Annotated in this window: 50 protein-coding genes, 3 tRNA genes and 2 pseudogenes; 29 read left to right on the forward strand and 26 right to left on the reverse strand. The window is 64.2% G+C overall.

The genetic code is table 11. The annotated features are described in order from the left end of the window. Together cpaB and E8A46_RS07325 are read right to left on the reverse strand one after the other, a co-directional pair. On the reverse strand, nucleotides 1–737 hold a 737-nt coding region (cpaB, locus tag E8A46_RS07320; protein ID WP_291559127.1), incomplete at its 3' end, for a Flp pilus assembly protein CpaB. Nucleotides 738–1,109: 372 nt separating this feature from the next. Further along, on the reverse strand, nucleotides 1,110–1,646 hold the full coding sequence (locus tag E8A46_RS07325; RefSeq protein ID WP_291559128.1) for a TetR/AcrR family transcriptional regulator: 537 nt from the start codon (nucleotides 1,644–1,646) through the stop codon (nucleotides 1,110–1,112). Nucleotides 1,647–1,737: 91 nt separating this feature from the next. Here E8A46_RS07325 and E8A46_RS07330 point away from each other — a divergent pair, with 91 nt between their 5' ends. From E8A46_RS07330 to E8A46_RS07340, 3 genes are all read left to right on the forward strand, one after another. Further along, a complete protein-coding gene (locus E8A46_RS07330; protein WP_291559129.1) occupies nucleotides 1,738–2,088 on the forward strand; it encodes a hypothetical protein in 351 nt (116 codons plus the stop codon). A 196-nt stretch (nucleotides 2,089–2,284) separates the two neighbouring features. After that, nucleotides 2,285–2,566 carry a FeoA family protein gene (locus E8A46_RS07335; RefSeq protein WP_291559130.1) on the forward strand — a complete coding sequence of 94 codons (282 nt, stop codon included), beginning with the start codon at nucleotides 2,285–2,287 and terminating at the stop codon, nucleotides 2,564–2,566. A gap of 17 nt (nucleotides 2,567–2,583) precedes the next feature. After that, the gene (locus tag E8A46_RS07340; RefSeq protein ID WP_291559131.1) at nucleotides 2,584–4,455 is read left to right on the forward strand and encodes a ferrous iron transporter B; all 1,872 of its coding nucleotides are present in this window, start codon (nucleotides 2,584–2,586) and stop codon (nucleotides 4,453–4,455) included. 134 nt (nucleotides 4,456–4,589) lie between these two features. Here the strand turns inward: E8A46_RS07340 and E8A46_RS07345 are convergent, their stop codons facing one another. Both E8A46_RS07345 and trxA read right to left on the reverse strand, forming a co-directional pair. Continuing rightward, nucleotides 4,590–5,264, reverse strand: coding sequence for an LON peptidase substrate-binding domain-containing protein (locus tag E8A46_RS07345; RefSeq protein WP_291559132.1), 675 nt, complete (start codon nucleotides 5,262–5,264; stop codon nucleotides 4,590–4,592). 124 nt (nucleotides 5,265–5,388) lie between these two features. Further along, the gene (gene trxA / locus E8A46_RS07350; protein WP_291559133.1) at nucleotides 5,389–6,303 is read right to left on the reverse strand and encodes a thioredoxin; all 915 of its coding nucleotides are present in this window, start codon (nucleotides 6,301–6,303) and stop codon (nucleotides 5,389–5,391) included. Between the two features lie 223 nt (nucleotides 6,304–6,526). On the opposite strand from trxA, the gene E8A46_RS07355 reads away from it, so the two are divergent. The 4 genes from E8A46_RS07355 to E8A46_RS07370 all read left to right on the forward strand — a co-directional run bounded on the left by E8A46_RS07355 (nucleotide 6,527) and on the right by E8A46_RS07370 (nucleotide 9,413). After that, nucleotides 6,527–7,003 (forward strand): SRPBCC family protein, encoded by a 477-nt coding sequence (locus tag E8A46_RS07355; protein ID WP_291559134.1) that lies wholly within the window; start codon nucleotides 6,527–6,529, stop codon nucleotides 7,001–7,003. A 148-nt stretch (nucleotides 7,004–7,151) separates the two neighbouring features. Beyond that, a tRNA-Gly gene (locus E8A46_RS07360) sits at nucleotides 7,152–7,226 on the forward strand. A 262-nt stretch (nucleotides 7,227–7,488) separates the two neighbouring features. Beyond that, nucleotides 7,489–8,745, forward strand: coding sequence for a PQQ-dependent sugar dehydrogenase (locus tag E8A46_RS07365; RefSeq protein WP_291559135.1), 1,257 nt, complete (start codon nucleotides 7,489–7,491; stop codon nucleotides 8,743–8,745). Nucleotides 8,746–8,831: 86 nt separating this feature from the next. After that, complete coding sequence (locus E8A46_RS07370; RefSeq protein WP_291559136.1) at nucleotides 8,832–9,413, forward strand: c-type cytochrome; 582 nt, start codon at nucleotides 8,832–8,834, stop codon at nucleotides 9,411–9,413. A 27-nt stretch (nucleotides 9,414–9,440) separates the two neighbouring features. On the opposite strand, the gene E8A46_RS07375 is transcribed toward E8A46_RS07370, so the two are convergent. From E8A46_RS07375 to E8A46_RS07400, 6 genes are all read right to left on the reverse strand, one after another. After that, nucleotides 9,441–9,968 carry a TetR-like C-terminal domain-containing protein gene (locus tag E8A46_RS07375; protein ID WP_291559137.1) on the reverse strand — a complete coding sequence of 176 codons (528 nt, stop codon included), beginning with the start codon at nucleotides 9,966–9,968 and terminating at the stop codon, nucleotides 9,441–9,443. 185 nt (nucleotides 9,969–10,153) lie between these two features. Next, nucleotides 10,154–11,074 carry a 2-dehydropantoate 2-reductase gene (panE, locus tag E8A46_RS07380; RefSeq protein WP_291559138.1) on the reverse strand — a complete coding sequence of 307 codons (921 nt, stop codon included), beginning with the start codon at nucleotides 11,072–11,074 and terminating at the stop codon, nucleotides 10,154–10,156. 102 nt (nucleotides 11,075–11,176) lie between these two features. Next, nucleotides 11,177–11,914 carry an SDR family oxidoreductase gene (locus E8A46_RS07385; protein WP_291559139.1) on the reverse strand — a complete coding sequence of 246 codons (738 nt, stop codon included), beginning with the start codon at nucleotides 11,912–11,914 and terminating at the stop codon, nucleotides 11,177–11,179. A 134-nt stretch (nucleotides 11,915–12,048) separates the two neighbouring features. Beyond that, nucleotides 12,049–12,657 carry a 2-hydroxychromene-2-carboxylate isomerase gene (locus tag E8A46_RS07390; protein ID WP_291559140.1) on the reverse strand — a complete coding sequence of 203 codons (609 nt, stop codon included), beginning with the start codon at nucleotides 12,655–12,657 and terminating at the stop codon, nucleotides 12,049–12,051. Between the two features lie 105 nt (nucleotides 12,658–12,762). Next, a complete protein-coding gene (locus E8A46_RS07395; RefSeq protein WP_291559141.1) occupies nucleotides 12,763–14,112 on the reverse strand; it encodes an MATE family efflux transporter in 1,350 nt (449 codons plus the stop codon). Nucleotides 14,113–14,199: 87 nt separating this feature from the next. After that, nucleotides 14,200–14,817: a DUF2239 family protein gene (locus tag E8A46_RS07400; protein ID WP_291559142.1), complete on the reverse strand. Its 618-nt coding sequence runs from the start codon at nucleotides 14,815–14,817 to the stop codon at nucleotides 14,200–14,202. Nucleotides 14,818–15,010: 193 nt separating this feature from the next. Between E8A46_RS07400 and E8A46_RS07405 the strand changes: the two genes are divergently transcribed. Continuing rightward, complete coding sequence (locus tag E8A46_RS07405) at nucleotides 15,011–15,676, forward strand: glutathione S-transferase (protein ID WP_291559143.1); 666 nt, start codon at nucleotides 15,011–15,013, stop codon at nucleotides 15,674–15,676. Nucleotides 15,677–15,682: 6 nt separating this feature from the next. On the opposite strand, the gene E8A46_RS07410 is transcribed toward E8A46_RS07405, so the two are convergent. The 3 genes from E8A46_RS07410 to ggt all read right to left on the reverse strand — a co-directional run bounded on the left by E8A46_RS07410 (nucleotide 15,683) and on the right by ggt (nucleotide 19,835). Next, nucleotides 15,683–16,579 (reverse strand): NAD(P)-dependent oxidoreductase, encoded by an 897-nt coding sequence (locus tag E8A46_RS07410; RefSeq protein ID WP_291559144.1) that lies wholly within the window; start codon nucleotides 16,577–16,579, stop codon nucleotides 15,683–15,685. A gap of 69 nt (nucleotides 16,580–16,648) precedes the next feature. Beyond that, nucleotides 16,649–17,950 (reverse strand): MFS transporter, encoded by a 1,302-nt coding sequence (locus E8A46_RS07415; protein ID WP_291559145.1) that lies wholly within the window; start codon nucleotides 17,948–17,950, stop codon nucleotides 16,649–16,651. A 133-nt stretch (nucleotides 17,951–18,083) separates the two neighbouring features. After that, complete coding sequence (gene ggt / locus E8A46_RS07420; RefSeq protein ID WP_291559146.1) at nucleotides 18,084–19,835, reverse strand: gamma-glutamyltransferase; 1,752 nt, start codon at nucleotides 19,833–19,835, stop codon at nucleotides 18,084–18,086. Nucleotides 19,836–19,966: 131 nt separating this feature from the next. Between ggt and E8A46_RS07425 the strand changes: the two genes are divergently transcribed. Next, nucleotides 19,967–21,352: an MFS transporter gene (locus E8A46_RS07425; RefSeq protein ID WP_291559296.1), complete on the forward strand. Its 1,386-nt coding sequence runs from the start codon at nucleotides 19,967–19,969 to the stop codon at nucleotides 21,350–21,352. Nucleotides 21,353–21,525: 173 nt separating this feature from the next. Here E8A46_RS07425 and purH read toward each other — a convergent pair whose 3' ends face one another. The 3 genes from purH to E8A46_RS07440 form a co-directional block, all read right to left on the reverse strand. Beyond that, nucleotides 21,526–23,118 carry a bifunctional phosphoribosylaminoimidazolecarboxamide formyltransferase/IMP cyclohydrolase gene (gene purH / locus E8A46_RS07430; protein ID WP_291559147.1) on the reverse strand — a complete coding sequence of 531 codons (1,593 nt, stop codon included), beginning with the start codon at nucleotides 23,116–23,118 and terminating at the stop codon, nucleotides 21,526–21,528. 84 nt (nucleotides 23,119–23,202) lie between these two features. Next, nucleotides 23,203–24,918: a heparinase II/III family protein gene (locus E8A46_RS07435; RefSeq protein WP_291559148.1), complete on the reverse strand. Its 1,716-nt coding sequence runs from the start codon at nucleotides 24,916–24,918 to the stop codon at nucleotides 23,203–23,205. 318 nt (nucleotides 24,919–25,236) lie between these two features. Next, nucleotides 25,237–26,592 carry a transcription antitermination factor NusB gene (locus E8A46_RS07440; RefSeq protein WP_291559149.1) on the reverse strand — a complete coding sequence of 452 codons (1,356 nt, stop codon included), beginning with the start codon at nucleotides 26,590–26,592 and terminating at the stop codon, nucleotides 25,237–25,239. Nucleotides 26,593–26,775: 183 nt separating this feature from the next. Here E8A46_RS07440 and E8A46_RS07445 point away from each other — a divergent pair, with 183 nt between their 5' ends. Beyond that, nucleotides 26,776–26,994 carry a succinate dehydrogenase assembly factor 4 gene (locus E8A46_RS07445; RefSeq protein ID WP_291559150.1) on the forward strand — a complete coding sequence of 73 codons (219 nt, stop codon included), beginning with the start codon at nucleotides 26,776–26,778 and terminating at the stop codon, nucleotides 26,992–26,994. Between the two features lie 109 nt (nucleotides 26,995–27,103). Here the strand turns inward: E8A46_RS07445 and E8A46_RS07450 are convergent, their stop codons facing one another. Together E8A46_RS07450 and acs are read right to left on the reverse strand one after the other, a co-directional pair. Next, nucleotides 27,104–27,616: a L,D-transpeptidase gene (locus E8A46_RS07450; protein WP_291559151.1), complete on the reverse strand. Its 513-nt coding sequence runs from the start codon at nucleotides 27,614–27,616 to the stop codon at nucleotides 27,104–27,106. Nucleotides 27,617–28,044: 428 nt separating this feature from the next. After that, nucleotides 28,045–29,997 (reverse strand): acetate--CoA ligase, encoded by a 1,953-nt coding sequence (gene acs, locus E8A46_RS07455; protein WP_291559152.1) that lies wholly within the window; start codon nucleotides 29,995–29,997, stop codon nucleotides 28,045–28,047. 396 nt (nucleotides 29,998–30,393) lie between these two features. Between acs and E8A46_RS07460 the strand changes: the two genes are divergently transcribed. Further along, nucleotides 30,394–31,608, forward strand: coding sequence for a DNA topoisomerase IB (locus E8A46_RS07460; protein ID WP_291559153.1), 1,215 nt, complete (start codon nucleotides 30,394–30,396; stop codon nucleotides 31,606–31,608). Between the two features lie 794 nt (nucleotides 31,609–32,402). Here the strand turns inward: E8A46_RS07460 and E8A46_RS07465 are convergent. Then, the gene (locus E8A46_RS07465; protein ID WP_291559154.1) at nucleotides 32,403–32,651 is read right to left on the reverse strand and encodes a hypothetical protein; all 249 of its coding nucleotides are present in this window, start codon (nucleotides 32,649–32,651) and stop codon (nucleotides 32,403–32,405) included. A gap of 323 nt (nucleotides 32,652–32,974) precedes the next feature. Here E8A46_RS07465 and E8A46_RS07470 point away from each other — a divergent pair, with 323 nt between their 5' ends. Next, nucleotides 32,975–33,946 carry a tripartite tricarboxylate transporter substrate-binding protein gene (locus E8A46_RS07470; protein ID WP_291559155.1) on the forward strand — a complete coding sequence of 324 codons (972 nt, stop codon included), beginning with the start codon at nucleotides 32,975–32,977 and terminating at the stop codon, nucleotides 33,944–33,946. 1,124 nt (nucleotides 33,947–35,070) lie between these two features. Here the strand turns inward: E8A46_RS07470 and E8A46_RS07475 are convergent. The 3 genes from E8A46_RS07475 to tsaD all read right to left on the reverse strand — a co-directional run bounded on the left by E8A46_RS07475 (nucleotide 35,071) and on the right by tsaD (nucleotide 37,732). Continuing rightward, nucleotides 35,071–35,484, reverse strand: coding sequence for an EVE domain-containing protein (locus E8A46_RS07475; RefSeq protein WP_291559156.1), 414 nt, complete (start codon nucleotides 35,482–35,484; stop codon nucleotides 35,071–35,073). Nucleotides 35,485–35,486: 2 nt separating this feature from the next. Beyond that, complete coding sequence (locus E8A46_RS07480) at nucleotides 35,487–36,467, reverse strand: NAD(P)H-dependent glycerol-3-phosphate dehydrogenase (RefSeq protein WP_291559157.1); 981 nt, start codon at nucleotides 36,465–36,467, stop codon at nucleotides 35,487–35,489. 191 nt (nucleotides 36,468–36,658) lie between these two features. Then, nucleotides 36,659–37,732, reverse strand: coding sequence for a tRNA (adenosine(37)-N6)-threonylcarbamoyltransferase complex transferase subunit TsaD (gene tsaD, locus E8A46_RS07485; protein WP_291559158.1), 1,074 nt, complete (start codon nucleotides 37,730–37,732; stop codon nucleotides 36,659–36,661). A 134-nt stretch (nucleotides 37,733–37,866) separates the two neighbouring features. Between tsaD and E8A46_RS07490 the strand changes: the two genes are divergently transcribed. The 6 genes and pseudogenes from E8A46_RS07490 (at nucleotide 37,867) to E8A46_RS07520 (ending at nucleotide 43,170) form a co-directional block, all read left to right on the forward strand. Beyond that, the gene (locus E8A46_RS07490; protein ID WP_291559159.1) at nucleotides 37,867–38,604 is read left to right on the forward strand and encodes a uroporphyrinogen-III synthase; all 738 of its coding nucleotides are present in this window, start codon (nucleotides 37,867–37,869) and stop codon (nucleotides 38,602–38,604) included. Nucleotides 38,605–38,672: 68 nt separating this feature from the next. After that, complete coding sequence (locus E8A46_RS07495; RefSeq protein ID WP_291559160.1) at nucleotides 38,673–39,839, forward strand: hypothetical protein; 1,167 nt, start codon at nucleotides 38,673–38,675, stop codon at nucleotides 39,837–39,839. A gap of 7 nt (nucleotides 39,840–39,846) precedes the next feature. Further along, nucleotides 39,847–41,595, forward strand: a complete 1,749-nt coding sequence (locus E8A46_RS07500; RefSeq protein WP_291559161.1) for a heme biosynthesis HemY N-terminal domain-containing protein — start codon at nucleotides 39,847–39,849, stop codon at nucleotides 41,593–41,595. A gap of 254 nt (nucleotides 41,596–41,849) precedes the next feature. Beyond that, nucleotides 41,850–41,925 (forward strand) — tRNA-Thr (locus E8A46_RS07505). A gap of 197 nt (nucleotides 41,926–42,122) precedes the next feature. Beyond that, nucleotides 42,123–42,272: pseudogene (locus tag E8A46_RS07510) on the forward strand (transposase); the annotation flags it as partial. A 655-nt stretch (nucleotides 42,273–42,927) separates the two neighbouring features. Next, on the forward strand, nucleotides 42,928–43,170 hold the full coding sequence (locus tag E8A46_RS07520; RefSeq protein ID WP_291559162.1) for a hypothetical protein: 243 nt from the start codon (nucleotides 42,928–42,930) through the stop codon (nucleotides 43,168–43,170). 63 nt (nucleotides 43,171–43,233) lie between these two features. On the opposite strand, the pseudogene E8A46_RS07525 reads toward E8A46_RS07520, so the two are convergent. Together E8A46_RS07525 and E8A46_RS07530 are read right to left on the reverse strand one after the other, a co-directional pair. After that, nucleotides 43,234–43,435: pseudogene (locus tag E8A46_RS07525) on the reverse strand (polysaccharide deacetylase family protein); the annotation flags it as partial. Between the two features lie 498 nt (nucleotides 43,436–43,933). Continuing rightward, on the reverse strand, nucleotides 43,934–44,950 hold the full coding sequence (locus tag E8A46_RS07530; protein WP_291559163.1) for a polysaccharide deacetylase family protein: 1,017 nt from the start codon (nucleotides 44,948–44,950) through the stop codon (nucleotides 43,934–43,936). A gap of 327 nt (nucleotides 44,951–45,277) precedes the next feature. On the opposite strand from E8A46_RS07530, the gene E8A46_RS07535 reads away from it, so the two are divergent. After that, the gene (locus E8A46_RS07535) at nucleotides 45,278–45,556 is read left to right on the forward strand and encodes a hypothetical protein (RefSeq protein ID WP_291559164.1); all 279 of its coding nucleotides are present in this window, start codon (nucleotides 45,278–45,280) and stop codon (nucleotides 45,554–45,556) included. A 130-nt stretch (nucleotides 45,557–45,686) separates the two neighbouring features. Next, a complete protein-coding gene (locus tag E8A46_RS07540; RefSeq protein ID WP_291559165.1) occupies nucleotides 45,687–45,896 on the forward strand; it encodes a cysteine rich repeat-containing protein in 210 nt (69 codons plus the stop codon). Between the two features lie 144 nt (nucleotides 45,897–46,040). Here the strand turns inward: E8A46_RS07540 and E8A46_RS07545 are convergent, their stop codons facing one another. Further along, nucleotides 46,041–47,729, reverse strand: a complete 1,689-nt coding sequence (locus E8A46_RS07545) for an MFS transporter (protein WP_291559166.1) — start codon at nucleotides 47,727–47,729, stop codon at nucleotides 46,041–46,043. A 335-nt stretch (nucleotides 47,730–48,064) separates the two neighbouring features. On the opposite strand from E8A46_RS07545, the gene E8A46_RS07550 reads away from it, so the two are divergent. From E8A46_RS07550 to E8A46_RS07575, 6 genes are all read left to right on the forward strand, one after another. Beyond that, nucleotides 48,065–49,453: a cytochrome P450 gene (locus E8A46_RS07550; protein ID WP_291559167.1), complete on the forward strand. Its 1,389-nt coding sequence runs from the start codon at nucleotides 48,065–48,067 to the stop codon at nucleotides 49,451–49,453. A 46-nt stretch (nucleotides 49,454–49,499) separates the two neighbouring features. Continuing rightward, a complete protein-coding gene (locus tag E8A46_RS07555; RefSeq protein WP_291559168.1) occupies nucleotides 49,500–50,909 on the forward strand; it encodes an adenylate/guanylate cyclase domain-containing protein in 1,410 nt (469 codons plus the stop codon). Between the two features lie 165 nt (nucleotides 50,910–51,074). After that, nucleotides 51,075–51,554, forward strand: coding sequence for a TerB family tellurite resistance protein (locus tag E8A46_RS07560; RefSeq protein ID WP_291559169.1), 480 nt, complete (start codon nucleotides 51,075–51,077; stop codon nucleotides 51,552–51,554). A 218-nt stretch (nucleotides 51,555–51,772) separates the two neighbouring features. Beyond that, nucleotides 51,773–52,552: an SDR family oxidoreductase gene (locus E8A46_RS07565; RefSeq protein ID WP_291559170.1), complete on the forward strand. Its 780-nt coding sequence runs from the start codon at nucleotides 51,773–51,775 to the stop codon at nucleotides 52,550–52,552. Nucleotides 52,553–52,673: 121 nt separating this feature from the next. Next, nucleotides 52,674–53,489, forward strand: a complete 816-nt coding sequence (locus tag E8A46_RS07570) for a glutamine amidotransferase (protein ID WP_291559171.1) — start codon at nucleotides 52,674–52,676, stop codon at nucleotides 53,487–53,489. Nucleotides 53,490–53,582: 93 nt separating this feature from the next. Next, a complete protein-coding gene (locus E8A46_RS07575; RefSeq protein WP_291559172.1) occupies nucleotides 53,583–54,092 on the forward strand; it encodes a nuclear transport factor 2 family protein in 510 nt (169 codons plus the stop codon). Nucleotides 54,093–54,202: 110 nt separating this feature from the next. Here the strand turns inward: E8A46_RS07575 and E8A46_RS07580 are convergent. Then, nucleotides 54,203–54,278 (reverse strand) — tRNA-Ala (locus E8A46_RS07580). A gap of 194 nt (nucleotides 54,279–54,472) precedes the next feature. Here E8A46_RS07580 and E8A46_RS07585 point away from each other — a divergent pair. From E8A46_RS07585 to folD, 3 genes are read left to right on the forward strand one after another with little or no spacing between them, the layout of a single operon-like run. Beyond that, a complete protein-coding gene (locus tag E8A46_RS07585; protein WP_291559173.1) occupies nucleotides 54,473–54,763 on the forward strand; it encodes a YggT family protein in 291 nt (96 codons plus the stop codon). A gap of 26 nt (nucleotides 54,764–54,789) precedes the next feature. Then, nucleotides 54,790–55,125: a DUF167 domain-containing protein gene (locus tag E8A46_RS07590; RefSeq protein ID WP_291559174.1), complete on the forward strand. Its 336-nt coding sequence runs from the start codon at nucleotides 54,790–54,792 to the stop codon at nucleotides 55,123–55,125. A gap of 20 nt (nucleotides 55,126–55,145) precedes the next feature. Further along, the gene (folD, locus tag E8A46_RS07595) at nucleotides 55,146–56,030 is read left to right on the forward strand and encodes a bifunctional methylenetetrahydrofolate dehydrogenase/methenyltetrahydrofolate cyclohydrolase FolD (RefSeq protein WP_291559175.1); all 885 of its coding nucleotides are present in this window, start codon (nucleotides 55,146–55,148) and stop codon (nucleotides 56,028–56,030) included. Nucleotides 56,031–56,148 lie beyond the last annotated feature (118 nt).

Consider the following 56,148-nt stretch of genomic DNA (forward strand, 5'->3'; position numbering starts at 1 on the left):
CGCTGGCGAGTCCGATCCTCGGACCCGACGTCGACCTGGTTGAGGTCGGCAATGCTGCGCAGCGCCAGCGACAGCGTGCCGGCCTGGCGCGCGGCAGCAAGGGTCGCGGTTTGCTCCGGCTTCAATTCAAGCGTGACGGTCTTGCCGACGACGGAATTCTGACCTTCCTTTTCCTTCGGCGCCTGGTCGATTGCCAGAACGCGAAGATTGGTCAGAATGATTTCCGAGACGACGATATCGGCACCGCCGGCCGGGTTGGGGTTCTTCTCGCGCCTGGTAAGAAGAACGTCGACCCGGTCATTGGGCAGGATGAAGCCGCCGGCGCCGGTCTCCGCCGAGATCTCGGTCGAGACCGCGCGCATGCCGGTCGGCAGGATCGCGGCCATGAAGCCCGAGCCATCGGCCTTGACCAGTTTTGCTTCGCGGATCGGTTCGCCCGCGATAAAGGGCGCGCGCGCGATCGAGCCGGCGATCTGGGTTGTCGCGTCCGGGCGGTCATTGCGGCGAATGAAGGTGTTGCTGGCGGTGGCGGCCGGCCAGGTCTGCCACTGCATGTCGTTGGGCGTGAGGGTCTGGCCAAGCCCGATATCGACTTTGGCCACGAGAACGTCGACGGTCTGCAGTTGCGCGACCGGCGCTGCCGGAGGCGGCTTGTTGTCCGATCCACTCGCAAGATATGCCGCGATGCCGCCGGCACCAAGCGCGATAGTCAGGACGACAATGCGGGCGGTATTCATACGCTCTATCTACTTTTACGCCAGGATACTGAAACTCTGTCTTGGTCGCAGCCTCTCCTCTAAGGATGACTAAGCGGTAAAAGTGTAAGCGATCTTGAGAGCCGAAAAGTTTGCCGAAAGCGATTCAGGGATTTGTCCTCATGGTGAACGTAGGGTTATCGTTCGAAAACGCGCGGCGTGCTCGCCGACCGGCGGCGTCCGGATAAGCGAGCAAAGGCTTGGTTTGGGCAGCCAAGGTCGCAGCGAGAATCGAGGCCCGGCTCGCCGTGCTGGTCGATCAATGGCGCTTCCGCGCGCGGCTGCGCTGAAGGTCCAAAGAATTCACCATGTGAACAAAAGGCGCGATGGCGCCGTTTTGCGCCAACCGCGCTGCTATCGTGAGGCCATCCGGAGCATCTCGTCCAGCACCGCCTGTTGTTGAGCCCGAGGCAGCGGCTTATCCGACCGTGCAAAGCCGAGAAACGCCCAATAGAGAATTTGTGCCCGCGCGGATGCCACGTCGGGCGAGAGCCCGGAGGCCCTGAACAGGCTTTCGATGTAGGCGAGCCGGCGCCGGTCGATGGCCTGCACCGCGGCCCTGGCCGCCGGGTCGACCGTGGCCCAGCTGCGAACCGCGTTCTCCAGCGCCAGCCTTTCGCCGAACACCCGGCGCAACAGCAGCGGCAACGGGTTGTCGTTGTCGGCGGCGGCCTCGACGTCGGCGATGATCTGCTCGGCGGCGACTTCGCGCCAATGCTTGAGAACCGCCGCGTGAAAAGCCTCGACGTCGTTGAAGTGCCAGTAGAAGCTGCCGCGCGACACGCCCATGGCCTTGGCCAGCGGCTCGGCTTTCAGGGCCGTAAAGCCGTGCTGGGCCAGCGCCTTAAGGCCCTGATCGAGCCAGTCCTTTGCGGAGAGTTGGTCGGCCATATTTTTCCCGCGGCAATCCACCATACACAACTGTATTGACAATCGCCAGCCTGCGGCTTATCCACCATACAGTATTGTATGGATCGAACCGATGCGCGATCTCTTGCTGCAATGTGCCGGCGTCGCCGCGATCGCGGCCGCCATCGTCCATGGCGTGCTCGGTGAAACCAGGGTGTTCCCGCGCGTGACCATTGAGCCGATGCGTCTGCGCAGCCTGTTCCGGCTGGTCTGGCAGGCCTCCACCGTAGCGTGGATCGGAGGCGGCGTGCTCCTGATCGCCGCGCCCTTAATGGCGTCCGAACCGGCGCGGCACTGGATCGTCGTGACGCTGGCCTGCGTGTTCGCGTTCGGTGCGCTCGGCAATGCCTGGGCGACCCGCGGGCGGCATTTTGGCTGGATGGTGCTCGGCGCAGTGGTCGCGATGGCAGTCGCCGGCTACTAGCGGCAGAATCCGCCGCCACGACCAACGCGATCGTGATTGATCCATCGCAACGACTCAGAACCTCGCCGGCCTAGAGAGAGGCTGTCTTGCCCGTCCGGCAGCACAGCCGCCTGCGCCGTTTTAAAATCTCTCTAAGGTAAAAGGGTTTCGAGCGCTCCGCGCTTGACCTGCCCGCCCCCGGTTGGAAATACAAACCATGACCAACAGCAAGCCGACCGATGCGAACCAACCGCGACCTCTGGGATTGGCCAGGCGCGGATACTCCGGCGTGATTCATCGTCTCGCTGCCGATGAAGCCAATTCCGCGCTTTCCGCGATTGAGCTGGAAAGCCGCCTGATCGAACTCGGTTTTGTGGAAGGCGCCAGGGTCAAGGTGCTGCACGAGGGCATTGTCGGACGCGATCCGATCGCCGTCCGCATCGAGAACGTCACGATCGCGGTGCGCCGGCGCGAGGCGATGGCCGTCATTGTCGTCTGACGAAACGGTACCGCGCCATGGAAGCCCCGTTACTGCATCTTGCCCTGGTGGGCACGCCCAATAGCGGCAAGACCTCGCTATTTAATGCGTTGACCGGCAGCCGGCAAAAGGTCGCGAACTATCCCGGCGTTACCGTGGAGCGCAAGGAAGGTTTCTTCGTCACCCCGCTCGGGCGTCAGGTGTCGGTGGTCGATCTGCCCGGCACCTACTCGCTGCGGGGCCGCAGCCCCGACGAAGAAATCACCCGCGATATCGTGCTCGGCCGCAGCGCCGGCGAATCGGTACCCGATCTCGTCCTCTGCGTCGCCGACGCCACCAATTTGCGGCTAACGATTCGTCTGGTGCTCGAGCTCAAGCGCACCGGCCGGCCGCTGATGCTGGTGCTCAACATGTTCGACATCGCCACCAGACGCGGCGTCACCGTTGACGTTGCGCGTCTGTCCGGGATGTTAGGGATACCCGTGGTGACATCGATCGCGGTGCGCAAGGGCGGTACCTCCGATCTATTGCGGCAGACCGACGAGATCGCCATGCAGGCGCCGCCCCCCTCGCAGCAAAATCTCTGGCAGCCGCTCTCGGTCGCCGAATTGCGCGCCACCCAGCGCGAGGCCGACCGCATCATCGCGGCGACCATCAGCCTGCCGGCGAGACCTGACACCTGGACGGCGCGGATCGACGCCGTGGTGCTGCACCCGGTGGCCGGACTCGCCATTCTGGCGCTGGTGCTGTTCGTCATGTTCCAGGCGGTGTTCGCCTGGGCGCAGCCGCTGATGGAGCTGCTGTCGTCGGCTTTCGCCGCACTCGGCCAGCTGGTGCACGACACGTTGCCCGCAGGTCTGCTGCAAAGCTTCCTGCAGAACGGCGTGATATCCGGCGTCGGCAGCGTCATCGTGTTCCTGCCGCAGATCGTTATCATCTTCCTGTTTATTCTGCTCCTGGAAGATTTCGGCTACATGGCGCGCGCGGCGTTCCTGATGGATCGCATCATGGGCGGCGCAGGCCTGCACGGCCGGGCTTTCATTCCGCTGCTCTCGAGCTTTGCCTGCGCGATCCCCGGCATCATGGCGACGCGCGTCATCGACAACCGCCGCGACCGGCTGACCACCATCCTGATCGCGCCACTGATGACCTGTTCGGCGCGAATCCCGGTTTACACGCTGATCATTTCCGCCTTCATCCCCGCCGAGCAGGTTTGGGGCTGGGTCGATCTGCGGGGTCTGGTGATGTTCGGCCTTTATGCGGCGGGCATCGCCAGCGCGCTCGGTGTGTCATTCCTGATAAAGTTCTTCATGTGGCGCGACGACGCGCCGGCGCCGTTCATGCTGGAACTGCCTGACTACAAGCTGCCTCGCGCCCGCAGCATCGCCATCGGCGTCTATACGCGGGCAAAAATGTTCCTGCAGCGGGCCGGCACCACGATTTTCTCGATGATGGTTCTGATCTGGTTTCTGGCGTCGTTTCCGGCAGCCCCCGCAGGCGCCGAAGGCTCGGCCATCAATTACAGCCTGGCCGCCATGATCGGCAAGGCGCTGGAGCCGCTGTTTGCTCCCCTTGGCTTCAACTGGCAGATCGTGGTCGCGCTGATTCCCGGCATGGCGGCGCGCGAGGTCGCGGTCGCGGCGCTGGGCACCGTCTATGCGATCGAGGGCGGCAAGGAAGCCGCCGATCAGATCGGACAGGTGCTTGCCACCAAATGGAGCCTGGCAACCGCGCTTTCGCTGCTGGCCTGGTACATCTTCGCCCCGCAATGCGCCTCGACGCTGGCGGTGATCCGTCGCGAGACCGGCAGCTGGAAATGGATGGCGATCACCTTCGGCTATATGTTTGCGCTTGCCTACGCGGCGAGCCTTGCGACCTACAACATCGCCGTCGCGCTCGGCGCGGGTTAGTTTAGTCAGCCTGCGGCGAAGCGCCGATATCCGCGAGGTTCCGCATGATGCCGCGCTGTGCCGGCTCTATTATTTTATTTGCCTTTCACAATTTGGGGCAGGCGAGATTCGCGGCAACGCCGGAGCGGGTTTGATTACTGCAGACCCGTGTCGCCGCTGGTGCGCTTCTTGGCGAGATCCATCTCGGTGACCGCGATCAGAATTTCCGCGCGCGTCTTTAGATCGGGCGCTTCCAGCATCGCCTGCTTTTCCGGAGGGCCATATGGCGACATCATCGCCAGCGCGTTGACCAGCGCCTCGTTGGGTGCGCTCTCGACGCCTTCCCAGTCGACCTTGAGATTGTTGGCTTTCAGAAAATCCGTCAACACCTCGAGCAGGGCCTCGCGATCGACGGCCTCCTCGCCTTTGCGCGCGGTGAAATCGTCGATGTAGGGAAAGTAGTCCACCTTGCATTGCCGATACGGGGTCAGCACCACGATTTCCTCGATCACCTTGAAGCGTGCGATGCCGGTGAGTTCGAGGATGTAGCGGCCGTCACCGGCCTCGGCGAGCTGGGTGATGCGCCCGACGCAGCCGACACGAAACAGCTTTGGACGAGTCTCGTCCGGCGAATGAGAGACATCCGGCTGGATCATGCCGATCAGACGATGACCGTCGCGAAATGCGTCATCCACCATTGCCAGATAGCGCGGCTCGAAGATGTTGAGCGGCATCTGCCCGCGCGGCAGCAATAGCGCGCCGGGCAGCGGAAACACCGGAATCAGCTCCGGAAGGTCGCCGGGTCCGCGATATTCGGCATTGATCGGCATTTGCGGTCCCGCTGCTGGCCTCGAGGGCGTCAGTTTGGCGCGGATGGTACCGAAGATCAGCCCGCGCAATCTGCGTTAAACCGATCGCGCGACAAAGCCGGCCGCCACCCTCGCTGAATCTGCGTTATGCAAACAAGATCGTCGACAGTCGCTTTCGTCCCTCAACCGTGGCCTCATCGGTCGGGCCCCACGCCTCGAAGAACTGCACCAACTGCTTTCGAGCGCCGTCCTCGTTCCATTTGCGGTCACGCTTGACGATTTCGAGCAATTGAAGAGTAGCCTCGGCGCGCTTGTCGCTGGCGTTGAGCGCGGTCGCAAGATCGAATCGCGCCTGATGATCGAGCGGGTTTGCGGCGACTTTCTGTTCAAGCTCGGTCACCGGTCCGAGCGCCTTGGCCTGCTCGGCAAGATCGATCGAGGCCTGGACGGCTTTCACCGCCGCATCGCCGCGCTTCGATTCCGGCACCATGGCCAGCGTCTGCTTGGCCTGTTCGATGGCGCCGGTCGCGACGTAGCATTTCGCCAGCCCTGCCATCGCAGCGATATTGGTGGCATCCGCCGCCAGCACTTCGGCGTAGATCGACGCGGCGGTGGCCGGATCGCCCTCGGCCAGAACGGCTTCGGCCTCTTTCAGGACCTCCGCGATATTGGGCTCGCCCGGCATGCCTGCGGTCAGCTTGTTGATGAAGGCGGTGACCTGGCTCTCCGGTACCGCGCCCATGAAACCATCGGCGGGCTGGCCGTTGACGAAGGCGATCACGGCCGGGATCGACTGGATTCCCATCTGGCCCGGAATCGCCGGGTGTTCGTCGATGTTCATCTTGACCAGCTTGACCTTGCCGTTGGCGGCACGGACCGCCTTTTCGATGATCGGCGTGAGCTGGCGGCAGGGGCCGCACCACGGCGCCCAGAAGTCGATCAGCACCGGCTGGCGCTTCGATTCCTCGATGACGTCCTTCACGAACGTCTGGGTGGTCGTCTCCTTGATCAGATCGGCCGCCTGCGGCGCCGGTCCGCTACCCTGCTCCAGTATCGTCACGGGAATCCTCGCCTGATGATGGGGCCCTTCTAGCACGGCCCGGTGTCGCGGTTCAGTTCTCTTTACCAAATGGCGGTTTGCCGGGAAATTTCAATCGGTTCCACGGGCGGCCGATCCCCCTTCAAAAGCGCGGAGGGATCACGGTATCTGAGATCGGGTGGCAGGCGGTCGACCCCGGGCCCATGGTGGCGTCGCAGTCGGCTCCAGCCAATGGAATTGAGCAATGACGAGAGCCTATTACTCAACCGTGTTCGAACAGCCTGCCCCGCAGGTCTGGAAAATCGTCCGCGATTTCAACAACTATCCGGTATGGGTCGGCGGCGCCGGCGAGAGCCGGATCGAGGACGGCAAGGCCGGGGATAGGGTGGGCGCCGTCAGGAGCGTGCTCTATCAGGAGCGGCGCATCCGGCAACGGTTGCTGGCGCTGTCCGATGTCGAGCTGGCGCAGACTTACGAATTCTGCGGCGTGGCGTCGCTGCCGGTAACCGATTTTCAGGCGACCTTGCGCGTCACGCCCATCGTGGATGGGGATCGGGCCTTCGCCGAATGGTGGGCGACCTTCGATTGTGACGCCGCCCTTCGTGATGAGCTGACCGGGGCGCTGCGCACCTCGTTCGAGAAATGGCTCGAATCGCTGCGCACCACGCTTGCCAATTTGCCCTCAGGGTTCCCCCAGCAGCCCGCCATAATCGAAGATTAGCGGCGTTTTGGGCCGATTTCCCTGGATTGCCACGGATATCCGGTTATCCAGCCGATTCCCGGGGCCGCGCGCGGCTGTTGCATTCGAGGGCCGCATTTGGCATAGCTCTGCCCGTTGCCGGCGAGCGATCGCCGCCAATCTCTCGGATGCGGGTGTAGCTCAGGGGTAGAGCACGACCTTGCCAAGGTCGGGGTCGAGGGTTCGAATCCCTTCGCCCGCTCCAGATTTTCTAGAAGTGGCAGAGTTCGACGAAGGCCCGCTGTCCCAGCGGGCTTTTCGTTTTCTGCTGCGAACCGGGCAACCGGAAGAAATTTCTTCTCAATTTGCCCGGGCTTAAGCGGAGATGCGCGGCACACGCTTCTCACCCGCAGCGGATGTGATAGCATTTGATGGTCTGATCCACCTCATAACAGACCTAAGTTCGCCGCTCAGGCGCACAAAAATAAACAACGTCGCAGCCGCGGGGCTGCATAGGGAGTGACGCGATGAAGTCGGCTTTCAATGGATCTATGCTTGCGCTCGCAGCAATCCTTGTTGTCGCGGCGGCCGGTCAGGCCAGCGCGCAAGGGAAACTCAAGAGTTATCAATCCGGTACCAAGGAATTCTGGACCCATCCGCCGGACGACTGGTTCCTCGGCGACGAGACCGAAGCCCAAAAAGGGCTGGCGCCGCCATCGGGGCCGCCGACCGGCGCATCGGAAGCCGAACTCGCCGCGATGATGAAGAAGATCAAGCTGCCGCCGGGCTTCAAGATCGAAGTCTATGCGCCGGGCGTACTGGCCGCGCGACAGATGGCCTGGGGTGACAAGGGCACGCTCTTTGTCGGCTCGTTCGGCCTCGGCAACGTCTACGCCATCACCGACAAGGGCGGCAAGAAAGAGGTCAAGACCGTCATCAAGGGGCTGAGGATGCCCACTGGCCTGGCGTTCCGCGACGGCGCTCTCTATGTGGTCGATGTCGACAAGCTGATCAAATATGACAGCGCCGAAGCCAACCTCGACAAGCTTGGCGACGGCAAGGTGGTCTATGACGACATGCCACCCTACATGGCCCACGGCTGGAAATATCTGGCTGCGGATAAGGATGGCTGGTTCTACATACCGTTTGGACCTCCCTTTAATATCGGGATGCCGCCGACCAGCGTCTCGCAGATCCGCCGCGTCGATCCCAAGACCGGCACCGCCGAACTGGTGGGGCTCGGCGTCCGCAACAGCGTCGGCGGCGACGTCGATCCGCGCAGCGGCAAATACTGGTTCACCGAGAACGCCCGCGACTGGCTGAGCGACGACACCCCGAGCGACAAGCTCAACATGATCTCGAAGATGGGCGAACACTTCGGTTATCCGTATTGCCACCAGGGCGACATGCCGGATCCGAAATTCGCGATGGGTCACAAATGTTCGGAGTTCACCCCGCCGGTCCTCAATCTCGGCGCGCATGTGGCTCCGCTCGGCATGAAGTTCTACACCGGCGACCAGTTTCCCGCCGAATACAAGAACTCGATCCTGATTGCCGAGCACGGCTCGTGGAACCGGCATAAATACCAGGGCGCCCGCATCGTTCGCGTCACCGTAGGTCCGGACGGCAAGAATCCCAAGCAGGAAGTGTTTGCATCCGGCTGGATCGAAGGCGACCAGGGTTATCTGGGCCGACCGGATGATATCATCATGGACAAGGACGGATCCATCCTCGTCGCCGACGACTGGGCCGGCGCGATCTATCGCATCAGCTACAAGAAATAGGACCTGAAAACCGGAAGCTGCGGTCGCTCGGGAACGAGTGACCGCAGCTTTTTGTTATATCGGCGAACGATGGAAGAGGAATCGCGATGCGGATCGCCCTGGTCGGGATACTGTCGCTCGCCGTGGTCGGCGGCTCGCTCGCCCGCGCCGCCGACCTCGCCGCCGGCAAGGCAAAGGCCGAGCTTTGTACCGGTTGTCACGGCGAATCCGCTATTTCGCAAACCGAGAACATTCCCTCGCTCGCGGGCCAGCCCGATCAGTTCATTCAGTGGCAGCTGGTCTTCTTCCGCAGCGGCAGCCGCAAGAGCGAGCAGATGCAGCCGATCGTCGAACAGATCAACAACGACGATATTCGCAATCTCGGCGCCTATTTCGCCTCGCTTGCCCCGCCGAAGGCTGCTCAACCCGACGACAACCCCGATTTATCGCAGAAGGGTGCGCAGGCCGTCGCGGGCCGGCGCTGCGCCTCATGCCACACCGACACATTCGCCGGCACCAAAGCGGTGGCGCGCATTGCCGGCCAGCGCGAGGAATACCTGCTGAAGGCGCTGCACGAGTACAAATCAGGTGTACGATCCGGCGGTGGAATGGCTGCGATGGCGGATGTCGCCTATCCCCTCAGCGAAGAGGAAATCACCGCGCTCGCGCACTATCTCGCGCATTTCTAGATTTCGTTTCGGACGACGGTCCGTTGGTCAATTGCGAAACACGCCGAGCCCTTCGATAAAAAGCCTGATCCCGAGCTCGTAGCTCTGGTCGTGTTCAAGTGGTTCCAGAAACGACGCGCCCATCTCGTGCAGAACGAAGCCGCGCACGAAACTTCTCAAGATACGAAGCGCGTGTTGGGCCTGCTCGCCCCTGACGCCGAGTTGCGAAAAGATCGCGAACAAGACCTTGGCCAATTCCATTTGCGCGGCCCGCCATTCCGGACTGTCGGTCTCGGGATTTCGGAATGTGGCCGCCGACAGGCCGGGACGATCCAGCGCATAGCGACGCATGCTTATCATCGCCGCGCGCAAGGCGTCGGCACCGCTCTTGCCGGCAACATCGTGCTCGATGAGCTGCCGTAGTTCCCGATAGCCCTTGACGGCCAGGAACCGGCGCATTTCCGGGACGGTGGAAGTTTTTTCCGCGAGATGGTGTTCCATCTCCGCGGTCAGGTCGGCGGCGATTCTCTTGTCCCAACCGGTCGTGGGAAGTTCCAGAATCTCTGCGAGCTTCAAAGGTCAAATCCGCCTGGAGAAAATCGAATCAGCGATTCGCAATCACGTCGGGAACCGCACAAGCCAATTGGGCTCAGGTTGAAGCGTCGTTGCGCGCGGAACCTGTTACGCCGGTCACATGTAATTCTAGTTCACTTGGGTCTAGTCTGTCTTGCCCGATTTTCAATCAAAATCGCAGCTATGATCTAGGTTCGCTGTTTTTCATACGCCTTCAGATGCGTGTAGGCGGTGCGCAGCTTCGGCACCGGCACTTTTGCGGCGTCGCCGCGCGCGATCAGATCGCCGATGACGTGATCGGCCTCGACAGGCGCGCCGGCCCTGATGTCGCGGAACATTGACGCCGTCAGTTGCGAGCCCTCCGCGGTCAGCATGCCGCGCACACGCTCGAAGAACGGACCGCCGGGGGTATGGCCTTCGGCGGCCGCGACCGCGCCGCATTCATCGAGCATGCCGAGGATAAAGTCCTTGCCGCCGGGCGCGGCCAGGATGGCCCCCACCGGCGCGCGCATCAGACAGGTCGAGGCCGCGAGCGAGGCGAGGAACACCCATTTCTCCCACATGTCCTGGATGATCTGTTCGCTGGCCGCTGCGCCGAACTTGCCGCTGGCCATGATATCGGCGATGGCACGGACGCGATCCGACAACTTGCCGTCGCGCTCACCGAAACTGAGCGACCGCATCGGCGCAAGCTGGACGATCTCGCGATGCTCATTGAGTGTGACCGCGATGGCGCAGAGGCCGCCGAGCACGCGCTCATCTCCAAATTTCTTGTCGAGCACATCCAAATGAAGCATGCCGTTGAGCAGCGGGACGATCACGGTCTGCGGCCCGACCGCCGGAGCAAACGACCGGATGGCATCCTCAAGGTCGAATGCCTTGCAGCTCAACAGCACGACATCGAATTTGTCGCCGAGCTTGTCGGCCTGCACGACCGGCGGATCTTTCAGCGTCACATCGCCGTTGGGGCTCTTGATAACCAGGCCCGCGGCGGCCAGTTCGGCCGCGCGCTTGGCGCGGACGAGGAACGTCACGTCACGCCCGGCCTGGAGCATTCTGCCGCCGAAATACCCGCCGATGGCGCCAGCGCCGACCACGAGAATGCGCATTTCTGAGTTCCTTGTGTTTGTTGTTCTTGGAGGGCGAATAGTGAGTAGCGAGTAGGGTACTTACACTCGCCCTTCGCCCTTCGCCATTCGCCTTTTTCCCGCCTACCATTTCTCCCCGAATGGGCGGATTTCGAGCTCGAAAGTCCAGGCGCTGCGGGGCTGCTGATAAAGCTGCCAGTATGAGGCTGCGACCGATGCCGGCGGCATCAGCAAATCCGGATTGTCCAGCGCTTCCTTGCCCCAGAGCTGCTCCCGCCGCTGGCGTACCCAGGCGGTGTCGACGCCGGAATCGATGATCAGATGCGCGACGTGAATGTTTTTTGGACCGAGTTCGCGCGCCATCGATTGGGCCACCGCGCGAAGGCCGAATTTGGCGCTGGCGAAGGCCGCAAAACCGCTGCCGCCGCGCAACGAGGCGGTGGCGCCGGTGAAGAAGATGTTGCCCTTGCCGCGCGGCACCATCAGCCGCGCCGACTCGCGCCCGGCCAGAAAGCCGGCCCAGCACGCCATCTCCCATACCTTTCGGAATACGCGATCGGTGGTCTCCAGGATCGGGAAATTGACGTTGGCGCCGACGTTGAAAATGCACACCTCCAGCGGCGCGTGCTTGTCGGCATCAGCAAGGAATGCCGCGACCTCGTCCTCCTTCCGCGCGTCGAGCGCGCGCGCCACGATCGATCCGCCCGCCGCCCCGATATCCCTGACCAGCGGTTCGAGCTTGGCGCCGTCGCGCCGTCCGGCGAACACGGTGAACCCCTCAGCGGCAAATTTCTTGGCGATCTCGGCGCCGATAAAGTCGCCGGCGCCGATCACCGCGGCGGTTGCATGGCGTTTTTCCATTAGCGTCTTCCTCTTTCGTCATTGCGAGGAGCAAAGCGACGATGCAATCCATCTAAAACAGACATGGATTGCTTCGCGGAGCCTGTCATCGGGCGCGCATTCGCGCGACCCGATGGCTCGCAATGACGGTGTGGCTACTTCCCCAGCACCGCCTCCTCGACGTCACGCAACTGCTCCTTGCCGAAAAACATTTCGTTGCCGACGAAAAAAGTCGGCGAGCCGAAGGCGCCACGCGCGACCGCGGATTGGGTGTTCTCGATCAGCCCTGCCTTGACGTCGGCGTCCTGCGCGCGTGCGAACAGCCTTGCCGCATCGAGACCGGACGCCGCCAGCGCCCTGAGGGCGATGTCGGGATCGTCCATTTTCTTCGGCTCCGTCCACATGTGATAAAACGCGGCGTCGACGTATTTCTCGAACACGCCCTCGAATTGCGCAGCGATGGCGGCGCGCATCAGGTTGAGGGTATTGACGGGAAAAAACGGATTCCAGGCATAGGGCCTGACGTGAAAGCGCTTCACGAAGCGCTCGGTCTCCAGCGCGTGAAATTCGCGCTTGTTCTTGATGCCGGCCAGCGATTCGGCCGGGGATTTGTTGTTGGTGGCCTTGAAGATGCCACCGAGCAGGACCGGCACATACTCGAACCTGACGCCGATCCGCCGTTCGATCGCCGGGATCGCCCCATGACTGAGAAAGGCATTGGGGCTGCCGAAATCGAACATGAATTGCGGGGCGGTGGGGCTCACGGCGATCTCCCGGACTTTTTGCGGCCAAAGCATTGTGGCGCAACGGGCGTGGCGCGTCCACTGGATTTGATGATGGTCATAATACTTTGAAAGCGCCAGCGGAGGTCAGATCAACCGCCGTATGGCGCGCTTGCGCCAGACCAGCATATAGTAGGCCATCTGCAACAGGAACATGGCGCCGAAGGTTACGGGATAGGCTGTCCAGACGCCGTCCAGGCCGATGGCGCGGCTGAGGAAGATCGCGCAGGGAACCTCGATGACGGCAACCACGAGGATCGAAATCGACAGCGGTATCCATACCGTTCCACTCGCACGCATCGCGCCCGAGAACACGGTCGCCATGCCGAACGGCACCGAACCCCACAAGGCGATGTGAAGCGAACGCTGCGCGAGTTCGAGCACCGCCGGGTCGACAATAAAGAGGCGCATGAGGGCGCGTGAGAACAGATAGCCAAGCGCCACCAGTCCGCCGGTGAGGACGACATTCATCAGAAGTCCGGTACGGACAATGGCGCCGATGCGGTCGGCGTTGCCGCGGCCGATCGCCTGCGCACCGAAGATCGAGACCGAAATCGCGATCGACATCGCCGGAAACTGCACATAGCCCATGACCTGGTTGACCGCACCGTAGGCCGCGGTGGCGTCGGAGCCGAAGCCGTTGACGAGGCCGAGCAGCGCCAGCTCCGCCAGCGAAAACACCACCATTCCGATCGCCGAGGGAATGCCGAGGCGCATCACCTTGCGCAGCAGCGCGCCGTCGAGCCGCATGCAGCGCCAAAACGTCGCGTCGAAGGCGAGGGCATGCTTGCGGCGGCGCATATGGACAACGAGCCACGACAGCGTGAGCAGACCGGCGATGGCCGACGCCCAGGCGGCGCTGGCGACGCCAAGCCGGGGCAGGCCGAACCAGCCCCTGATCAGCGCCGGCGTTGCCGCAAGGCCGACCAGAATCGAAATCGAGAGCGCCAGCAGCGGCGTGAGGGTATCGCCGACGCCACGCATCATCGCCGTCAACAGAATAAAGGCGAAGGTCAGCGGCATCGTGACCATCATGATGCGGGCATAGGCGCTGGCCTGGTCGAGGATATCGGCTGGCGTTGCGAGTGCGATCAGCAGCTGCCGGCTGAACAGCCCGCCGAATATGGCGATGATGGCCGAGCCGAACAGCGCGATCGTCAAGGTCGTGCCGGCGACGGCCTTCACCCGCTCCGGTTCACCCGCGCCCCAGGCCTGACCGATCAGCACGGTGGCGCCCGAACTCCGGCCCATCACGAAGGAGATCAAAAAGAACATCACCGGAAAAAACACCGACACGGCGGCCAGCGCATCGACCCCGATCATCTGGCCGAGGTAAACATTGTTGATGGTGCCGAACAACGATTGCAGAATGTTGCTCAGCATCATCGGCGCGAGGAAGACGAGAAACGTCTTCCAGAGGGGTGGGGTTTTCGACACGGGTTTCCCTTGGGATCGGCGCGGCCAATCGACTCGCAACATTGCGGTGCCGAAGCAGCAGGTTTCAGAGAATCGATCGGCGCGCGGTCACGCCGTCGCGGCGTCGACGCGGTCGCTGAAGGCGAGCTTGACGGTGTGGTCACGGATATCGCCGGGCCAGCCGGCAACCAGATCGCCAAAGCGTCGTCGATCGTCCGCGAACAACGCCCGCGAGGCTTCCTCGAAGCCCGGCAGATTGCCGGCCATCGTTGACATGAAGTGATAGGCCGCCTCTCTGGCGGCGCGGCCGCGATCGCGGTCGCCGCTGGAGCGCCGCGCCTCCTCAACGAGCTTTCGCAGCGCTACCGAGGCGCCGCCGGGTTGTGCCCCGAGCCATTCCCAATGCCGCGGCAGCAGCGTCACCTCGCGCGCGACAACGCCGAGTCTGGGCCGGCCGCGACCACGCGGCTCCGGCACAGCCATGTCATCGGCGGGCGTCCTGGCATTCGCAGCCGGAAGCGGCAAACGTGCGACCACGTCTCGTTCGGTGCCGCGAAGGTCGAGATCGATCGGCCGTCCGTTGGCGTCGTCAAAGATGACGATCGGCTCCGCAGCAACCTTTTGGGAGGCTTTCATGACAGCCAGCGCGACCTCAGCCAGCGGGCCGGAAGCCAGCCGCTGATGGCCCATGAAGGCGGTGAATTGCTTGGAGGCGGCCTGAATCATTGCAGGAACTCTGGCTTTGGAATGGTTTATTTATACCCGGATAAATAAGATCCAGTCAATATCTCCCGGGTAAAATCTTCAAGAGCTGGAATTCGCCGCTGCCTTGATACGTTCCGAAGCGCCGGCCAATCGCCAATCCCAGCGTGCGCTGCTACGAGGTCAGCCGATCGCCACCGGGCTCGGGGGACCAAGCATGCTGACCGTCCATCATCTCAACAATTCCCGCTCCCAGCGCGTGCTGTGGCTCCTGGAAGAGCTTGGCGTGCCTTACGAGATCGTCCGCTATCAGCGCCAGCCTGACATGCGCGCGCCTGCCGAGCTGCGCGCGGTTCACCCGCTCGGCAAGTCGCCCGTGATCACCGACAACGGCAATACGATTGCCGAGTCAGGCGCGATCACCGAATACGTCATCGACAGCTATGGCGAAGGCCGCCTGATCCCGCCGCCCAAAACACCGGAGCGGCTGCGCTACACCTATTGGCTGCATTACGCGGAAGGCTCCGCGATGCCGCCACTGCTGCTGAAGCTGTTGTTCACTTTGATGCCGAAACGCGCGCCGGCATTGCTGCGCCCGCTGGTGCGCAAGGTCTGCAACCAGGCGCTGACCACGCTGGTCAATCCGCAGCTCAAGCAACACATGGCGTTCTGGGAGAGCGAACTCGGAAAAAGCCAGTGGTTCGCCGGCAACGAGTTCACCGCGGCCGACATCCAGATGAGCTTTCCGCTGGAGGCGGCGGCGGCGCGCGGCGGACTTGAGCAGGGCCACCCCAGGGCGATGGCGTTTCTGGAGCGCATTCATGCCCGCCCAGCCTACCAGCGCGCACTGGAACGGGGCGGACCGTATTCGGTCGGACGGTGAATCGATCTAGCTCGACTTCTGAACCCCGCCGACAGAGGGCAGCGCCTTCACGGTGACCCCGGGGGGCGGCACGTCGTCGTCGGGCACAAAGAAATCCGACATCAGCGGGACCGTCGGATCGACGCGATAGTGCTCGAAGTCGCGCACGCCGCCTGCGTAAAGCACCTTGTCGTCGATGCAGAATTGCCCGGTGAATTCGCGCGACGGTTTGGTGAAGATGGCGTAGGCCGCATCGCCCATGATCTCGGGCTTGCGGCTGGCGCGCATCATGGCGTCGCCGCCGAGCAAATTGCCGACCGCGGCGGTGGCGATGGTGGTGCGCGGCCACAGCGCGTTGACCGCGACGCCCGAGGTTTTCAGTTCGGCCGAGAGGCCGAGCACGCACAGGCTCATGCCGAATTTCGCAATGGTGTAGGCGGTCGAGTGCTCGAACCATTTTGGCTGCATGTCGAGCGGGGGCGCCAGCATCAGGATATGCGGATTTGGCGCCTTCTTCAGATGCGGGATGCAGTATTTCGACACCATGAAGGTGCCGCGGGTGTTGATGCCCATCATCAGGTCGAACCGCTTCATGTCGGTGGCTTGTGAATTGGTCAGGCTGATGGCGCTGGCATTGTTGACGCAGATGTCGATGCCGCCGAATTCGGCGACCGTCTTGTCGATGGCCGCCATCACCTGCGCCTCGTCTCTGATATCGCAGAGCACGGGAAGCGCCTTGCCGCCGGCGGCGCGGACCTCGTCGGCGGCGCTATAGATCGTGCCCTTGAGCTTCGGATGCGGTTCCGCGGTTTTTGCGGCGATCGCGACATTGGCGCCATCGCGCGCGGCCCGCAACGCGATCGCAAGTCCGATGCCGCGGCTGCCGCCGGATACGAACAGTGTCTTGCCTTTGAGCGATGTCATTGGAGACTCCGATTGTTGGTACACAGCGCTCCCACCCCTACAAGGGGGTAGGGAACGAAGGCGACCGCTTCACGCGTCCGCGTGCAAAACCCGGCCACGCGTTTCGGGCAGCGCAAAGGCGGCGAGGAAAAACACGGCGTAAGCCGCCACCGCGAAAATCGCAATGGCGTTGCCAAGCGAAGTATAGGTCGAGAGCGCGCCGACCAGGAATGGAAACAGCGCGCCGATGCCGCGGCCGAAATTGTAGCAGAAGCCCTGGCCCGATCCGCGCAGCCGGGTCGGATAGAGTTCGGTGAGGAAGGCGCCGACGCCGGAGAAATATCCCGACGCGAAGAAGCCGAGCGGGAAACCGAGCAGCCACAGCACCTCGTTGGTCAGCGGCAATTGGGTGTAGAGCAGGATCACGGCGATCGCCCCGATCGAGAAGATCAGGAACAGGTTGCGCCGCCCGATGCGGTCGGCGAGCCATGCGCCCACCAGATAGCCGATGAACGAGCCGATGATCAGCGCCGCGAGATATCCGGTGGAACTGACGATCGAGAGCTTGCGCTCGGTGGTGAGAAAGCGCGGCACCCAGAAGGTGATGGCGTAATAGCCGCCCTGGCATCCCGTTGCCATCAGCGACGCCAGTATCGTGGTCTTGAGCGTCGAACTCGAGAAAATCTCCCACAGCGAAGGCCGGTCGCCCGACGCCACCTGTTTGGCGCGGGTGGCGGCGGCAATCGCCGGCTCCTCCACATAACGGCGCAGGAAGAACACCAGCAGCGCCGGCAGCGCGCCGATCGCGAACATCCAGCGCCAGGCGATGTCAGGCGGCAGATAGGAGAACAGGATGGCCTGCGACAGCACTGCAAGGCCCCAGCCGACCGCCCAGCCCGATTGCACCGAGCCCACCGCGCGGCCGCGATATTGCGGACGGATCGCTTCGCCCATCAGCACGGCGCCTGCGGCCCATTCGCCGCCGAAACCGAGACCGAGCAAAGCGCGGGCGATCAACAGCTGATCGAAGTTCTGCACAAAGGCGCAGACCAGCGAGAACACCGAGAACCAGAGGATCGTCAGCTGCAGGGTTTTGACCCGGCCGATGCGGTCCGCCAGATAGCCGCCGAGCCAGCCGCCGACGGCCGAGGCCAGCAGCGTCACCGTGCCGGCGAGACCGGCGCTGCCGGGATCCACCTTCCACAGCACGATGATGGTGCCGATCACCAGCGGATAGATCATGAAGTCCATGCCGTCGAGCGCCCATCCCGCCGCGCACGCCCAGAACGTCCGCCGCTCCGGCAGGTTCATGTCGCGATAAAAGGCGAGAAGGCTGGTGTCTTCGATCGGCGCGACTTCAATCGCTCCCGACGGCCCAACTGTACTGCTCACGATGGATGTTCCCCCGGGCGAACTTCTTGACTGGCCTATGCGCTTCCCCGCGGCGGCCGGTTGGCGCGGGGCGGTGCAAATCCTACGCTGATCCCGGGGGCAGGCAAATCCGCAATGCGCGGAACTGACGGGCTTATTGTCCCGCCGCCCCCGCGCCACGGCTTCGCGGATCGGGGGCGCCCAGCAATCCCATATCGGTCACTGCGATCGAATTGGCCGAGGTCCGCCCCAATGGTTCGATCAAGCGATGCCCTTTGGCCCGCAGCGCCGCCAGCGCGTCGTCGCTAAAGCCGTGCTCGACCCGCACCTCGTCCGGCAGCCATTGATGGTGCAGGCGCGGCGCGGCGACCGCGGCCGCGACATCCATGCGGTAATCGAGCACATTGACGATCACCTGTATCACCGCGGAGATGATGCGGCTGCCGCCGGGCGATCCCGTCACCAGCACCGGCTTGCCGTCCTTCAGCACGATGGTCGGCGACATCGAGGACAATGGCCGCTTGCCGGGGCCGGGCAGGTTGGCCTCGAATCCGACCAGGCCAAAGGCATTGGACGCGCCGGGCGCCGCGGTGAAATCGTCGAGTTCGTTATTGAGCAGCACGCCGGTGCCTTCGGCGACCATCCCGAGGCCATAGTTGAAATTCAGCGTGTAGGTGTTGCTGACCGCATTGCCCAGGCTGTCGACGACGGAAAAATGCGTGGTGTTACTGCCTTCGCGAGGCGGCACCGCCGACAGCGCGTCGGTCCATGGCGTGGCGCGGTCGAGATCGATGCTGGCGCGTTGTTTGGCCGCGTAGTCCTTGGAGGTCAGAGTCGCAACCGGCACCTTGACGAAAGCTGGATCGCCGAGATAACGGGCGCGATCGGCATAGGCGCGCTTCATCGCCTCGATCAGGACATGCAGCGAAGGCGCCGAGCCTTGTTTCATCTCACCCATCGGAAATCCTTCCAGGATATTGAGAGTTTCCATGAGCACGACGCCGCCGGACGACGGCAGCGGCATCGAGACGACGTCAAAACCGCGATAGTTGCCGCGCATCGGCGCGCGGATCACGGCTGAATAGGATTTGAGATCGTCCAGCGTCATGATGCCACCGGCGTCGCCGATCGCCTTCACCAGCTTTTCGGCGACCGGGCCGTGGTAAAACCCGCGCGGCCCCTGTTCTGCAATCGCCGACAGCGTCGCCGCCAGGTCGGCCTGAAGCAGCAGGTCGCCATCGCGCAACGGTGCGCCGTCCTTGCCGGAAAATATTCTGGTTGCCGATGGCCAGCGCGCCAGCCGCTGCCGCTCCTCCGGCATCGTGTCGGCCACATCATCGGTGACGACAAACCCGTCGCTTGCAAGGGCGATCGCCGGCTTCAGCAATTCGGCGAGCGTAAATTTGCCCGAGCCATATCTTTCCAGCGCCACGGTCAATCCTGCGACGGTGCCTGGAACGCCGACGCCGAGCGCGGAGTCGCGCGACTTGGCGATATCGGGCTTGCCGTCGGGCCCGAGAAAGATCTCCGGGGTGGTGGCGGCCGGCGCGGTCTCGCGATAATCGATGCTGACGTCCTCGCCGCGCTCCCTGGAGTGGATCACCATGAACCCGCCGCCGCCGATGTTTCCCGCGCGCGGATAGGTCACGGCCATCGCAAACCCGGTGGCCACCGCCGCATCGACCGCATTGCCGCCGCGCCGGAGCACGTCGGCGCCGACGCGTGCCGCGATTTTCTCCTGCGCCACCACCATGCCGTGCTCGGCGACAACGGGATGAACGGTGTCGGCGGCCGGCGGCGTGTAGAAGCCGCGGTGTTGTTCCTGCGCCACCACCGGCAGCGTGCAGGCGGCAGCCAGCACGAGGCTGAGGACGATCTTGCGTAGTTCTATTCTCACTGGGATCATCAAGAAATCCGCCACGGGTTGACCGGTTTAGGCCGGAAAAAACGAGAAGGGGTATTGCGGCCACCGATGCTATATGGGTTTCCATGCCCCGGGCAAAACGCCTCCTCGTGATGGGCAAGGACATTTCGGGTATGGCGGTTGCGGCTTTGAATCCACGCGGTGCGGATATGCAGCAGACCTATCCTCCGCGCTCCGCCGTTATCAGCTGGATTTTCTTCGATTGGGCGGCGCAGCCATATTTCACCCTGATCACCACTTTTATCTATGCACCCTATTTCGCGACCCATGTCGCGTCCGATCCCGCCAGCGGCCAGTCGCTGTGGGGCTTTGCCACCGCCGCGGCAGGATTGGTGATCGCGCTGCTGTCGCCGGTGCTGGGCGCCATCGCCGACGCCAGCGGTCGCCGCAAGCCGTGGATCGCGGCGTTCGGCGCGTTGCTGGTGATCGGATCATGCCTGATGTGGTTCGGCAGGCCCGGCGACCTCAGCGTGATTCCGCCGCTGCTCTTGGCCTACGCAATTGCGACCGTCGGCGTCGAATTCGCCACCGTCTTCAACAATGCGATGATGCCGACGCTGGTGCCGCCGGACAAGATTGGGCGATTATCGGGGACCGGCTGGGCCACCGGCTATGTCGGCGGCATTCTCAGCCTGATTCTGGTGCTCGGCTTTCTCGCCGCCAGCCCCGAGACCGGCCACACGCTGTTCGGATTCGTGCCGTTGTTCGGGCTCGACCCCGTCACCCATCAGGGCGATCGCATCACCGGTCCGTTGACCGGCATCTGGTTCATCGTCTTCGTGCTGCCGATGTTCTTGCTGACGCCGGATTACCCCGCCAGGCGGCGATGGCGCGAAGCCTTGCGCGAGGGATCGACGGATTTGCGGCACACGCTTTCCGAACTGCCAAAGCAGAAATCGATGGCGGCGTTTCTGCTGGCCAATATGATCTACACCGACGGCCTGGTGTCGCTGTTCGCGTTCGGCGGCATCTACGCGGCCGGCACCTTTGGCTGGAACACGATCCAGATCGGCAGCTTCGGCATTATCCTGGCGATCGCCGGTGCCCTTGGCGCGTGGCTTGGCGGCAAGCTCGACGATACTCTGGGGCCGAAACGGGTAATCGCCGGCAGCATGACGCTGCTGCTCTTGGCGATCGTTGCCATTCTGCTGGTCGGCAGGGATTCGATTCTGTTCATCAGGGTCGCGCCGCCTGTGCCTGACGGTGCGCTGTTCGCCGCCGCAGCCGAACGCGCTTATCTCGCGCTCGGCTGCCTGATCGGCGCCGCCGGGGGCCCGCTGCAGGCGGCGTCGCGGACGCTGTTGATCCGGATGGCGCCGAAAGACCGCATCGCGCAGTATTTCGGGCTGTTCGCGCTGACTGGAAAGGTCACGTCCTTCGTCGGACCGCTGCTGATCGGCATCGTCACCGCGGTGACCGAAAGCCAGAAGGCCGGCATGGCGGTGCTGGTGTTGTTTTTTGTCGCGGGATTGGGGCTGCTTGGGAGAGTGCGGGAATGACTTTCTGACCCGGTCTCTCAACGAGTCGTTCCCGCGAACGCGGGAACCCCAGCGTGAGCGCAATTGCGCTCATCGCGACGCCGTGTCCCTTCATTGGGGCACTCGGGTGGGCGGCTGACGTCAAAATGACCGCCTGCGGTTATGGGTCCCTGCTTTCGCAGGGACGACGAGAATCAATGCCGGAAATGCCGCACGCCGGTGAACACCATGGCGATGCCGTGCTCGTCGGCGGCCTTGATGACTTCGTCGTCGCGCACCGAACCGCCGGGCTGAACCACTGCGGTGGCGCCGGCTTCGATGCAGGCCAGCATGCCGTCGGCGAACGGAAAGAACGCGTCGGACGCAACGACCGAACCTTTGGTCAGCGGCTCGGCGAGCTTCAGCTCAGTGGCCGCATCGAGCGCCTTGCGCGCGGCGATGCGCGCGGAATCCACCCGGCTCATTTGCCCGGCGCCGATGCCGACCGTGGCCAGATCTCTGGCATAGACGATGGTGTTGGATTTCACATGCTTGGCGACGCGGAACGCGAATTTGAGATCGCGCAGCTCGGCGTCGGTCGGCGCACGCTTGGTGACAATCTTCAGCGTCATGTCGTCGACCACGGCATTGTCGCGGCTCTGCACCAGCAAGCCTCCGGCCACCGTCTTGGCGGTCAGCCCTGCGGCGCGCGGATCGGGCAGCGCGCCGGCCAGCAATAGCCGCAGATTCCGCTTGGCCGCGACGATGGCGATGGCTTCGTCGGTGGCGTCGGGCGCGATGATCACTTCGGTGAAGATTTCGGTGATAGCGCGCGCGGCATCGGCATCCAGCGTCCGGTTGAGCGCGACAATGCCGCCAAAGGCCGAGGTCGAATCGCACGCCAGCGCCTTGCGGTAAGCGCCGACGAGATCGGACCCTTCGGCAACGCCGCAGGGATTGGCGTGCTTGACGATAACGCAGGCCGCGGTGCGCGCCGCATCGAACTCGGCGATACACTCATAGGCCGCATCGGTGTCGTTGATATTGTTGTACGATAGTTCCTTGCCTTGCAGCTGCCGCGCGGTGGCGACACCCGGGCGCTTGTCGGGCGTCCGGTAGAACGCCGCCGCCTGGTGCGGGTTCTCGCCGTAGCGCAGCGGTTGGATCAGCCGTCCGCCAAAGGCGCGAAAATCCGGCGCTTCGGTCTTGAGCTCGCGCGCGAACCAGTTCGAGATGGCCGCGTCATAGGCGGCGGTGCGGGCGTAGGCCTTGGCGGCCAGCCGCCGCCGCAGCGAGAGCGTGGTGGCGCCCCGATTGGACGCGAGCTCATCGAGCACGGCCTGATAATCCTGCATCTCGACCGCCACCGCGACATCCTCGTGGTTCTTCGCCGCAGCGCGGATCATCGCCGGCCCGCCGATATCGATGTTCTCGATGCACGCCTCGAAATCGGCGCCCTGATCGACGGTCGCCTCGAACGGATAGAGATTGACGACCAGCAAATCGATCGGCGCGATGCCGTGGCTCTTCATGGCCTCGGCATGTTCGGCATTGTCGCGGATCGCCAGCAGCCCGCCATGTACTTTCGGATGCAGGGTTTTTACCCGACCGTCCATCATCTCGGGAAATCCGGTCAGCTCGGATACGTCCCTGACCTTCAATCCGGCCGCGGCGATCGCTTTCGCGGTGCCGCCGGTCGAGACCAGCTCAATACCGTGGGCGGCCAGGGCGCGGGCGAATTCGATCAGCCCGGTTTTGTCGGAAACGGACAGCAAGGCGCGGGTTACGCGGCGTGGATGGTCGGTCATTTCTCTGTCCTAAACGTTAGTCCGCCGCGTAGCACGGTTTTGTCGGCCACGAAACCGGCGAAGGTCGAATGTGGAAATCTTCCTCTACAAAGGCAGTTCCGGCTCGCGGCGCGCGTTGCGTTTCGCCGTCGTGGCCGAGGCCGACGTCGACGACCGCACGAAACTCCAGCGGACGCTAGCGGCGTGGCGCGAATCCTGATGAATCACGATCTGGGCGGTGCGGCGGGGACCGTCGTTTCCGGCCAGGAACACGCTGTCTTCGAGTTCGACCTTGTCGTCGAGCGCCTCGAAGGTCCAGACGTCACGGTTGGGCAGCACCAGCATGACGCCGCGGGCGTCGCTGAGACGGCTTGCCTTCACCGAAGGGTGCAGATGAAACCGCAGCGCGTAGTCGGTGTCGTTGCCCTTGATCCGCCCGCCCGGCGCCGGCGACAGGGTGTCCTCGCCGTCAAGCCTGGTGCCGTCATGGGCGAGCATCAGCACCCGGCGATGCACCACGCCGAATCGCCCGAGATAGCCGTCATGCGACGTCGTCAGCAGCACGCCATTGGCGACGGCCTCGCGGTAGCTTTCGACATTGGCCGGACCGCTGACGATCGGCGAGCCCTGCAGCAGGCGCTTCACCGCCGAGAGCTCAACGAACTGGCAGGAGGAGACATCGTGGTAGGTCAGCGTCGAATGCGCCGGCGTGCTGCGGGCAAAGCTGCGCCAGTTGTCGCGACCGGTCGAGGGCATGCCGCAATTGATGACGATCCGGCTCGGCCCCGACGACAATTCAAACGAGAGACAGCCGGCGTGAGCATCGTGACTGACGCTCGGCGGCGGCGGCGGGCCGGTGTCCATGATGATCGTCGTGGTACCGGCATCGAGCCGCTGAAAACCGGTGTGCGGCATGTTCGCCATCGGCGCGCCATGGGCGTCGTCATAGGCGAGCAGGGTCGCCAGCACATCGGAAGGCGCGCTGCTCATGCCGTTGAACAGCGCGAAGCTGCCATCGCCGTGACGGAAGAAGCGCAGCATCGGCATCATGCGATCGATCGCGTTCAACAGCGCCGGCGGCGGTGCGATGTTGCGGGCCGCGAAGGTCTGCCGCAGCGGCAGGAGGTCGATCAATAGCTCGATCAATGCTCCGGGGTTGCGCGAGATGTGGCCGCCGTCGGGCAGAATCTGCCGTTGCAGTTCGTCGGACAGCTTGCGCGCCGCGGTGCGAATGTGCCGCGCCTGGTTGGCGAGACAGAGCGAGGCGTAGCAAAGCGCGATCAGCACCTGCAGCCGGGGTACGCCGTCGGGAATATCGAGCATGGTGTAGCGGAGATAGCGGATTTCGCGGGTCAGCCCCCGCAAATAGCGCCGATAGAACTTGCCGTCGGTATCGCCGAGCACGAGCGGGGCTTGCGACAACAGCGAGATCACGCGGCGGGCCAATACGTCGGCGCGGCGGCCGACCGGCCGTTTGTGTCCCGGATTTGAAATCCAGTCGTCGACCAGCGCGCGCGCATTGGCGCGGGTCAGCGCGGTATCGGCCGCGCGCAAATGTCGAAGCCAGCCAAAGCCGAGAAGCGCCACCTCCCAATCCTCCGATGGCGGCTCGAGATCGAAGATCGAGCGGCCATGGCAGGTCACGATCTTGCCGGCGAAAACAAAGCGGCCGGCATAGATTTCGGCGGCACGCGTGGCGTCGGCGGTGCGCAGGTCATGCGGGGCAATGATCAGGCGATCGGTGCGTCCCGGCCACAGCCGCGACAACGTCACCGAGCCGCCGCTTGCGCGCGCCATCATGTTCCGTGCGAAACGGCCCATGATCAGCGTCGAGATACGTCTGCGTTGAGCGACCGACACGCCTTGCCTTGATTGGGAGGATTCGCTGTCGAATCCTTTTAGTCCGGAAACGCGGTCAAGACACCACCTTGAAACCGCGCGAATCAGCGCGACAGGGCGAGAATATGGTGCAAAATCAGGATTTAAACTGGTGTCCCGGTTCTGGCATTCGCAGCCCGTCCGCAGCGAGGTTCTTTTGCGAATGCCAGAATCCAAAGGGACATCAGCAAGAATATGATTCTAGTGCGGTTTTGGACTTGGCATTCGCTTCGAGGACTCGCGGCTAGGCAGTAGCGAATGTCAAGTCTGCCGCACTAGCCGTGCGGCGTAAAAGCCGTCGAGCCCTCCCAGCCGGGGGTCAACGTGCGGCAGGTGGCAGGGTAGGGTGCGCAAATCACCTTCCGCGGTCAGCAGTTCGCCGAGGCCTGCGACCTCGGCGGCCTCGATCGGTACCCGTCGCATCGCCGGCTCGGACGCCAGAAGCGCCGCCACCGCCTGCTCGCCCTCTTCCGGTTCCAGCGAGCAGGTGCAATAGACCAACATCCCGCCCGGCCTCAGCAGGGTGACCGCCTTTTGCAGCAGTCGCTTCTGCAGCGCCGCCAGCGGCGCGATATCGGATTCCTGCCGCAGCCAGCCGACATCGGGATGGCGCCGGATCGTGCCGGTCGAGGTGCAGGGCGCGTCGACCAGAATGCCGTCGAAGCCTCGGTCGTGGTTTCGCTCCAGCCAGTCGGCGCCGTCGGCCACCACCACCTCCGCATCCAGCGCCAGCCGCGCCAGATTGTCGCGCAGCCGGGTCATGCGGTGGGGCGAACGGTCGATCGCGGTCACCCGCGCCCCGGCGAGCGCGAGTTGCGCGGTCTTGCCGCCGGGCGCGGCGCAGAGATCGACAATTGCCTTGCCGGCGACGTCGCCGAACAGGCGCGCCGGCAAAGCGGCGGCAGCGTCCTGCACCCACCAATGGCCTTCGGAAAAGCCGGGCAGCATCTTCACCGAGCCCTGCAGCAGCGTGCGCACCGAGCCCGTGGGCAGCGTTTCGCCGTGCAGACGCGTCGCCCACTGCTCAGGGTCGGACTTCACGGTAATATCGAGCGACGGATCCTGGCCGATCGCAGCCGCGATGTCGCGCGCGACGGCCTCGCCGTAATGGGCGATCCAGCGCGCCATCAGCCACGGCGGTACATCGAGCGTCTGCGACTTGACCTCGTCGATCAGCGGTTGTCCCTCGCGCGCGCAGCGGCGCAGCACCGCATTGACGAGCCCGGCATATTTCGCGGCCCGCCGATCCGACTGCACCAGCCGCACCGACAAATCGACCGCGGCATGGTCGGGCACGTCCATCCAGAGGATCTGCGCGGCGCCGATCAAGAGCGCGCTTTGCGCGCGCGGCGCGTCGGTCGGAATGCCGCGATCGAGCAGCCGCGACAGCACATGGCCGAGCGTGCCCAACCGCCGCAAGATCGTCGCGACCAGCCGCCGCATCAGGGCGCGGTCGCGATCGGAAAGATTCTTCAGTCCGGGATGCGCGGCGGCGCCGTCGAGCTGCTCGTCGAGCGTGCGGTGCTTATGCAGAACGCCGTCGAGTATGTCTGCCGCGATCCGCCGCGCCGCGAGACCGGGCACCTCGGAGGGCAGGGCGAATCTTTGTGGGGGCATGGAGCGGGAACATCTTGCGATATTGGACAGCTGTTCGCATTTCAGCTTTTGCCGTCAGGAGGGAAGAATCCTTTTGGCAGTAGAATATGCCAAATATAAGAATCGCATTTGCGACTTCACAGGCCGGGTGGCGCGGCAAAAACGTGAATCGAGCCGGTCAGTCCCGCAGCAGGAGCAATTTCGATGACGGATGATGCCCCGCGGCCCGCAATGGCCGCTTCCGCGCCGGAACGCAAGCCGCTTTCGCCGGCGGCGAGGCGCGCCCTCGCCGAGGCCGAAGCGCGCCGACTGGCCGCGGAGGCCAGCGCGACGCTCGCGCCTAAGGAGCTTCAGGGCCCCAAGGGGCCGGAGCCGACGCGATATGGCGATTGGGAGAGTAAGGGCATCGCCTCGGACTTTTGAGGCCCGTCACCGCGCGTGCTGGCCGGTTCCGGGCCAAAACGAATGATTTTCAAATAAATAGCCGCGCTCGCACGCGGCTTTTGGCAATTTCAAATTCCGGTGGAATTCGTCAGCGCGTCACCACCACCGTGGTGCCGACCGAAACCCGCTGGTAGAGGTCGGTGATGTCGGGGTTCAGCATGCGGATGCAGCCATAGGAGACAAAGCCTCCGACCGATCCCGGCATGTTGGTGCCGTGGATCGCGTACTCGCCGCCCGCCAGCGTCATCGCGGCGACGCCCATCGGATTGCGCGGCGAGCCACCGGGAATGACGTCCGGGATCTGCGGCTTGTCACGCTTCACTTCCGCGGGCGGGGACCAGGCCGGATTGCGGTATTTGCCGTCGATCCGCGTGGTGCCAGCCCATTGCTTGCCGGATTTGCCGACGCCGACGGGATAACGGACGGCATGGCCCGGATCGAGAACGAGATAAAGCCTGCGCTCATTGGTCTTCACCACGATCGTTCCCGGCGAATAGTCGCCCCGGAAGCCGACCACGTCGGGCCGCGCCTGGGCGCCGCTTGTTCCCAACATCCCCGCCCCGATGGTGGCCGCCAGCGCCACCGCAATCCTCAGCGACATCGATCTCTCCAATTGCTTCCGCCGCCCCATCGGGGGTTGCCAATTCCGACCCGAGGCCCGCAAAGCGGCGGGTCTGCCACCAATTCTTAACCGCACGCGTTAACCAGACGCTTTCCACGCCGGTGCCTGGGACGGGTTCTGTGACGGCAACAGAGGAAATGTTGGAAACAAAGTAAATGACCTGAAAACAACACTCTTCAGGAAACGCGCGGCAACGGCCGGCTGGCGCTGACAATGGCGTGAGAGACGGAGCTCGAAGCCGTGTCCCCGGCGCGATGCAGCGCATAGCGCGGGGCTTGGCAGAACCGGGACACACCAATACCGGGAAGAGGCTCATGCGTTCGAAACCGACCCCGGATCAGCGGCGCATCACTTCGTGCTGCGCAGCATCCGGGGAACGTCGCCCATCCGTCCGAGCCGCACAGCCGCTAAGCCGACGCGTCCTTCTTGTTCTGGCGATGTCGCACCAGATCGTCGACCACGGCGGGATCCGCCAGCGTCGAGGTGTCCCCGAGACTTCCCGGCTCGTCCTCGGCGATCTTGCGCAGGATGCGGCGCATGATCTTGCCGGAGCGGGTTTTCGGCAGGCCCGGCGCGAACTGGATCTGGTCCGGCGAAGCGATCGGACCGATGTCCTTGCGTACCCACGCCACCAGCTCCTTGCGCAAATCCTCGCTCGGCTCGATGCCGGTCATCAGCGTGACGTAGGCATAGATGCCCTGGCCCTTGATGTCGTGCGGGTAACCGACGACGGCGGCTTCCGAGACCTTGGCGTGGGCGACCAGCGAACTTTCGACTTCGGCGGTGCCCATGCGGTGACCCGAGACATTGATGACGTCGTCGACGCGGCCGGTGATCCAGTAGTAGCCGTCGGCATCCCTGCGGCAGCCGTCGCCGGTGAAATACTTGCCCTTGTAGGTCGAGAAATAGGTCTGCTCGAAGCGGGCATGATCGCCGTAGACGGTGCGCATCTGCCCCGGCCAGGATTTGGCGATGCAGAGATTGCCTTGGCACTCGCCCGACAGCGCGTTGCCGTCGGCGTCGACGATTTCAGGCACCACGCCGAAGAACGGCGTGGTCGCCGAGCCGGGCTTGAGCCTGGTGGCGCCGGGCAGCGGCGTGATCAGGATTCCGCCGGTCTCGGTCTGCCACCAGGTATCGACGATCGGGCAGCGGTCGTCGCCGACCACGCGGTGATACCATTCCCAGGCTTCCGGATTGATCGGCTCGCCGACGCTGCCGAGCAGGCGAAGCGACTTTCGCGAGGTCTTCTTCACCGGCTCATCGCCGCTTTGCATCAAGGCGCGGATCGCGGTCGGCGCGGTGTAGAAGATGTTGACCTTGTGCTTGTCGATGACGTTCCAGAACCGCGAATTATCGGGATAATTCGGCACCCCTTCGAACATCAGCGTGGTCGCGCCGTTGGCCAGCGGGCCGTACAGGATGTAGCTGTGGCCGGTGACCCAGCCGACGTCCGCCGTGCACCAGTAGATATCGCCGTCGTGATAGTCGAACACGTATTGATGCGTCATCGCCGCGAACACCAGATAGCCGGCGGAGGTGTGCAGCACGCCCTTGGGCTGGCCGGTCGAGCCCGACGTATAGAGGATGAACAGCGGATCCTCGGCGTGCATGTGCTCGACCGGGCATTCCGTCGTCACCATCTCGGCGGCTTCGTGATACCAGAAATCGCGCGACGGGTTCATGTCGACCTTGGCGCCGGTGCGCTTGACGACGACGACCCAATCGACGCCGCCGCTCTTGGCGATCGCGGCATCGACATTGGACTTTAGCGGCACCTTCTTGCCGCCGCGCAGGCCTTCATCGGCGGTGATCACGATCTTGGACTGGCAATCGCCGATGCGCTGGGCGAGGCTGTCGGGTGAGAAGCCGGCGAACACCACCGAATGGATCGCGCCGATCCGCGCGCAGGCGAGCATGGCATAGGCGGCTTCCGGGATCATCGGCAGATAGATCGTGACGCGGTCGCCCTTCTTGACGTTGCGGGTGCGCAGGATGTTGGCCATCTTGCAGACCTCGTCATGCAACTGGCGATAGGTGATGTGTTTCGACTCGGAAGGGTTGTCGCCCTCCCAGATGATGGCGGTCTGGTCGCCGCGGCTGTGGAGATGCCGGTCGATGCAGTTCCATGCGACGTTGAGGACGCCGTCCTCGAACCATTTGATCGAAATATGGCCGGGCGCGAAGGAGGTGTTCTCCACCTTGGTGAAGGGCTTGATCCAGCCGATGCGCTTGGCCTGCTCGGCCCAGAAGCCGTTGGGATCGCTGACCGAGCGCGCATACATCTCGCGGTACTTGGCCTCATCGACCCAGGCGCGCTTGGCCCATTCGGCCGGTACGTCGTAAATTTTCTCGGACATTTGATCCTCCACCGATGCGGCCCGTGAACGCGGACGCACTGCAAGCCGTCTTCATTGTTGCAACAATTATGCGCCGGGCCTGACGGCGCCGACAAGCGGAACAACTACGACCTTCGGCGGGGCTTACGTCTTGCGCAGGATCAAACCGCGCGGCGTGACGCAACCTCGCACCCCCCGGCAGGCCATCACGATCGCGTTTTTGGCACTGCCAAAAGGCCGCAGGCGAGGCCTGCGTGACGCAACAACGGTATCCAGAAACCGTCGCTGCCGGGGGGAGGGGCTGGCGTCGGCGGCGATTACCCCCTAAATGGCCCCCCTTGAGTGAAAGCCGCCAGTCGGAACCAAACAACAATAGGCGGCATTAGCAGGGTAAGTCGGAGCAAGGCGTCTAAAGTCATGATGGATCAGCAGAATTTTGAGGCTGCGCGGCCCGCTTCCGCCGATCCCGATGCCGTGGCTCTGGCCAAGGCGCTCGGACAGTGGCCCAAAACGCCTGCAATCAAGCCGCCGCCTGCCATCAAGGCGCCGCCAGCTCGCAAGGCCAAGCCGAGCAGCCTTGCTGACCGCCTCGCCGCCAAGGCGGTTGTTCCCTCGGTGGAATCGCTCGCCGAGGAGCACGGCCTCAAGCTCGGCGACCAGAACGAACTGACCATCCGCCGCATCAGGCGCGGCAAGAGCTATTCCTTCGTGCGCGCCAACGGGCGGCCGATCCGTCACACCGGCACCATCAAGCGGCTGCACTCGATGGCGGTGCCCCCGGCCTATGCCGAGGTGCGCTATTCGCCCGATCCGAGCTCGCATTTGCAGGCGGTCGGCCGCGATGCCGCGGGCCGGCTGCAATACCGCTATCACTCCGACTGGGAAAAGGTCCGCGAGCATCGCAAGGCGCACCGCTTGGCCCGTCTGGTCGCGGCGCTGCCAAAGATCCGCCGTAACGTCTCGATGCATCTGTCGGGCGAACTGCCGACCCGCGAATTCGCACTGTCGGCGGTGATCGAACTGATCGCGCGCACCGCGATCCGGCCCGGCAATGAATCCTATGCCCGCCTCAACGGCACCCGCGGCGCCACCACGCTGCTGAAGTCCAATGTCGTGCTGGAAGGCGACGGCCTGGTGCTGACGTTCAAGGCCAAGGGCGGCAAGGCCGTGCGCAAGGAATGCGATGCGGCGAAGCTGGTGCGCGCGATCGGCATCCTGCACAGCGTGCCGGGCAAGCGCATGTTCCAGTACCGCGACAATTCCGGCAATGTCCGCACCGTCTCGACCACCACGGTCAACGCGTTCCTGCGCGAGATCGCCGGCATCAAGATTTCGCTGAAGGATTTCCGCACCCTGATGGCGTCCGCCGTGGTGCTGGAATCGCTGTCGCGGATTTCGCCGGCGGCGAGCGCCCGTGGCCGCCGCAAGCAGGTGCTGGATGCGGTCCGGGCCGCGGCCGACGAACTCTCTAATACCCCGGCGATCTGCCGCAAGAGCTACGTCCACGACACCATCGTCACCGCCTTCGAGGACGGCATCCTCGAGCGCTTCGCCGCGACCATGAAGGGCTATCGCTCGCAGTCGAAGCGCGAGGCGCTGCTGGCCCAGGTCGTGATGGCCGCGGCGGCGTAAGCTGCCGGCGTCGTTTCCGATTTGAATTTCAAACAGCCTACCCTCCCCTGAAGGGGGAGGGTCGACGCGAATGCAATGAGCGGCGGGGTGGGGTGACAGTCTCTCCCCTCGAACAATGCCTGGGCTGGGAGATCACCCCACCCCGTCTCGCATTTCGTTGCACTCCATGCGAGCCGACCCTCCCCCTCCAGGGGAGGGTAAGTGAGATCGTCGCGTGCATTCCCGGTTCAATTATCAAAGAGCTGAGACACACCCCCGCCCTCTCGCGGCGCAAATAGCGCCCGAGCTGTGCATGAAAAGCGTCCCTCCAGGAATGAAGAGGCGCAGGGAATGCCGGGTGCGCGCTGCACCCGCGGTCTCGTGTGCAAGATGCACAAAGTAAAACACACACGAGCATACAGGTTCAGCGGAGGCAATCCGGCATTCCCTGCGCGATGGTTTTACGGCTTATTTCGCGCTCTCCCCGGTGACCGGGCTTTCTTGCCACCGTCGCCCCCAAGAAGCTTGCTTCTCGAGAACTTGACGCCAGCGTCGGGGCGTCAGGACCACACGACTTCGCCGTCCGCCTCAAGCGCCGCTCGTCTAGCGTCGCCAAAGCGTCCACCGCATCCCGCACCAACGTTCGTGACGACGCGTACGCCCCTCTTATCGGGACGGGATGCGCGGAAAGATGCCCGTGATTTGGGGGTGAGAGCAACGGCGTCGGGTTGCGGCAGATTGGCACGACGGGCAAACGACGGCGTTGGTTGCTTCCGCGATCAAGCGAGAGCGGATTTCGCGGGACTAGTTGGGACTTACGCGGCGGCCATCATCTCCCACCGCGCGGGGGAGTAGGCGGCGTCTTGCGCTGGTCTGTCATGGCCCGGCATGCCCGGCACGAAATAGGATTCCAGCGTGGTCAGCGCGAGATTTTCCCATTCGCTGGCCTGGTCGAGCAGCGAGCATCTTTGCAGCGGGCGGAAGGCCGCGGTTTGACGGTACAAGGAAGCTATCGCGCGATATCTGCGCACGTTTTCCAACACGACTTCCCTACTCGTAGGCATGAGCGCTCTCCCCAATCTTTCGCCTTTGCTCGTGACGACTTTGGCCGGCAACAATTTTCAATTAGTTAGCGCGCCTGGCAGAAAGCCCGAATGGTTTCCGAACTCTTGACTGCCTTGCCATCAGGTCGGTGACCACCTTTGACCCAGCGTTTCCGCCTCGGCGATTTTCGGACGTGACAGATCGCGCCTGAGAATGTCGGATTTCGCGGCTGAAGCGGACATAGCGTCGAAAGCCAGCATCAATTAGCGTTCAATTGCCTATGGCATCGCGCATTTGACGGTATGATGGGCTGATGCCGTCAGACATCACGGGGGAGACGATGATGAGGTCAGTGATCGCCGCAATTGCGGCTGTTCTCTTGTCCGCGCACGCCGCAGCGGCGCAGAACTTCCCGAACCGGTCGCTCACACTCGTCGTCGCGGCAGCGGCCGGGGGCACGACGGACGTGCTCGCCCGGATCGTGGCAAGGCGCATGGGCGAAGACCTCGGCCAGTCTGTCGTCGTCGAGAACGTGGCCGGCGGCGGCGCAACGGTCGGGACGCGCCGCGTGGTCCGATCGGATGCCGACGGCTACACGCTGATCTTCGGCAATATGGGTTCGCTGGCCGCGAATGTCTGGCTTTTTCCACAGCTCGGCTTCGATCCACGCCAGGATCTCGCGCCGGTCGGTCTTGTCGCGATCGTGCCCATGGTTCTGTCCGTGAGCAAGAAGAGCGGCATACGCGACCTCGCCGGTCTTCTCGCGGCGCTTCGGGCGAAGCCGGGCGCTCTCAATTTCGGCCATGCGGGCCCGGGCACGACCGGGCATCTGGCCGCCATCACCTTCCTGCATGTGACCGGCACGCAGGCCCACGACATCCCCTACCGGGGCGCCGGTCCCGCGATCAACGATCTTATCGCCGGCACGATCGACGCCGTGATCGACCAGACCGTCACCATGATTCCGATGCATACCGGCGGCAGCGTCACGGCGATTGCGACCTCAAGCTCCAGCCGCCTCGCCCAAATTCCGGACGTGCCGACCTTCGCCGAAGCCGGCGTACCCGCTTTCGACCTGACGGTCTGGAACGCGATAGCCGCACCCGCCGCCACCCCGCGGCCGGTGCTCGAACGTCTTGAATCTTCGCTCAAGACCGCACTCGCCGATCCGGACCTGCGGCGCCGCTTCGCCGAACTCGCGGCGGATATGCCCCAACCCGACCAGATCGGAGCGGAGCCGCTGCGGCGGCTGATCGCGTCCGATATCGAACGCTTCGGCCCAATCATCCGCGCCGTCGGAGTGAAGGTGGAGTAGCAGCTTATCCGCTGTTGAGTACAAAGCAGACATCGGCGTTCCATAACATCTGATCTGGGAGCCAACGCCGGGCGCGGGGATTCGAACCTGTGTGTTACATAACGCCTAATATCAGCGCCGCTGTTACCACGACCGGCCGGGCCACATGGACGTTTGCGTGACGGCACAATGTTGGTTGCTGTCTTCAGCCGGCAATATGCGCACCAGCTTCTTTCAGTCTGTGACGCTCCTCTACTGCATCGCTCCGCCGATGAACCTGTTGGGCCTTGTCGCCGAGCGAGGTAGGGACAACATCGTTGTCTTTTTGGCCATCCCGCGGGCTTGATCGTTTCCGGCACCAAAGCGGCGTGATTGCGGCGCCTCTCAATGCCTTTCAAATTTTGGTCTCAAATTTGCCGGCCGACTCAATTCACTCTGGGGGCGGATCGGCGGATCGGGTGATTTTGACAAGTCCAGTTTTGAATCGGAGTATTGGGCATGAACCATCCACCGCAAAACAAACTAGGCCGCCCTTGTGAACCCTCACTTTGGGCTAACGAACCTGCCGACGACGCTCTTCCGCTACTTGAGGATGCGCTTCGAGAGGATGAATCGTCACTTTGGGCTGACGAGCACGCTGACGACGTTCACTCGCTGCTTGAGGAAAATGCCCGGCTTCGAGGGCTTTTGGTTCAGCTATCGGACCTCATCCGCAGAAACGTCGCTCACGCTAGGTAACGCCGTATCATGGCAGAACCAATCCGATTTGCGGTCAGCGCGGGCCGCGAAATGACGAGTCTTGAGACGAGTATACCGCGCTCGAAATGACGCGACTGACCCTGAACGGACTTCGCCTTGCATGGTCGCCCATCTTGGTGATGCGACCGAGTCGCTCTTTGCCATCGCTCGACTTTGTAGCGACCATCTTGGCAGCTTCAATTGGCACCTCAGGCGCTTTGCCATCGACGATCTGCCACGCCGTCAGCACCGCCGTTTCGGCCCCTTGGGGGTGTCGACGGCAAATTCGGAACTAGACCGCGGGGTTCGACGAGAGCATCGTCGGTTCATCGCCGGGAGAACTGTCGGGCCCCAGCTCTGCCGCTCATCCTTCGAGACGCCGCTTGCGCGGCTCCTCAGGATGAGGCTCACACCCCGCCCATCTTGCAGACGATCTTCCATTCCTCCGCAGTCACCGGCTGCACCGAGAGCCGCGAATATTTCACCAGCGCCATGTCGGCGAGTTTCTTGTCGGCCTTGATCGCGGCCATCGTCACCGGGGTTTTCAGCGGCTTGTCGGCCTTGATGTCGACGCAGACGAATTTCCCGGTCTTGTCGGTGGGATCGGGATAGGCCTCCTTGATGATCTCCGCGATGCCGACGATCTCCTTGCCCTCGTTGGAGTGATAGAAGAAGGCGCGGTCGCCTTTCTTCATCTTCACCAGGTTTTGCCGGGCGGTGAAATTGCGCACGCCGGTCCAGGCTTCGCCCTTGTCGCCCCGGGCCACTTGCTGATCCCACGACCAGCTCGACGGTTCGGATTTCACCAGCCAGTAGTTCATGTTCACCCCTCCGCCTTGAACGGCCGCGTCAGCAGGCTCTCGATCGCGTCGTCGATCGTGGTCGCGCCGCGCAGGATGTCGGCGACCGCGTTTGAAACCGGCATGTCGACGCCTTGCGCCGCCGCCAATTCCATCAGCACCGGCGCGGTGAATTCGCCTTCGGCCAGTTGGTCGCGCGGTTTTGCCTCGCCGCGCCCGAGCGCGAGACCAAGCGCGAAATTGCGCGATTGCGGGCTGCCGCAGGTCAGGATCAGATCGCCGAGACCGGACAGCCCCGCCATGGTTTCGCTGCGCGCGCCGCAGGCCCGCCCGAGCCGGACCAGTTCGGAAAAGCCGCGCGTGGTCAGCGCGGCCAGCGCGGAGGCGCCGAATTTCTTGCCGGCCACGATGCCGGCTGCGATCGCCAGCACGTTTTTCGCAGCACCCCCGATCTCGACGCCGCGGACGTCGGAGGTGTGGTAGGGCCGGAAGGTCGCAGACCCCAGTGCCTGCACCAGATGGCTTGCGAGTTCGGCGTCGCCGGCCGCCAGCGTCACCGCGGTCGGCAGGCCGCGCGCCACGTCCTCGGCGAAACTCGGCCCCGACAGGATCGCCGGCCGCGCCATGGGTGCTGCTTCCGCGATCACCTCGGTCATGAATTTGTGGGTGCCGCGCTCGATGCCCTTGGCGCAGGCGACCAGCGGCGTCGCGTCGGCGAGATGCCGGCTGAGCGCGGTGACGGCGGCGCGCAAATTCTGCGCCGGCGTCGCGATCAGGATCAGCTCGGCTTTGGCGGCGAGCCCGATATCGTCCGTCACCGTGACGGTCGCATCGAGTGTTGCCCCGGGCAATTTTGGATTGCGGCGCGTGGCGGAGATTTCGGCCGCGAGCTGCGGGTTGCGCGCGCAGAGCACGACTTCACGTCCGGCGCGCGCGGCAACGCCGGCCAGCGCGGTCCCCCATGCGCCGGCGCCGACGACGGCAACTGAATTGAATGCGGTCATCGCGGAGCCTCCGCTATGCTCCCTCGCCCCGCGCTTGCGGGGAGAGGGTTGGGGTGAGGGGCTGTATCCGCGAATTCAGCATGTGGAGAGTCCCCCTCACCCGGATTTTACGCTGCGCGCAAAATCCGACCTCTCCCCGCAAGCGGGGCGAGGTAAGGAAGCGGCTCCGACGCGCTGTGCTCTGCATGTCCCTAAAACCCCGCGCGTGTATTGGCAAAACCCGCCGGCGCGGTGGCGTTGCCGTCGAGCAGCCAGCGGGCACGTGGCGCGGTGTCCATGGTGTCGGTCAGCCCCAGCGCCAGTCGCTCCGCGCCGGCCCAGGCGATCATCGCGCCATTGTCGGTGCAGAGCGCGGGCGGCGGAATGATCAGCGTGGTCTGGGCTTTCGCGGCGACGTCCTGCAACGCGCCGCGGATCGCCTGGTTGGCGGCGACGCCGCCGGCGGCGACCAGCGCGCGCGGCGGACCGAACTGTTCGTGAAACAGCCGCAAGCCGACGCTCAAGCGGTCCGCGGTCGATTCCAGCACCGCAGCCTGAAAGCTGGCGCAGAGGTCGCGGATGTCCTGCGGCTCCAGCGGCGTCAGCCGGGAGGCCTCGTTGCGCACCGCGGTCTTCAGTCCCGACAGCGAGAAATTGGCGTCGGGGCGCCCGAGCATCGGCCGCGGAAAGGCAAATCGCTTGCTGTCACCGCCGGCAGCGGCGCGCTCGACCTCCGGCCCGCCCGGATAGGGCAGCCCGAGCATTTTTGCGACTTTGTCGAAGGCCTCGCCCATGGCGTCATCGACGGTGGTGCCGAGGCGGACATATTTCCCGACCCCGATCACGGCGACGATCTGGGTGTGGCCGCCGGAAGCGAGAAACAGGCAGTACGGAAAGGCCAGGGCGCAGGTCAGCCGCGGCGTCAGCGCATGGGCCTCGAGATGGTTCACCGCGATCAGCGGCGTGTTGTGCACCATCGCGATCGCCTTGGCGGTCGTCAGTCCCACGATCACCCCGCCGATCAGGCCGGGGCCGGCGGCCGCGGCGACGCCCGAGAGCTGCGCAAAGCCGACACCGGCTTCCTTCATCGCGCTGTCGACGATACCGTCGAGCAGGTCGACATGGGCGCGGGCCGCGATCTCCGGCACCACGCCGCCGTAAATGGCATGCTCCTCGGTCTGCGACCGCACGATATTGGACAGGATCCGCCCCACGCCGTCGCTTTGGCGCTCGACCACGGCGGCTGCGGTTTCATCGCAGGTGGTCTCGATCCCCAGCACCAACATTGGCGTGTCGTTACCCAATCTGAGCCCTTGTACTTTCGAGCAAACCGGCGTTTCCCTTACTCCGGTAGCATTGCGAGGTCGCAAGGTGCAATCGTCCGTTACTGGGGAATCCCCTCGCTTTCAGAGTCTGACGCATGGCTATTCTCGTCACACGCCCGCATCCGGACGATGAGACCACCGCCGCTGGGTTGCGCGCGCGGGGCTTTGACGTGCTGCTGGCGCCGATGCTGCGGTTTGAAGCCGCCGCCTTCCATGACGATTCCGATGCGCATTACGGCGCGGTCATCGTCACCAGCGCCAATGCGTTGCGCGGCATCGAATCCCAACTCAAAGCGAGCCCGTTGCTCAAACTGCCGCTGTTCGCGGTCGGAGAGCATACCGCGGAAGCCGCCCGCCGCATCGGTTTCGAACAGGTGATCCCGGCCAAAGGCGACGCCGCGAGCCTGCGCGATCTCGTGGCGGCCAGCGTCAAGGCGAAAGCGCTCAAGAAAACCAGCCCGCTGCTTTATCTGGCGGGGGCCGATCTGGCCCGCGATCTGGCCGGCGAACTCGGCGAACGCGGGTTCACCGTCGTCACGCAGACGACCTACCGGATGATTCCCTTGTCCAGCCTGCCGCGCGAGACCTGCGACGCGTTCGCCGCCAACCAGGTCGAGGCCGTGCTGCACTATTCAAGGCGCAGCGCGCGCGCGTTCCTGGAGTCGGTTCGCGCCGCCGGCGTCGAAATATCGGCGCTTTCGGTTCCGCAATGCTGCATTTCCGCAGGCGTCGCCTCGGTGATTCGCGACGCCGGGGCTACCCGGGTGATGGCGGCGGCGTCGCCGGATGAAAATGCCCTGTTCGCGGCTCTGGACCGTGCGTTGCGCCCCTGATTGGCGTAAGAGAGCAGCCGAATCCGGTGGATTCCGGCCGAAGGCCAAAGGGAATCGGAGCACGAGTGATGAACGAAGAAAGGCCCGAAGACACCTCTCCGCCGCCCGATTCGGGCCGGCCCAGGCGCGCCCCACCGACCATCGACCTGGAGGCGTCCGAGGTATCGGGCGAAACCCAAGGAACCAACGCCGGAACCAACGCCGGAACCAGCGATGACGCTCAGCCCAAGCGATCCTTCACGCAATCCTTTCCTTGGCCGTCGGCGATTTCCGCGACGCTAACGGCCGCCGCCACCAGTGCGGTCACGGCGGCGTTGGTGGTCGCCGTCGCCTGGGTGGTGGGATGGCCGGGTGAGACCTCTCCGCCGATGACGCCGCCGCAGGCCAACGCGAACGCCATCGACACGCTCGCCTCCCGGGTCGACGCTCTCGAAGCGAGGTCAGTCAAGTCTCCGGCCGCAGCACCCGACCCGGCCGCGACCGCGCGAATCGACGCGCTGGAAAAATCCGTGGCGTCGCTGCGCGCCGAGCTTTCAGGCGCCCGCGCGCAGTCGGAAAAGCTGGCGGCCGAACTCACGGCGGTGAAATCCTCGCCGCGCGAAGCCGCCGCGTCGCCGGAATTGGCCGCGATCAACGAGCGCCTCAGCCAGATCGAGCGCGCCACCCGCGCCGCCAGCGCCGAGCTCGCGCAGCAGGACCACAAGCCCGCGGACGACAGCGCGCTTCGGCGCGTCGTCGCGGCCTCGATGCTCGACGTTTCGGTTCGCCAAAATGAGCCTTTCGCCGCCCAGCTGGCCGCGGCGAAGGCGCTTGCGCCCAATCCGGATGCGTTGAAACCACTCGATGGGTTCGCGGTCTCGGGCGTGCCGAGCGCGGCCGGTCTCAGCCGCGAGCTGCTGGCGCTGGTACCAAAATTGTCACCGCCGGCGCCGGACAATGCCACCACCGGCACCGGCATCGTCGATCGCCTGCAGGCGGGCGCCGCCAAGCTGGTTCGGATCGAGCGCACCGACGCCGTCGGCAACGACCGCGCCGCCATCATCGCGCGGGTGACGGCGGCGGCGTTGCGTGACGACTACACCGGCGCGCGGCGTGAGTTGAATACGCTGGCGCCCGGCGATCGCGCGGCCGCTCAAGCGTGGCTCGACCGGGCCAACGAGCGCGATGCGGCGCTCGCCGCCTCGCGTCATTTCGCGACCGAGGCCGTGGCGGCGCTCGCCGAACCGGCGCAATAGGATAGCGATGTATCGAATCATTCTGTTTCTGGGCTTGATCGCGCTCGCGGCTGGCGGCGCGGCATGGGTGGCCGACCAGAGCGGCGACGTCGCGCTGTCATGGGACGGCTGGCGCGTTCAGACCACGCTGCCGGTGTTCGTGCTGGCGCTCGGCGTGGCGATTGTCGCGGCGATGCTGGTGTGGGGCATGCTGCGCGCGCTGTGGCGCCTGCCGGAGCGGATCCGCCGCAACGCGCGCGAACGGCGCCATGCGCGCGGCCGGCACGCCATCACGCAAGGGCTGCTCGCGATCGGCCATGGTGATTCCACCGCCGCCCGCCGCCATGCCGATGTCGCGCGCCGCCATGCCGCGGATGATCCGCTGGCGCTGCTGCTGCATGCGCAGTCGGCGCAGCTCGAAGGCGACCGTGGCGCCGCGCGCGCCGCGTTTCACGCCATGGCCGAGCGCGAGGATACCCGGCTCCTGGGCCTGCGCGGGCTGTTCATCGAAGCCCAGCGCGCCGACGATCCCGTTGCCGCGGTCGGCCTCGCCGAGGAGGCGCTGAAGCTTGCGCCGGCATCGACCTGGGCGTCGCATGCGGTACTCGGCTTTCGCTGCGCCAGAGGCGACTGGAGCGGCGCACTTGCCATCCTCGACAACAATCTGGCTTCGGGCCTGATCGACAAGCCGGCCTATCGGCGGCAACGCGGCGTGCTGCTGACGGCGCGCGCGCTGGAACTGGAAACGGTCGATCGCGACCTGTCGCGCGACAGCGTGATGGAGGCGGTCAAGCTCGCGCCGACTTTGGTGCCGGCCGCGGTGCTCGCCGCCAAATATCAAAGCGAGGCGCATCAGACCCGCCGCGCGATGCGGATCGTCGAAGCGGCATGGCTGGCGCATCCGCATCCTGATCTCGCCGATGCCTACGCCCATGTGAAGCTGGGCGATTCCGCGCGCCAGCGGCTGGTGCGGGTCGAGACTTTGGCGGCGAAGGCGCCGGGGCATCTCGAGGGCGCGCTGGCGGTGGCGCGCGCGGCGATCGACGCCGCCGAATTTGCGCGCGCGCGCGAGGCGCTGGCGCCGTTCATAGCGGCGCCGACGCAACGCGTCGCGATGCTGATGGCGGAAATCGAACGCACCGAACATGGCGACACCGGCAGGGCGCGGGCCTGGACCTTGCGCGCGGTGCGCGCGCTGCACGATCCGGTCTGGACCGCGGATGGTTACGTGTCCGACAAATGGAGACCGGTATCGCCGGTGTCCGGCCGGCTCGATGCGTTCCAGTGGCAGATGCCGCTTGCGGCGTTGCCCTCCGACAACAACGGCGCGATCGAAGCCTCGTCGTTCGAGCAGGCGATGCTCGCCACCCCACCATCGCCGCGGCGCGGCGAAATATCGGGAAAGAATTTGGTGGAGCCGCCGCGGGAACAGGAAGCGGCCGGGGATGTGAACGTGCCGCCGGCGGCGCAGGATAATTCTCCGGCAAGGCCGGCCGCCGCAGAACCGGCCCCCGTACCAGTCCCGCCGCCCACCGAAGCCGTTGCCGCCTCAGCGCCACCCTTGTTCCGCGCGCGCCAGGATCTGCCAAGACAGGATCTGCCAACAGCGGCCGGCAGGCCCGCCCCGGCGATTCCGGCCGTGATTCCAATTGTCCGGGCGCCCGACGATCCCGGGATCGACGACGAGCCCGAAAGCGCCGAATTCGCCGAACAAATAGCCCCGGTCCAGGGCCAGGCCGGCGGTTGGCGCGGCTTTTTGTCCCGCTGGGGCGGGTGAGCATGATCCGGAAAAGTGGACCCCGGTTTTCCGAAAAGATCATGCTCAAACAAAAAGGTAGAGCGCGCCTTCGAGCGAAAGCCTGCCTGCGGACTTGATCCGGGGCGGGTCGCGGTTCGTGTCAGGAAAACGCGGCGAAAAGGCCTCTCGGCCGCCACGCGCGGACCCGCGTTTTTCTTGCAAAACAGGGCATTGCCCGATATCAGGTGGCACGCGTTTTCAGGCCGTCAGGCCTGTCGCGCATGCGTTGGTTCGCCGCAATAGCTCAGTTGGTAGAGCACGTCATTCGTAATGACGGGGTCACAGGTTCGAGTCCTGTTTGCGGCACCAAAAAGACGTTGATTTGCAGTCGGTTAAATTGCTTCGCCTCTTTTTCTTTCCCTTGCGATTAGGCTCGGGAAGCACCGGGGAAGCACCGCTGAGAAGACCCTGCGCCTGCCAACCGTCGCTCCCCGTGCTCAAACCGACAAGCGCCGCGTCATCTCATCTTGGGATGGAGGAGGCCATCGGTTGCTGCGCGCGTTCAAGAGGGCGTAGCCTACACCAATCAAGCGGAGTCGTTTTTCTCTCGCCTGCGCCGCGCCGAAATCGGTATTCACCATCATGTCGCCGGGCCGTACTTGTCGGCCTATGCCAGCGAAATGGCTTGGCGGGAAAACAACAGACGCGTGAGTAACTTTCCCCACCCGGCAAATCGTTAGCCTTCGGACAGGCGCTTTCCGTCCATGCCCAGAGCGGTAAACGACAACATAAGATTTCACCCCATTTTCCCGCACTCTGAGCCCAAAGCCAGTAAGGTCGGTGTCCCAAACGGTGAATTCAGACCCGTTGGGAAGAATATCGTCGATGGAACGTTTGGTGAGGCGGACCGAGGTCATTTGATGCTCCAGGGAAGCACCGGGGAAGCACGTTTAGGGAAAGTACTGGATTGGTGCGGAACGACGATATTGAGGGAAACCCTTTAGTTGCAAGGGGTTTTATCGATGTCGGAACGCTGCGGAACGTAATGGTCAGCTAAAGAATTTAATTCGTAATGACGGGGTCACAGGTTCGAGTCCTGTTTGCGCACCAGTTTTCTTCGATCCCCGATCGATAACAGGCGTCGCCAAGCGGCGCTTGCGTGGACGAATGCCCTACGTGATTCCGCTCCGTGATCTGCGAACCGCATCGCCACGGCATCTATTGGTAAGCAGGGCTGTCGCATCTTTTCGGCCGATCCCGTTTGGGCCGCCGGGATCGGCGTGACGCCGAAATTTATCTTGCGATGTGTGAAGCGGTTCACAGCGGAATTTCGCCGTCGCGCTAAAACACGCTGCGAACTTGGAGGCAGCCATGCCATCATCAGCCCAGCAGAGCCCAGCCCGTCACCGCAGTTCTTGGCCGGCGATCGTCCGGATCCTGCTGGTCGAGATTGTCGTTCTGCTCGCGCTGTCGGGCGCGATGATCGCCTATTTGAGCTGGTCGTCCGAAGCGGCATGGACCGAATTCAAGGCCGCAGGCAAACTGCTGGCGCCCGATTCAAGCAGCCCGGTCCAGACCGTCAAGGCGCACGCGCCCTGCGACCGGAAAGCGTAAGCGCGCACAGCGTCGTCGTCCGCGCGATCCGCGGGCGCGCAAGCATGGCGTTATTCGATTGCGCTACCGCGAAACCGTCTGAACCACGCTGCCCACCGGGCGGGTGCTCGCGACCGGCAGTTTCATGTCCTTGATCAGCGCCTCGTCATATTCGGGCAAGGTCTGCATCGGCGCCTTGGCCTTCATCTGCACGACCTTGTAGCCGCCGGCCTTCAGGCGGCGAAGCAGAGCGGGCATGGCCGGCCGTATGCTTTTGGAAATCGTGCTTTCACTGATCCCGACGCCGCCCGCAAGCTGGTGGAGATCACCTATGCTGCCGATGCGGTCCAGGATGGCCGCATCTACATCGGGCGGATCAGGGTGGCAAACCCCGTAGATCTACGGAGCCAAAATTTAACGGATACTTCCGAGCCGATAGTTAGACCGATGACGCGAAAACGACAGAAAAGGTAACTCAATGAGTGTTTCGAGTATCGGAGGCGCAACTCCACCACAGCCATTGGCCGTCAGCCAACCAAAAGTAGATCGTCCAAATGACGGAGACGGTGACGCGGGCGATGCGCCCAAGGCTCAACCTGCTCCCGCTCCAGGCACAGGGCTGGCTGTCAACAAATCAGCCTGATCCAGAGAGCCCGGCGCAGGCTCTGGTCTCTGCGAAATCAAAGAGGCCGCCAACTGAGGCGGCCTCTTTTGCCGACGGGCCGGAGCCGGTGTCCCCGCCAACCGTAGCGGATCCGCCGATGGCGCTTGCCGTGGGCGAATGCTACTGCGAAACTGTCTGAACCACGCTGCCTACCGGGCGGCTGCTCGCGACCGGCATTTTCATGTCCTTGATCAGCGCCTCGTCATATTCGGGCAAGGTCTGCACCGGCGCCTTGGCCTTCATCTGCACCACCTTGTAGCCGCCGGCCTTCAGGCGGCGCAGCAGGGCCGGCATGGCCTCGGCGGTATGCTTCTGGAAATCGTGCATCAGGATGATGCCCTTGCCCTGCTTGTCGAGCTTGGTCATGACGGTATTGATGATTTGCTCGGCATTCTTCGCCCGGAAGTCGAAGGAGTCGAGGTCGCATGAAAACATCGCGATGTTGCGGGTGCCGAGATAGGCCATCGCCGCCGGGCCATGCTGCAGTTCCGGAAAGCGGAAGAACGGCGAGGGGGCGGCGCCCAGCGCCAGCTTGACCGCGCTGTAGCCTTTTTCGATTTCGTCCTTGGCGAGCTGGTCGGTCATCTTCTTTGAATTCAGGTTGGCATGCGACCAGGTATGCGCGCCGACGGTGTGGCCGGCCGCGGCCACAAGCCTGAGAATCTCCGGATGATAGGTGGCATGCTTGCCGATCGGGAAGAACACCGCCCTGGTGCATTCGTCGGCGAGCGCCTTGAGCACGGCGGGCGTATTGGCGGGCCACGGGCCGTCATCGAAGGTCAGCACGACTTCCTTGTCGACCAGAAAGTCGAACTGCTTGAAGTGCTCGAAGCCGAAGCCCGGTCCGCCCGTGGTGTCGATTTCCACCACGCGGGCAACGCCGAGCGCATCGGGATTGGCGCAGTGGGCCTTCGGCGGCGGAGCGGCGATGGCCTGGTCCGGCATGGTGCCGGTGGTCTCAACCTCGTCGCGGGGAGCCGCCGATTTGGCTGCCGCTTGAAGCGGCGCGGCCGGCGCGGCGCTGGCGGTCCGCGGCGCCGCCAAATCGCCGCGCGGGGGCAATGTCCAAAACCACACGCCGGCGATGACAACAGCGGCCACCACACTCGCCAACATCAAACCCAACGCGTTACGCATGGTTACTCTTTCATAAACACCGAAGCTAAAATCGCGGTCAGATTATTTATGGGAAATAGTTGTTAACGCCGCCCCAACGCGGCGCGGGTTCCCCGAGCTAATTGGCGCCCCGTTGCGGGGCCGCCGAAGCGCACATTCCGGTCGCGGCTATTTCTAACGAGTTCTCTAACGAGATCGATACCGGTTCCCGTGAAGAATGCGCGTCTGAGTGACGGACGTCACCATTTGGCCGCAAAGTGACAGACGTCACATTCCGAACCACGGGGTTGAGGCACGAATAGCCATCAACAACGCGCCGCTGACCCGGCGAACCCACGGGAGCCAAAAATGACCGCATCTTTCACCAGGGCGCTTCGCCAGGCCGGTCTCGGGCTGGCGGTCGTCGCCTCCGTCGCTGCGCTGTCGTCGAGCTCGAGCTTTGCGTTCAGCGACGAGGCGCAGCAAATGTGCACCGGTGACGCGTTCCGCCTGTGCAGCTCCGAAATTCCCAACATTCCGAAAATCACCGCATGCATGATGAAGCACCGGGCGGATCTCAGCACGGGTTGCCGACTCGTGATGGACCGGGATCTGGCGCAGAAATCAAGCAAGGTCGCAGCGCAGTAATATCGCACCATCCGGTCATCCCGGGTTTACCGCGGCGCGGAATGATTTCTCTTTGCGGCACAAAGCCGTTGCGGCGCCGGTTTGAGCGCATTAGAACGCGCTGATATCATGACCGGTGGGCATAGATCCGATGTGCAGATTTCTTTTCGTTATTCCGTTTGTCTTGATCGCCTCGGGCGCGTCGGCGCAGCAGGGCCACGATGCCTGCGCGCGCGACGTTTCGCGCTTCTGCCGTGCGGTGATGAATGATGGCGATTCGGCAGTGCTGGCCTGCCTGAAGCAACACCGCGCCCGGCTCAGCAAGGCCTGCGAAAAGGTGCTGACCGATAACGGGCAGTAACGCGCCGCGCGAATTCGCCCGCAGGTGTCATTCCGGGGCGCGAGCTCTTTGCGAGCGAACCTCGGAATCTCGAGGTTCTCCGATGTGCAACTGCACATCGTAGTTCGACCCTTCGGGTCGCCCCGGAACGACTGCTCCTCGAATTTACGTGCTGCCGCCCGCCGCGGAGGAGGTCACCGGCAGCACCTCGCTGACGGCGCGGTCGGGGGTATCTTCCTTCCAGCGCACCGATCCAAACGGCCGCTCCAGCATGCGGCGGACCCGCACCGGATCGGGCCCGAGATGAAAACCGATGGCGCGCTGATGCAGCGCGCGTTCGGATTGCGTGGAGCGGTTGCGCTGGCGCAGATAATCGAGCCAGGTCGGGCAATGATAGCGTTCGGTCCACAATTCGGGGTCGGCGATGTCGCGCGCGATCGACCAGCCATAGGCACCGTTGCGCTGGCGGCTGAGCTGCACCTCCTGCATCACGTTATGGAAGGCGCGGGCGTTGTCCTGCGCGACGCGATATTCGATCTCGACCACCAGCGGTCCGCTGCGCGCGGTCAGCGACAGCTGCACCTCGGGATCGGCGAGCACTTCGGCATCCTCGTTGCGCGCGCCGATCCGCGGCATCCGCAGCCACAGGCCGAGCAGCGGCGAGGCCAGCATCAGCGCGGCGGAAACCAGTAGGGCTGCCTCGACGCCGACCGCGTCGGTCAGACGTCCCCAGCCCCAGCTTCCGATCGCGATGCCGCCGGCGATCGAGGCCTGAAACGCCGCCAGCGAGCGGCCCGCCACCCAGCGCGGCGCCGAGAGCTGCACGCCGATGTTGAACAAGGCCACCGCCAGCATCCATACCGCGCCCGCGATCACCAGCGCCGCCGCCGTCAGCACCGGCTCGCGGCTGAGCGCGACCGCCGCGATGGCGCCGCCCATCGACAGCGCGCAGGCGCGGATCGCGGCTTCGCCGCTCATGCGCTTGCGCACCTCGGTGATGTTGAGCGCGCCGATCACCGCGCCCATGCCGAACGCGCCGAGCATGATGCCGTAGGTTTGCGCGCCGCCATGCAGCAGATCGCGCGCGACCAGCGGCATCAGCGCCGACACCGAGCCGCCGATCAGGCCGGTCACCAGCGTGCGCGTCAGCACGATCTTGATCGCGGGTGAATTGGCGATGTAACGCACGCCCGACACGATGGCGCGGTTGAGACGCTCGCGCGGCAGCCGCGATGGCTGGCTGGTGCGGCGCCAGAGAAACAGCACGATCAGCAGCGGAAGATAGAGCACCGCGTTGGCGGCAAAGGCCGCCACCGCGCCGGCGGCGGCGACGACGATGCCGCCGATCGCCGGGCCAAAACTGCGCGCGATATTGTAGCTGATGCCGTTCAGCGCGACCGCGGAGGGCAGCGTCTCCGGCGGCACCTGCTCGGTGACCGACGCCTGCCAGGCGGGGCCGAACAGCGCCATGCCGCTGCCGACCACGAAACAAAGCGCCAGCAGGGCCTCTGGCGTGACCAGGCCAAGCCACGCCAGCACGGTCAGGGCGGTTGCGCCCGACAGCGCGATCGCCAGTGAGATCAGCGCCACGATCCGCCGGTCGTACATGTCGGCGATGGCGCCGGCCGGCATCGAGATCAGCATGACCGGCAGCATCAGCGCGGTTTGCACCAGCGCGACCTTGTCGGCGGACGAGGTCATCTGGGTCATGGCCCAGGCCGCGCCGACCGCCTGGATCAACAGGCCGAGATTGGAAAGCAGGCTCGCCAGCCAGATCCGCCGGAACGTGGCATGCTGCAGCGGAGCCGCGACGCCATCGCCGGCGAACATCGAGCGTTTGGGCTGTCGGGTCATGGCCTGTTCCGTTGGTGCCGGCCGCTGCCGGCGTGATTCCCCAGGGCGTTTGCAGTGATGCCCGCGAAAGTCCTCGGCTGTCCAGTGGTTGGGCCGCGGTCGACCCCGGCCGCCCGCTCCGGCGGAATGGCGAAAATCACCCCGGCGCCCCAGATGCGCCGATCCCGGCCCGTGTTCGGGCGGTCAGCGGGCGCGGCCGCGCCTTGATGGCGCCCGGATTTTGGAACTGATATGATCATATCAGTAGCCCGCATGAGCGTAGCGACACGCGGGGTGCCTTGAAAATCCGTCCCGGATATCGCTTCGCTCATCCGGGCTACGAGTGCGAGGCTTAGATGAGCATAGCCGAAGCCTGGGACATCCCGGCCACACGTCAGCCGCTGGTCCCCCCTCATCCGCCGCGCGCCTCCGAAGCCATGACCGCGCTGGGGCGGTTGGCGGCGATGCGCGAGAACGCGATCGCAACCTGGGGCCAGCGCGCCTACGAGGATGACATCATCCCGGGTCGCTTCTTCTGGCGCTCCAGCTTCATTCTCAACACGCCGGATGCGATCCGGCATGTGCTGGTCGACAATTACGAGAATTATACGCGCACGGCCGCCGGCATCCGGGTGCTGCGTCCGATGCTTGGCGAAGGCCTGCTGATCGCCGAGGGCCGCGCCTGGAAGCATCAGCGGCGGACGCTGGCGCCGGCCTTCACCCCGCGCGCGGTGGAGGGGCTCGTTCCGCACATGATCGCGGTGACGGATGAAACGATTGCGAAGCTGCGAGCGGTTAGCGGCGCGCCGGTCGATCTGCGCGAGACGATGCAGCGGATGACGCTCGAGATTGCCGGCCGCACCATGTTCTCGTTCGGGATGGACCGTCATGGTCCTGCGTTGCGCGACTTCGTGATGGAATATGGGGCGCGGCTGGCGCACCCGCATTTGCTCGACATGGTGCTGCCGCTTGGCTGGCCGAGCCCGCAGGATTTTTCCCGCGCGCGTTTCCGCAAGCGATGGACGCATTTCGTCGGCATGCTGATGGCGGAGCGCCGCGCCGCCGGCAAGAAAGCGGGCGCGCCGGCGCGCGATCTGTTCGACCTGATGGGCGCCGCCCGCGATCCCGAGACCGGCGAAGCCTTCACCGACGAGCAGCTCGGCGATCAGGTCGCGACCATGATTCTCGCCGGTCACGAGACCACCGCCACCGCGCTGTTCTGGTCGCTGTATTTGCTCGCGCTCGACCCCGCCAGCCAGGAACAATTGGCCGCCGAGGCGCAGCAGGCAACGACGGACGGCGTGCTCGACTTCGAACGGCTGAAATTCACCCGCGCCGTGGTCGATGAAACCATGCGGCTCTATCCGCCGGCGTTTCTGATCGCACGCGCGGCCGCGGGACCCGATACGGTCGCAGGGTTCCCGGTCCGGAAGAACGACGTGATCCTGATCGCGCCGTGGCTGCTGCACCGGCATGAAAAGCTCTGGCGCGATCCGAACGCGTTCATTCCGCAGCGGTTCCTGGCGCCGGCGCCGCCGCCCGACCGCTTTGCCTATCTGCCATTCGGTGTCGGCGCGCGGGTCTGCATCGGCGCGCATTTCGCGCTGGTGGAAGCCACTCTGGCGCTCGCCAGGATCATCGGCGCGTTCCGCGTCACGCTGCTCGACAAGGCGCCGGTGATGCCGATCGGCATTGTCACGACGCAGCCCGATCGCTCGCCGATGTTTTCGATCACGCCGCGTTGATCGGGATTGTCCGGGGGCGCCTGCAATCCCATCTAGGCGGATGGTCATGAGCGAAACCCAGGCCCAGTTTTCGGTGCTGAAACAGACCGCCGATCCGGCGGTCGCGGACGCTATCGCCGCGCTGCTCGACCATGGCGAAGACCACGAGCTCAATCGAATCAATGTCCTGGACTTTTCCCGGCGTGCCGGGCTCGACGAAGAGCGGGTGATTTCCGGCTTTCTGCATGCCTCGCGGCTCGGCCTGTTCGATCTGACCTGGAACGTGCTGTGCCCCGGCTGCAGCGGCGTGCTTGACGCACACGACACGCTGAAGTCGCTGCGTCCCGACGACTACCATTGCGGATTATGCTCCTGCGGCTACGCGCCTTCCGTCGACGAGCAGGTCGAGGTGGCCTTTACCGTCAGTCCCAGGATCCGGCGCATCGCGGCGCACGATCCCAATTCGCTGCCGCTGTGGGAGTATTACAAGCAGATCTTCTGGAGTTCGGGCATCGATCTCGACAAGGATTCCTTCGCCTCGCTGAGCGAGGAGGTGACGCTCGATGGGCTGGAATTGCCCGCCGGCGAAAAGGCAGTGCTGTCGCTGCAACTGCCGCCGCAGTTCATCATCGCCTTCGAGCCGGTGACGCATTCGGCGCATTTCATCGACGTCCAGGGCGAACCCACCAGGGAACGGCAGCAGCTCGCGCTGATCTACAACAAGGCCCATCCGCCAACCGGCTCCATCACCTTGCGTCCGGGCCCGTTGCGGCTTTCGCTCGACAATCAGGCCGGCGTGCGCACGCTGCCGACCGTCTTTATCGCGGCCGACGCGCTCCATGACCTGCTCGGCAAGCGCAAGCCGTTCCTCACCGCCAAGCGGATGCTGACCAACCAGACCTTCCGCGACGTGTTCAAGGCCGACAATCTCAACATCGACCAGCGCCTCAAGATCACGTCGCTGACGTTCCTGTTCACCGACCTCAAGGGTTCGACCGCGCTGTATGAACGGGTCGGCGATCTCGCCGCCTTCGATCTGGTGCGCGCGCACTTCCGCGCGCTGCTGGAGATCATTTCATCCGAGAAGGGCGCCGTGGTGAAGACGATCGGCGACGCCGTGATGGCGACCTTCGTCAGGCCCGAACACGCGATTGTCTCGGGCCTGCGGATGCGTGCCGCCATGGACGAGCTGAACCGGCAGCGCGGCACCGACGATCTGGTGGTCAAGATCGGCATTCATGAGGGCCCGTGCCTCGCGGTCATGCTCAATGAGCGGCAGGATTATTTCGGCCAGACCGTCAACATCGCAGCCCGGGTCCAGGGCCTCGCGACCTCGCAGGCGATACACGTCACCGGGCCGATCATCGACGCGCCGGCGGTGGCCGCCATCCTCGACAAGGAGGCGATCACGCCGATCCGGAAGGAGGCCGCGCTGCGGGGTATCGCCGACAAGATCATGGTTTACGAGATCCCGTAGTCGACCGATTTCAACATTAGCACCCCAAATCCACGCCACTAGATTGACAAATCGTAATGCAGCCGCGCCACCGTGGTGGATTGCGCGCCCCGAAATCCCGGCCCATATATCAGGGCATGCCGCCGATGCGGCGGTCAGCGATTCACTCGATCCCAGCAGGAAATGATGCTCGACGGACTGCGCCAATTCATCGCCGATGTAGTTTCTCCCGGCGCACACGAGCATCGGGCATTCGACGACACCGGGTATCGGCTGGCCGCGACGGCTTTGCTGGTTCACGTCGTTTCGCTCGACGGCGAGCCATCCGAAACCGAAAAGCGCAAACTTCACAGCCTGATCGAAAGCCGCTTCGGGCTGGATCAGGGAATGGCGGACCAACTGATCAAGTCGGCGATGCTGGTCGAAGGCGAGGCGGTTGATCTCTATCACTTCACCAGCGTCATCATGCGCTCGGTCGATGAGCCCGGCCGATTGCGTATCGTCGAAATGATGTGGGAGCTGGTCTACGCCGACGGCCAGGTCAGCGAGTTCGAGGATAACGTGGTTTGGCGGGCCGCCGACCTGCTTGGCGTGTCCTCCCGCGACCGGATCGATCTCAAGCACCATGTCGCCGGCAAGACGGCCGCGCCGGCGGTCGGCAACTAGATCGCCTCGATCCCCTGCTGGCGCCATCCAGATGACGAAACTTTAATGCGCCCGGCCATGTGGCGTTGCAGCGGGGCTTTTTGACCCGCAAGCTGCTGTTCAATTCTACCCCCATTTGCCGGCCGGAAGGTGCCGAAATGCTTGCAGGCGGCTTGCATCCCGCCTAAGGCCTATGCTCTTGGCTGTGGAACATGCAAATTATCTGCGAGCATTGAATCGTGACTGAGCGGGTGACGCTGATTACCGGTGCCTCGGCTGGAATAGGCACCGAGCTGGCGCGTGTTTTTGCATCCAACGGCCATCGCCTAGCTCTGGTGGCGCGACGCGCCGATCGCCTGACGGCATTGGCGGCCGAAATCGCCGCCGCCGGCGGCACTGCCCCGATCGTGATTCCCTGCGATCTCGCGCAACCCGGTGCCGGGGACAAGATTGCCGACGCCCTGGCTGCGGCAGGGGTGGAGGTTGAATTTGTCGTCAACAATGCCGGGTTTGGCTTGTTCGGTAACGCGATCGAACTCGATCGTGCGGAGCAGCTTGGCATCATCGCCGTCAACATCTCCGTGCTGACCGATCTGTCGCTGCGGTTTTCCGATCATCTGATCCGGAATCGCGGCGGCATCCTCAATGTTGGATCCATCGCGGGCTTCCTGCCGGGGCCTGGAATGGCCGTGTATTACGCCTCCAAGGCCTATGTGCTGTCGTTCACCGAAGCCCTGCGCGCCGAGCTGGGCCCCCGCGGCGTGCGCGTGACCGTGCTGTGTCCCGGTCCGGTACCGTCGGAATTTCAGATCCGGGCGGGATTCGAACCCGGATTCGATTCCGCTATCCTCAACGTTTCCGCCGCCGCCGTCGCCAGGCAAGCCTATCAGGGGTTGATGGCCAATCAGCGGGCGGTGCTGCCCGGCCTCGGCATCAAGGTTGTGCCGTTTATGCTGCGGCTATTTCCGCGCGGCTTTATCCTTTGGGCCGTCGCCCGCTTTCAGCTGCGAAAGCGCTGACCGGGGTATCCGAAAGGCCGGTTTTGGCCCGCGGTTTGCTTATCGACGGATATGCACTCACCCGAAATTAACAATCCCTTAGGTATGATTCCGGCCTAATGGCCGCGAAAAGATAAGATCGATGTCGTTTCAGCCCGTCAAACGCGATGCCGGTAACGTGCGGCACTTCCCGGCCGCCGGCCTACCAGCCGTTGACCGACCTTTAGCCGCGGCCGAATCACTGCTGCCGGTCCTGATCGTGCTGCACCAGGAAACCTCGACCCCGGGCCGCGTCGGCAACGCGTTGCGGGCGCTCGGACACCGGCTGGACGTCAGGCGGCCGCGGTTTGGCGATCCTCTCCCCGAAACACTGGATGGCCATGCCGGTGCCGTGATTTTCGGCGGACCGATGAGTGCCAACGATCCCGATGATTTCGTTCGCCGGGAGATCGACTGGATCGCCGTGCCCCTTGCCGAGCAGCGGCCGTTCCTCGGAATCTGCCTGGGTGCGCAAATGCTCGCGATGCAACTCGGCGCCCGCGTCGCGCCGCATCCGCAGGGCCGCGCGGAGATCGGGTATTACCCGATCCGCCCGACATCCGCCGGGCTCCAGATTTGCCCGCATTGGCCCGAGCATGTCTACCACTGGCACCGCGAAGGATTTGAGCTTCCCGCAGGCGCCGAGCTGCTGGCGGAAGGCGGCGACTTCCCGGTGCAGGCGTTTCGATCGGAACACTGCTTCGGCTTCCAGTTCCATCCCGACGTGACCTACGCGATGATGCATCGCTGGACCACGCGCGGTCACGCGCGGCTCGAATTGCCGGGCGCGCGGCCCTGCCATCAGCATTTCGCCGATCGCGCGCGCTACGACGTGGCCGAGCGCGCCTGGCTGAAACGCTTTCTCGATGGCTGGCTGAGCCGCATGCCGGCCTCGGTCATGTCGGAGGCCGCGGAATAGCGCGCCAGCTGCGCGACGTTTCCGAAGGTCTTTGCAACTTGCGAATATGATAGCGTCGGCCTGAGGTCTTGCGTTAGCGCATGGGAGGTCGACATGACCGGCGACGAATTCGCAGCCCTGCTGGATGACTTCACGCGGTCGGCGGAATCCGGCGACGGCGCGCGCTTTGCCCGGCATTTCACCGAGGACGCCATCTATCACGACTACATCTACGGCGCCCATCGCGGCCGCGCCGAGATCGCGCATATGATGGCCGATCTGTTCCATCGCGATGCCGCCGACTATCGATGGGAGATGTTCGATCCCGTATGCGATGGCGAACAAGGTTACGCGTGGTCGCTGTCGAGCTTCACCTCGAAGATCCCGCAGTTCGAAGGCCGCCGCGTCGTGATCGACGGCATCAGCCGGTTCGTCCTGCGCGATGGCCTGATCGCCGAGTACCGCGAGTCCGTCCATGGCGGCGTGGCGATGGTGCAGCTCGGCGTCGAGCCCGATCGCATGGCCAAAGTGTTCCGGCGCTGGAGCGGATGGCTGAACGAGCGGCCGGAAACACAGGACTACCTGGCGCGGGCGAGGGGATCGCGGGCGGGAGAGGGCAAATAGATTTCGCTGTGGCTTGCTTGCCGAGGCCCGTCTTCGCCCTTCGGGCGACGACGCGGCAGCCTTCGCTACGATAGGCTTGCCGAGCCGAAGCAGGCGCAGCCTGCGAAGGCTGGTGGAGCCAGGCGGGATCGAACCGCCGACCTCGTCATTGCGAACGACGCGCTCTCCCAGCTGAGCTATGGCCCCTTCGCGAGCCGCCCCGTGAAAGAAAGGCGGCCGGCAAGCGGCGCCATTTACAATCCGCACCAAGGTCAAGTCAAGAACAGCGAAATCGCGGTTTTTCGGGGCTTTTGCCGGGAACTTCCCTTGTTTGGGCAGGGTGGAACCGATATCTAGCGGGAAGTCGAATCCGCGACCTATAGCTTGCGAGTAAGCCCACCATGCGTGCTGTTCTCGACATCGTTCTCATCGTTCTGGATCTCTATGTCTGGCTGCTGATCGCGTCCGCCATCCTGTCCTGGCTGATCGCCTTCAACGTCGTGAACACGCGCAACCAGTTTGTGGCTGCGGTGGCGGAATTCCTGTACCGGATCACCGAGCCGCTGCTGGCGCCGATCCGCTCCTTCATGCCGAATCTGGGCGGGCTCGACATCTCGCCGATCATCCTGATCCTGATCATCATGTTCATCCAGCGGGTGATCACCTACTACATCTACCCCAGCGTCTTCTGACCGCGCGCGGGGATGGCTGATGCCTTATGGCTGATCCTCGATCCGATCCTTGGCGCTATTCCACCCAGGGCATCAGCGTCGCGTTGCGGGTGACGCCGCGTGGCGGCCGCGACGATATCGACGGCGTTGAAACGCTCGCCGATGGCCGCAGCGTGGTCAAGGTGCGCGTCCGCGCCATCGCCGACGGCGGCCAAGCCAATCGCGCGGTGACCGAGCTGTTGGCCAAGGCGCTTGGCGTCGCCAAGGCCAACGTGCGCATTCTGTCCGGCACGACATCGCGCCTCAAGCAAGTGGCCGTCGATGGCGATCCTGCCAAGCTCGGCGAGGCCTTGCGAAGCCTGACCGCGGCGAAGCAAGGTTGAACAATGGAAAAGGTCTGAAAATGACGGCGCGGATCATCGATGGAAAACGCATCGCGGCCGAGCTTCGCGCCCGTGTCGCGGCAGAGGTCACGCGGGTGCAGCGCGAGCACGGGCTCACGCCCGGTCTCGCGGTGGTGTTGGTCGGCAGCGATCCCGCCAGCCAGGTCTATGTCCGTTCCAAGCACAAGCAGACCCAGGAAGCCGGCATGGCGTCGTTCGAGCATGTGCTGCCGGCCGACATCGCGCAGGATGATTTGCTGGTGCTGATCGCGCGGCTCAATCGCGATCCGCTGGTGCATGGCATCTTGGTGCAACTGCCGCTGCCCAAATCGCTCGACACTGAAGCCGTCATCAATGCCATCGATCCCGCCAAGGATGTCGACGGGCTGCACCCGAACAACGCCGGGCGCCTCGCCGGCGGATTTGCCGCGCTGTCGCCATGTACACCGCTCGGCTGCATCATCCTGACCAAAAGCGTGCATGCTTCGCTCGAGGGCATGAACGCGATCGTGATCGGCCGCTCCAATCTGGTCGGCCGTCCGCTGCTGCAATTGCTGCTCAACGAAAACGCCACCGTGACGATCGCGCATTCGCGCTCGCGCGACCTCAAGCAATTATGCGCCCGCGCCGATCTGGTTTATGCCGCCGTAGGCCGACCCGAGATGGTGCGCGGCGACTGGATCAAGCCGGGCGCCACCGTGATCGATGTCGGCATCAACCGGCTGCCCGATGGCGACGGCAAAACCCGTCTGGTCGGCGATGTCGCCTTTGCCGAGGTGTCGCAGGTCGCGGGCGCGATCACGCCGGTGCCCGGCGGCGTCGGCCAGATGACGGTGGCCTGTCTGCTGGTCAACACCCTGCGCGCGGCATGTGCGATTCACGGATTGCCGAAGCCTGCGGTGTGAGGCCAATCGGCCGTCATTGCGAGGAGCAGAGCGACGAAGCAATCCACTCTTTCTTTCGTCGGAGGGATGGATTGCTTCGCGGAGCCTGTCATCGGGCGCGCATTCGCGCGACCCGTTG

The sequence above is a fragment of the Bradyrhizobium sp. genome, assembly GCF_004799445.1.
Taxonomy (GTDB): domain Bacteria; phylum Pseudomonadota; class Alphaproteobacteria; order Rhizobiales; family Xanthobacteraceae; genus Bradyrhizobium.

Bases quoted from the DNA above. Each gene is read 5' to 3' on its own strand.
- E8A46_RS07470 (WP_291559155.1), top strand. From the start codon at position 32,975: ATGAGGTCAGTGATCGCCGCAATTGCGGCTGTTCTCTTGTCCGCGCAC.
- E8A46_RS07475 (WP_291559156.1), bottom strand. From the start codon at position 35,484: ATGAACTACTGGCTGGTGAAATCCGAACCGTCGAGCTGGTCGTGGGAT.
- E8A46_RS07410 (WP_291559144.1), bottom strand. From the start codon at position 16,579: ATGACATCGCTCAAAGGCAAGACACTGTTCGTATCCGGCGGCAGCCGC.
- E8A46_RS07550 (WP_291559167.1), top strand. From the start codon at position 48,065: ATGAGCATAGCCGAAGCCTGGGACATCCCGGCCACACGTCAGCCGCTG.
- E8A46_RS07555 (WP_291559168.1), top strand. From the start codon at position 49,500: ATGAGCGAAACCCAGGCCCAGTTTTCGGTGCTGAAACAGACCGCCGAT.
- E8A46_RS07540 (WP_291559165.1), top strand. From the start codon at position 45,687: ATGTGCAGATTTCTTTTCGTTATTCCGTTTGTCTTGATCGCCTCGGGC.
- E8A46_RS07585 (WP_291559173.1), top strand. From the start codon at position 54,473: ATGCGTGCTGTTCTCGACATCGTTCTCATCGTTCTGGATCTCTATGTC.
- E8A46_RS07370 (WP_291559136.1), top strand. From the start codon at position 8,832: ATGCGGATCGCCCTGGTCGGGATACTGTCGCTCGCCGTGGTCGGCGGC.
- E8A46_RS07325 (WP_291559128.1), bottom strand. From the start codon at position 1,646: ATGGCCGACCAACTCTCCGCAAAGGACTGGCTCGATCAGGGCCTTAAG.
- E8A46_RS07570 (WP_291559171.1), top strand. From the start codon at position 52,674: ATGTCGTTTCAGCCCGTCAAACGCGATGCCGGTAACGTGCGGCACTTC.
- E8A46_RS07545 (WP_291559166.1), bottom strand. From the start codon at position 47,729: ATGACCCGACAGCCCAAACGCTCGATGTTCGCCGGCGATGGCGTCGCG.
- E8A46_RS07450 (WP_291559151.1), bottom strand. From the start codon at position 27,616: ATGTCGCTGAGGATTGCGGTGGCGCTGGCGGCCACCATCGGGGCGGGG.
- E8A46_RS07345 (WP_291559132.1), bottom strand. From the start codon at position 5,264: ATGCCGATCAATGCCGAATATCGCGGACCCGGCGACCTTCCGGAGCTG.
- E8A46_RS07355 (WP_291559134.1), top strand. From the start codon at position 6,527: ATGACGAGAGCCTATTACTCAACCGTGTTCGAACAGCCTGCCCCGCAG.
- E8A46_RS07425 (WP_291559296.1), top strand. From the start codon at position 19,967: ATGGCGGTTGCGGCTTTGAATCCACGCGGTGCGGATATGCAGCAGACC.
- E8A46_RS07480 (WP_291559157.1), bottom strand. From the start codon at position 36,467: ATGACCGCATTCAATTCAGTTGCCGTCGTCGGCGCCGGCGCATGGGGG.
- E8A46_RS07560 (WP_291559169.1), top strand. From the start codon at position 51,075: ATGCTCGACGGACTGCGCCAATTCATCGCCGATGTAGTTTCTCCCGGC.
- E8A46_RS07385 (WP_291559139.1), bottom strand. From the start codon at position 11,914: ATGGAAAAACGCCATGCAACCGCCGCGGTGATCGGCGCCGGCGACTTT.
- E8A46_RS07400 (WP_291559142.1), bottom strand. From the start codon at position 14,817: ATGATTCAGGCCGCCTCCAAGCAATTCACCGCCTTCATGGGCCATCAG.
- E8A46_RS07435 (WP_291559148.1), bottom strand. From the start codon at position 24,918: ATGGGCCGTTTCGCACGGAACATGATGGCGCGCGCAAGCGGCGGCTCG.
- tsaD (WP_291559158.1), bottom strand. From the start codon at position 37,732: ATGTTGGTGCTGGGGATCGAGACCACCTGCGATGAAACCGCAGCCGCC.
- E8A46_RS07535 (WP_291559164.1), top strand. From the start codon at position 45,278: ATGACCGCATCTTTCACCAGGGCGCTTCGCCAGGCCGGTCTCGGGCTG.
- purH (WP_291559147.1), bottom strand. From the start codon at position 23,118: ATGACCGACCATCCACGCCGCGTAACCCGCGCCTTGCTGTCCGTTTCC.
- E8A46_RS07575 (WP_291559172.1), top strand. From the start codon at position 53,583: ATGACCGGCGACGAATTCGCAGCCCTGCTGGATGACTTCACGCGGTCG.
- E8A46_RS07405 (WP_291559143.1), top strand. From the start codon at position 15,011: ATGCTGACCGTCCATCATCTCAACAATTCCCGCTCCCAGCGCGTGCTG.
- acs (WP_291559152.1), bottom strand. From the start codon at position 29,997: ATGTCCGAGAAAATTTACGACGTACCGGCCGAATGGGCCAAGCGCGCC.
- E8A46_RS07335 (WP_291559130.1), top strand. From the start codon at position 2,285: ATGACCAACAGCAAGCCGACCGATGCGAACCAACCGCGACCTCTGGGA.
- E8A46_RS07500 (WP_291559161.1), top strand. From the start codon at position 39,847: ATGTATCGAATCATTCTGTTTCTGGGCTTGATCGCGCTCGCGGCTGGC.
- ggt (WP_291559146.1), bottom strand. From the start codon at position 19,835: ATGATCCCAGTGAGAATAGAACTACGCAAGATCGTCCTCAGCCTCGTG.
- E8A46_RS07330 (WP_291559129.1), top strand. From the start codon at position 1,738: ATGCGCGATCTCTTGCTGCAATGTGCCGGCGTCGCCGCGATCGCGGCC.
- E8A46_RS07460 (WP_291559153.1), top strand. From the start codon at position 30,394: ATGATGGATCAGCAGAATTTTGAGGCTGCGCGGCCCGCTTCCGCCGAT.
- E8A46_RS07520 (WP_291559162.1), top strand. From the start codon at position 42,928: ATGCCATCATCAGCCCAGCAGAGCCCAGCCCGTCACCGCAGTTCTTGG.
- E8A46_RS07495 (WP_291559160.1), top strand. From the start codon at position 38,673: ATGAACGAAGAAAGGCCCGAAGACACCTCTCCGCCGCCCGATTCGGGC.
- E8A46_RS07465 (WP_291559154.1), bottom strand. From the start codon at position 32,651: ATGCCTACGAGTAGGGAAGTCGTGTTGGAAAACGTGCGCAGATATCGC.
- folD (WP_291559175.1), top strand. From the start codon at position 55,146: ATGACGGCGCGGATCATCGATGGAAAACGCATCGCGGCCGAGCTTCGC.
- E8A46_RS07445 (WP_291559150.1), top strand. From the start codon at position 26,776: ATGACGGATGATGCCCCGCGGCCCGCAATGGCCGCTTCCGCGCCGGAA.
- E8A46_RS07590 (WP_291559174.1), top strand. From the start codon at position 54,790: ATGGCTGATCCTCGATCCGATCCTTGGCGCTATTCCACCCAGGGCATC.
- E8A46_RS07490 (WP_291559159.1), top strand. From the start codon at position 37,867: ATGGCTATTCTCGTCACACGCCCGCATCCGGACGATGAGACCACCGCC.
- E8A46_RS07530 (WP_291559163.1), bottom strand. From the start codon at position 44,950: ATGCGTAACGCGTTGGGTTTGATGTTGGCGAGTGTGGTGGCCGCTGTT.
- E8A46_RS07365 (WP_291559135.1), top strand. From the start codon at position 7,489: ATGAAGTCGGCTTTCAATGGATCTATGCTTGCGCTCGCAGCAATCCTT.
- panE (WP_291559138.1), bottom strand. From the start codon at position 11,074: ATGCGCATTCTCGTGGTCGGCGCTGGCGCCATCGGCGGGTATTTCGGC.
- E8A46_RS07340 (WP_291559131.1), top strand. From the start codon at position 2,584: ATGGAAGCCCCGTTACTGCATCTTGCCCTGGTGGGCACGCCCAATAGC.
- E8A46_RS07440 (WP_291559149.1), bottom strand. From the start codon at position 26,592: ATGCCCCCACAAAGATTCGCCCTGCCCTCCGAGGTGCCCGGTCTCGCG.